This is a genomic window from Micromonospora sp. WMMD729, from assembly GCF_049315225.1.
In the GTDB taxonomy this organism is placed as follows: Bacteria; Actinomycetota; Actinomycetes; order Mycobacteriales; family Micromonosporaceae; genus Micromonospora.
Map to the genome: position 1 here is coordinate 6,462,166 of NZ_CP186059.1, position 57,671 is coordinate 6,519,836.

At 71.0% G+C, this 57,671-nt stretch carries 51 protein-coding genes and 2 tRNA genes (2 of these 53 only partly in view); 32 read left to right on the forward strand and 21 right to left on the reverse strand.

Annotated features, from left to right (window positions below; all coding sequences use genetic code 11):
* Positions 1-2,530 carry the 5' portion of a transglycosylase domain-containing protein gene (locus ACN263_RS29850; protein ID WP_422737530.1) on the reverse strand. 269 nt of this gene lie to the left of the window's left edge, so only the first 2,530 of its 2,799 coding nucleotides appear in the window; it begins with the start codon at positions 2,528-2,530; its stop codon lies beyond the left edge, outside the window.
* 197 nt (positions 2,531-2,727) lie between these two features.
* Complete coding sequence (locus ACN263_RS29855; RefSeq protein WP_422737531.1) at positions 2,728-3,183, reverse strand: DUF5318 domain-containing protein; 456 nt, start codon at positions 3,181-3,183, stop codon at positions 2,728-2,730.
* 175 nt (positions 3,184-3,358) lie between these two features.
* On the opposite strand from ACN263_RS29855, the gene ACN263_RS29860 reads away from it, so the two are divergent.
* Together ACN263_RS29860 and ACN263_RS29865 are read left to right on the forward strand one after the other, a co-directional pair.
* Positions 3,359-3,997, forward strand: coding sequence for a PadR family transcriptional regulator (locus ACN263_RS29860; protein ID WP_422737532.1), 639 nt, complete (start codon positions 3,359-3,361; stop codon positions 3,995-3,997).
* A 23-nt stretch (positions 3,998-4,020) separates the two neighbouring features.
* Positions 4,021-5,100 (forward strand): inositol-3-phosphate synthase, encoded by a 1,080-nt coding sequence (locus tag ACN263_RS29865; RefSeq protein ID WP_422737533.1) that lies wholly within the window; start codon positions 4,021-4,023, stop codon positions 5,098-5,100.
* Between the two features lie 120 nt (positions 5,101-5,220).
* Here ACN263_RS29865 and ACN263_RS29870 read toward each other — a convergent pair whose 3' ends face one another.
* Together ACN263_RS29870 and ACN263_RS29875 are read right to left on the reverse strand one after the other, a co-directional pair.
* Positions 5,221-5,700: a methylated-DNA--[protein]-cysteine S-methyltransferase gene (locus ACN263_RS29870; RefSeq protein WP_422737534.1), complete on the reverse strand. Its 480-nt coding sequence runs from the start codon at positions 5,698-5,700 to the stop codon at positions 5,221-5,223.
* A 61-nt stretch (positions 5,701-5,761) separates the two neighbouring features.
* Complete coding sequence (locus ACN263_RS29875; protein ID WP_422736454.1) at positions 5,762-6,844, reverse strand: IS110 family transposase; 1,083 nt, start codon at positions 6,842-6,844, stop codon at positions 5,762-5,764.
* Positions 6,845-7,232: 388 nt separating this feature from the next.
* Between ACN263_RS29875 and ACN263_RS29880 the strand changes: the two genes are divergently transcribed.
* Positions 7,233-7,775, forward strand: a complete 543-nt coding sequence (locus ACN263_RS29880) for a hypothetical protein (RefSeq protein WP_422737535.1) — start codon at positions 7,233-7,235, stop codon at positions 7,773-7,775.
* A 27-nt stretch (positions 7,776-7,802) separates the two neighbouring features.
* Positions 7,803-9,332 carry a flotillin family protein gene (locus ACN263_RS29885; RefSeq protein WP_422737536.1) on the forward strand — a complete coding sequence of 510 codons (1,530 nt, stop codon included), beginning with the start codon at positions 7,803-7,805 and terminating at the stop codon, positions 9,330-9,332.
* A gap of 164 nt (positions 9,333-9,496) precedes the next feature.
* Here ACN263_RS29885 and ACN263_RS29890 read toward each other — a convergent pair whose 3' ends face one another.
* A complete protein-coding gene (locus ACN263_RS29890) occupies positions 9,497-10,957 on the reverse strand; it encodes a CCA tRNA nucleotidyltransferase (protein ID WP_422737537.1) in 1,461 nt (486 codons plus the stop codon).
* 126 nt (positions 10,958-11,083) lie between these two features.
* On the opposite strand from ACN263_RS29890, the gene murJ reads away from it, so the two are divergent.
* The 7 genes from murJ (at position 11,084) to ACN263_RS29925 (ending at position 19,390) form a co-directional block, all read left to right on the forward strand.
* Entirely contained in the window at positions 11,084-12,841 is a 1,758-nt protein-coding gene (murJ, locus tag ACN263_RS29895) for a murein biosynthesis integral membrane protein MurJ (RefSeq protein ID WP_422737538.1), read from the forward strand.
* Positions 12,842-13,280: 439 nt separating this feature from the next.
* Positions 13,281-14,888 (forward strand): protein kinase family protein, encoded by a 1,608-nt coding sequence (locus tag ACN263_RS29900; protein WP_422737539.1) that lies wholly within the window; start codon positions 13,281-13,283, stop codon positions 14,886-14,888.
* Positions 14,889-14,931: 43 nt separating this feature from the next.
* Positions 14,932-15,633 carry an RNA polymerase sigma factor SigM gene (gene sigM / locus ACN263_RS29905; protein WP_422737540.1) on the forward strand — a complete coding sequence of 234 codons (702 nt, stop codon included), beginning with the start codon at positions 14,932-14,934 and terminating at the stop codon, positions 15,631-15,633.
* A complete protein-coding gene (locus tag ACN263_RS29910; protein ID WP_422737541.1) occupies positions 15,630-16,595 on the forward strand; it encodes a hypothetical protein in 966 nt (321 codons plus the stop codon). Before sigM ends, ACN263_RS29910 begins: the two co-directional genes overlap by 4 nt.
* Positions 16,596-16,770: 175 nt before the next feature.
* Complete coding sequence (gene trxB / locus ACN263_RS29915; RefSeq protein ID WP_422737542.1) at positions 16,771-17,721, forward strand: thioredoxin-disulfide reductase; 951 nt, start codon at positions 16,771-16,773, stop codon at positions 17,719-17,721.
* A 31-nt stretch (positions 17,722-17,752) separates the two neighbouring features.
* A complete protein-coding gene (gene trxA, locus ACN263_RS29920; protein WP_007453873.1) occupies positions 17,753-18,076 on the forward strand; it encodes a thioredoxin in 324 nt (107 codons plus the stop codon).
* Between the two features lie 153 nt (positions 18,077-18,229).
* On the forward strand, positions 18,230-19,390 hold the full coding sequence (locus tag ACN263_RS29925; protein WP_422737544.1) for an N-acetylmuramoyl-L-alanine amidase: 1,161 nt from the start codon (positions 18,230-18,232) through the stop codon (positions 19,388-19,390).
* A gap of 5 nt (positions 19,391-19,395) precedes the next feature.
* On the opposite strand, the gene ACN263_RS29930 is transcribed toward ACN263_RS29925, so the two are convergent.
* Positions 19,396-20,061, reverse strand: coding sequence for a GNAT family N-acetyltransferase (locus ACN263_RS29930; RefSeq protein WP_074315552.1), 666 nt, complete (start codon positions 20,059-20,061; stop codon positions 19,396-19,398).
* 286 nt (positions 20,062-20,347) lie between these two features.
* Between ACN263_RS29930 and ACN263_RS29935 the strand changes: the two genes are divergently transcribed.
* Positions 20,348-21,661: a PLP-dependent aminotransferase family protein gene (locus tag ACN263_RS29935; protein WP_422737545.1), complete on the forward strand. Its 1,314-nt coding sequence runs from the start codon at positions 20,348-20,350 to the stop codon at positions 21,659-21,661.
* Between the two features lie 7 nt (positions 21,662-21,668).
* Positions 21,669-22,673, forward strand: a complete 1,005-nt coding sequence (locus ACN263_RS29940) for a D-alanine--D-alanine ligase family protein (RefSeq protein WP_422737546.1) — start codon at positions 21,669-21,671, stop codon at positions 22,671-22,673.
* Between the two features lie 116 nt (positions 22,674-22,789).
* Here ACN263_RS29940 and ACN263_RS29945 read toward each other — a convergent pair whose 3' ends face one another.
* The 9 genes from ACN263_RS29945 to rpmH all read right to left on the reverse strand — a co-directional run bounded on the left by ACN263_RS29945 (position 22,790) and on the right by rpmH (position 30,660).
* On the reverse strand, positions 22,790-23,860 hold the full coding sequence (locus ACN263_RS29945; RefSeq protein WP_422737547.1) for a hypothetical protein: 1,071 nt from the start codon (positions 23,858-23,860) through the stop codon (positions 22,790-22,792).
* A 673-nt stretch (positions 23,861-24,533) separates the two neighbouring features.
* Complete coding sequence (locus ACN263_RS29950; RefSeq protein WP_422737548.1) at positions 24,534-25,556, reverse strand: ParB/RepB/Spo0J family partition protein; 1,023 nt, start codon at positions 25,554-25,556, stop codon at positions 24,534-24,536.
* 27 nt (positions 25,557-25,583) lie between these two features.
* The gene (locus ACN263_RS29955; RefSeq protein ID WP_422740875.1) at positions 25,584-26,618 is read right to left on the reverse strand and encodes a ParA family protein; all 1,035 of its coding nucleotides are present in this window, start codon (positions 26,616-26,618) and stop codon (positions 25,584-25,586) included.
* Between the two features lie 522 nt (positions 26,619-27,140).
* Positions 27,141-27,839, reverse strand: a complete 699-nt coding sequence (gene rsmG / locus ACN263_RS29960) for a 16S rRNA (guanine(527)-N(7))-methyltransferase RsmG (protein WP_422740876.1) — start codon at positions 27,837-27,839, stop codon at positions 27,141-27,143.
* Between the two features lie 140 nt (positions 27,840-27,979).
* Positions 27,980-28,582 carry a protein jag gene (locus ACN263_RS29965; RefSeq protein ID WP_422737549.1) on the reverse strand — a complete coding sequence of 201 codons (603 nt, stop codon included), beginning with the start codon at positions 28,580-28,582 and terminating at the stop codon, positions 27,980-27,982.
* A 216-nt stretch (positions 28,583-28,798) separates the two neighbouring features.
* On the reverse strand, positions 28,799-29,785 hold the full coding sequence (yidC, locus tag ACN263_RS29970) for a membrane protein insertase YidC (protein WP_355048575.1): 987 nt from the start codon (positions 29,783-29,785) through the stop codon (positions 28,799-28,801).
* Positions 29,782-30,075: a membrane protein insertion efficiency factor YidD gene (gene yidD, locus ACN263_RS29975; protein WP_422737551.1), complete on the reverse strand. Its 294-nt coding sequence runs from the start codon at positions 30,073-30,075 to the stop codon at positions 29,782-29,784. Before yidD ends, yidC begins: the two co-directional genes overlap by 4 nt.
* A complete protein-coding gene (rnpA, locus tag ACN263_RS29980) occupies positions 30,072-30,488 on the reverse strand; it encodes a ribonuclease P protein component (protein WP_422737552.1) in 417 nt (138 codons plus the stop codon). Before rnpA ends, yidD begins: the two co-directional genes overlap by 4 nt.
* 34 nt (positions 30,489-30,522) lie before the next feature.
* Complete coding sequence (gene rpmH, locus ACN263_RS29985) at positions 30,523-30,660, reverse strand: 50S ribosomal protein L34 (protein ID WP_007453904.1); 138 nt, start codon at positions 30,658-30,660, stop codon at positions 30,523-30,525.
* A gap of 622 nt (positions 30,661-31,282) precedes the next feature.
* On the opposite strand from rpmH, the gene dnaA reads away from it, so the two are divergent.
* The 5 genes from dnaA (at position 31,283) to ACN263_RS30010 (ending at position 37,737) form a co-directional block, all read left to right on the forward strand.
* Positions 31,283-33,103 carry a chromosomal replication initiator protein DnaA gene (dnaA, locus tag ACN263_RS29990; protein ID WP_422737553.1) on the forward strand — a complete coding sequence of 607 codons (1,821 nt, stop codon included), beginning with the start codon at positions 31,283-31,285 and terminating at the stop codon, positions 33,101-33,103.
* A gap of 817 nt (positions 33,104-33,920) precedes the next feature.
* A complete protein-coding gene (gene dnaN, locus ACN263_RS29995) occupies positions 33,921-35,054 on the forward strand; it encodes a DNA polymerase III subunit beta (RefSeq protein ID WP_422737554.1) in 1,134 nt (377 codons plus the stop codon).
* A 38-nt stretch (positions 35,055-35,092) separates the two neighbouring features.
* On the forward strand, positions 35,093-35,965 hold the full coding sequence (gnd, locus tag ACN263_RS30000; RefSeq protein ID WP_422737555.1) for a phosphogluconate dehydrogenase (NAD(+)-dependent, decarboxylating): 873 nt from the start codon (positions 35,093-35,095) through the stop codon (positions 35,963-35,965).
* Between the two features lie 16 nt (positions 35,966-35,981).
* Positions 35,982-37,115, forward strand: coding sequence for a DNA replication/repair protein RecF (gene recF, locus ACN263_RS30005; protein WP_422737556.1), 1,134 nt, complete (start codon positions 35,982-35,984; stop codon positions 37,113-37,115).
* Positions 37,105-37,737, forward strand: a complete 633-nt coding sequence (locus ACN263_RS30010; RefSeq protein WP_422737557.1) for a DUF721 domain-containing protein — start codon at positions 37,105-37,107, stop codon at positions 37,735-37,737. Before recF ends, ACN263_RS30010 begins: the two co-directional genes overlap by 11 nt.
* 8 nt (positions 37,738-37,745) lie before the next feature.
* Here the strand turns inward: ACN263_RS30010 and ACN263_RS30015 are convergent, their stop codons facing one another.
* Positions 37,746-37,973, reverse strand: coding sequence for a hypothetical protein (locus ACN263_RS30015; protein WP_422737558.1), 228 nt, complete (start codon positions 37,971-37,973; stop codon positions 37,746-37,748).
* Between the two features lie 79 nt (positions 37,974-38,052).
* Here ACN263_RS30015 and ACN263_RS30020 point away from each other — a divergent pair, with 79 nt between their 5' ends.
* Positions 38,053-38,538 carry a MarR family winged helix-turn-helix transcriptional regulator gene (locus ACN263_RS30020; RefSeq protein ID WP_422737559.1) on the forward strand — a complete coding sequence of 162 codons (486 nt, stop codon included), beginning with the start codon at positions 38,053-38,055 and terminating at the stop codon, positions 38,536-38,538.
* Here the strand turns inward: ACN263_RS30020 and ACN263_RS30025 are convergent.
* Entirely contained in the window at positions 38,523-39,077 is a 555-nt protein-coding gene (locus tag ACN263_RS30025; protein WP_422737560.1) for a hypothetical protein, read from the reverse strand. The two genes, ACN263_RS30020 and ACN263_RS30025, sit on opposite strands and share 16 nt — an antisense overlap.
* Positions 39,078-39,601: 524 nt before the next feature.
* On the opposite strand from ACN263_RS30025, the gene gyrB reads away from it, so the two are divergent.
* From gyrB to ACN263_RS30055, 6 genes are all read left to right on the forward strand, one after another.
* Entirely contained in the window at positions 39,602-41,548 is a 1,947-nt protein-coding gene (gyrB, locus tag ACN263_RS30030; protein WP_422737561.1) for a DNA topoisomerase (ATP-hydrolyzing) subunit B, read from the forward strand.
* A gap of 130 nt (positions 41,549-41,678) precedes the next feature.
* A complete protein-coding gene (gene gyrA / locus ACN263_RS30035) occupies positions 41,679-45,461 on the forward strand; it encodes an intein-containing DNA gyrase subunit A (protein WP_422737562.1) in 3,783 nt (1,260 codons plus the stop codon).
* Positions 45,462-45,465: 4 nt separating this feature from the next.
* Entirely contained in the window at positions 45,466-46,371 is a 906-nt protein-coding gene (locus tag ACN263_RS30040) for a DUF3566 domain-containing protein (RefSeq protein ID WP_422737563.1), read from the forward strand.
* A 151-nt stretch (positions 46,372-46,522) separates the two neighbouring features.
* A tRNA-Ile gene (locus ACN263_RS30045) sits at positions 46,523-46,596 on the forward strand.
* A 42-nt stretch (positions 46,597-46,638) separates the two neighbouring features.
* The gene (locus tag ACN263_RS30050) at positions 46,639-46,767 is read left to right on the forward strand and encodes a DLW-39 family protein (RefSeq protein WP_007453934.1); all 129 of its coding nucleotides are present in this window, start codon (positions 46,639-46,641) and stop codon (positions 46,765-46,767) included.
* A 37-nt stretch (positions 46,768-46,804) separates the two neighbouring features.
* A tRNA-Ala gene (locus tag ACN263_RS30055) sits at positions 46,805-46,880 on the forward strand.
* 225 nt (positions 46,881-47,105) lie between these two features.
* Here ACN263_RS30055 and ACN263_RS30060 read toward each other — a convergent pair.
* Positions 47,106-47,828, reverse strand: a complete 723-nt coding sequence (locus ACN263_RS30060) for an LPXTG cell wall anchor domain-containing protein (RefSeq protein WP_422737564.1) — start codon at positions 47,826-47,828, stop codon at positions 47,106-47,108.
* Positions 47,829-47,933: 105 nt separating this feature from the next.
* Here ACN263_RS30060 and ACN263_RS30065 point away from each other — a divergent pair, with 105 nt between their 5' ends.
* Entirely contained in the window at positions 47,934-48,260 is a 327-nt protein-coding gene (locus ACN263_RS30065; RefSeq protein ID WP_422737565.1) for a zinc finger domain-containing protein, read from the forward strand.
* A gap of 41 nt (positions 48,261-48,301) precedes the next feature.
* Positions 48,302-48,610 (forward strand): hypothetical protein, encoded by a 309-nt coding sequence (locus ACN263_RS30070; protein WP_422737566.1) that lies wholly within the window; start codon positions 48,302-48,304, stop codon positions 48,608-48,610.
* Between the two features lie 8 nt (positions 48,611-48,618).
* Here ACN263_RS30070 and ACN263_RS30075 read toward each other — a convergent pair whose 3' ends face one another.
* Together ACN263_RS30075 and ACN263_RS30080 are read right to left on the reverse strand one after the other, a co-directional pair.
* Entirely contained in the window at positions 48,619-49,062 is a 444-nt protein-coding gene (locus tag ACN263_RS30075; protein ID WP_422737567.1) for a hypothetical protein, read from the reverse strand.
* Positions 49,063-49,118: 56 nt separating this feature from the next.
* A complete protein-coding gene (locus ACN263_RS30080) occupies positions 49,119-53,567 on the reverse strand; it encodes an HAD-IC family P-type ATPase (RefSeq protein ID WP_422737568.1) in 4,449 nt (1,482 codons plus the stop codon).
* A gap of 219 nt (positions 53,568-53,786) precedes the next feature.
* On the opposite strand from ACN263_RS30080, the gene ACN263_RS30085 reads away from it, so the two are divergent.
* From ACN263_RS30085 to ACN263_RS30105, 5 genes are all read left to right on the forward strand, one after another.
* Entirely contained in the window at positions 53,787-54,047 is a 261-nt protein-coding gene (locus tag ACN263_RS30085) for a hypothetical protein (protein ID WP_422737569.1), read from the forward strand.
* A gap of 59 nt (positions 54,048-54,106) precedes the next feature.
* Positions 54,107-55,495 (forward strand): MFS transporter, encoded by a 1,389-nt coding sequence (locus tag ACN263_RS30090; protein WP_422737570.1) that lies wholly within the window; start codon positions 54,107-54,109, stop codon positions 55,493-55,495.
* Between the two features lie 52 nt (positions 55,496-55,547).
* Positions 55,548-56,201 carry a GAP family protein gene (locus tag ACN263_RS30095; RefSeq protein WP_422737571.1) on the forward strand — a complete coding sequence of 218 codons (654 nt, stop codon included), beginning with the start codon at positions 55,548-55,550 and terminating at the stop codon, positions 56,199-56,201.
* A 73-nt stretch (positions 56,202-56,274) separates the two neighbouring features.
* On the forward strand, positions 56,275-56,469 hold the full coding sequence (locus tag ACN263_RS30100; protein WP_422737572.1) for a hypothetical protein: 195 nt from the start codon (positions 56,275-56,277) through the stop codon (positions 56,467-56,469).
* An 83-nt stretch (positions 56,470-56,552) separates the two neighbouring features.
* The gene (locus tag ACN263_RS30105) at positions 56,553-57,101 is read left to right on the forward strand and encodes a YbaK/EbsC family protein (RefSeq protein WP_422740877.1); all 549 of its coding nucleotides are present in this window, start codon (positions 56,553-56,555) and stop codon (positions 57,099-57,101) included.
* Between the two features lie 36 nt (positions 57,102-57,137).
* Here ACN263_RS30105 and ACN263_RS30110 read toward each other — a convergent pair whose 3' ends face one another.
* On the reverse strand, positions 57,138-57,671 hold the 3' portion of the coding sequence (locus ACN263_RS30110) for a DsbA family oxidoreductase (RefSeq protein WP_422737573.1). It continues 108 nt past the right edge of the window; the window shows 534 of its 642 coding nt (coding positions 109-642); its start codon lies off the right edge, out of view; its stop codon occupies positions 57,138-57,140.

Genomic DNA, 57,671 nt, shown 5'->3' on the forward strand with positions numbered 1-57,671 from the left:
GCGTCGAACCGCCGACGGGCTTGCCACTTGCGAGGCGGATCTGCGGCTTCTTGATATCCCGACTGCCCACCCAGACGGCCGTGGCGTTCTGCGGGGTGTACCCGACCGTCCACGCGTGCGCGTTGTCCTTGTCGTTCCACTCCCAGGTGCCCGTCTTCGCGGCGGCCTGACGGCCGTCTTCGAGCGAGAGATGGTTGGGGGCGGGAATCTGTTTGAGGACGCCGGTCACCTCATCGGTGATCTTCTTGTCGATCCGCTGCTCAGGCTTGATCCGCTCGCTGCCGACGACCTTCCACTTACCGGTGTCCTTGTCCTGCTGCTCCACCTTGATGACGAAGTGCGCCTTGATGTACTTGCCGTCGTTGGCGAAGGTGGCCATCGCGTTCGCGTGGTCGAACACGGTGAGCGGGTACTTGCCGAAACCGGTGTAGTTGTCGAAGGGGTTCTTCCCCTTCTTCGACAGGTCGTAGGCCTGCGGTGGGTCGACGCCCCACATGGTGGTCACGCCGGCCTTCCGGGCCATGTCGACGACCTTGTCGGCGCCGATGGTGTCGGCGACCCAGTAGAAGGGCACGTTGTACGACTGGATCGTGGACTCTTCGAGGGTGCAGTACTTGCCGCACTTGAGGTTGGTCCGGCCGGCGTTACCGATCGGGTCCTTGGAACCCTCGGGCTTGTACGGCGTCGGGTCCCAGTGCGACTTGACGGAGATGCCGGCCTCGATCGCGGCGGCCAGGGTGTAGACCTTCATCGAGGAGCCCGGCGGGTGACCACCGGTCAGGTCGCCGTTCTTGTCGATGTTCTTGCCGGCGTAGTCGAAGTCGGCACCGCTGTCACCGCCGTAGTAGGCGAGCACGCGGCCCTTCTTCGGGTCGATCGAAACCACCGCCGCCATCAGGTTCTTGGGCTGGTCGTTGAGCTCCGAGCCCTTCTTCGACTGCATCGCCGTGTTCTCGGCGGCCGCCTGGAGCTTCGGGTCGATGGTCGTCGTGATCCGGTAGCCACCGTCCCGCAGCGCGTCGACGCAGCTCGTCTTGCCCTCCGCGCCGGTGTCGGAGCAGAGGCCCATCGCGTCCATCTCCTGACGGACGTAGTTGATGACGTTGCCCCGGGGGGTGTCGACGCCGAAGCCGTTGCCGCCCTTCTTCGGTGGCAGCACCTTCGGGTATTCGATCGGGGCGGCCGGGTCCAGCCACTTCTCCTTCTTCATCCCGTCGATCACGTAGTCCCACCGGGTCTTGGCGTCGGTCGGGTTGACCGCCGGGTCGTAACCCTTGTGGGTGTCGGTCGCCTGCGGCTGCTTGATCAGCGCGGCCAGGACCGCGCCCTCGGCGGGGGTCAGCTTGATCGCCGACTTGCCGAAGTACGTCTGTGCCGCCGCCTCGATGCCGTACGCACCGCGTCCGAAGTAGATGACGTTGAGGTAGTGCTGCATGATCTCCGGCTTGCTGTACGCGTCGTTCAGCTTGGAGGCGAGGATGGCCTCCTTCACCTTGCGGCCGTACGTGTCGTCCTGGAGATTCTCGAACGCGTTGCGGGCGTACTGCTGGGTGATCGTCGAGGCGCCCTGCTTGTCACCGTTGGAGACGTTGTTCCACGCGGCCCGGACGATGCCCTTGTAGTCGACGCCCGAGTGCCGGTAGAAGTTCCGGTCCTCGGCTGCCGCCACCGCGTGCTGCACGTGCTCGGGGATCTGGTTGATGGTGACGAAGGTGCGGTTCTCGCTGCCCAGCTTGGCGAGCGTGGTCTTGCCGTCCTTGGCGTACACGGTCGTGGACAGCGGCAGCGGCAGTTCCTCGGGCATGACGACGTTCGTCGAGTAGTAGGTGAACCCGACCACACCGACGCCGGCGAGCATGATGAAGACGGCGAACCCGGCGATCAGCAGGTTCATCCGCTTGCGCTTCTTGGCCCGCGCCGCCGCGGCCGGGTCACCCGCGCCGCGACCACCTTGGCCACCGCGTCCGGGTCCGTTCGGCCCACCCGGACCGTTCGGACCGCCGGGCCCACCGGGCCCGCCGGAGACCGGCGAGACACTCGCCCGGGCGACCGCGGCACGGCCGCCCACCGACGCGGAGCCGACGCTGGCCCGGCCCGCCGAGGCGGCGCCGACGGCGGCAGTGCCGACCCGGGCCCGACCGGCGGGCGCTCCCGGCGCCGGGGACACCGGAACGGACGCCCGCCCGGCGCCGGCGCGACCGGTGGCCGCACCCGGCGCCGGTGACACGGGCACCGAGGCCCGACCGCTGCGGCCGGGAGTGGCCGAGCCCACCGCCGCGGATCCGGCGGCGGCACCGCCGGGCCGAGGCACGGAGGCCGAGCCGCCGACCGACGCACGACCGCCGGCGGCTCTCGGTGTCACCGAGGCTCGGCCGGGGGGCGCTGCGGGCTCCGCGGAAGACCAGCCGCCCGCGCGGGAGTCACCGCCGGGTCTGCGGTACGCGTCGTCCGCGCCCGGTCCGGGGTCACCGTCCGGGCCCGGGTACTGGGCCCGACCGCGCGCGGAGCTGGGATCGCCGTACGAGTTCATTCTTCACACCCTGCCGGTCGCGGTGGGGCGCGACAGCGCCGCCACCGGGTTGCCGTGAGTTGCTTCACCCGGAGCACCGGCACGGGGGTGCCGGTTCGCCAGGGTCATTGCCGAATCAATCGGGCCAATCGGACCAACGAGTGGTCGGCCGTCCCGGTTCATGTTCACAGCACCGGAGCCGGTCGAACCCACTGAGATCACCGTTGCGCCTCTCGCCTCCGCCGACCCACACCCTCGGCGGCTGCGGCGTCCTGCTCGTCAGCGCCAACACCGTCGCCGTCGCCGGTGAGACCCTCCCGACCGAGCAGGTACTGCTCGACGAGATGGTTCCAGTCACAGCCGAGGCACACCTCCACCACGAAGACCTGGAACTCACGTAGCGTCATCGCCAGCACGGGCAGCTCGGCGAGTGTCCGAGCCTGTCCGGCGGACTGCTTGAGTTCGTCCCCGTAAATGTAGTGGACCAACGTCAGATTCTCGCTGCGACAGATGGGACAGCGCAGCTCGGTGGGCTCGCCGTGGAACCGTGCAGCGTTCTTCAGGTACGGCGACGCGTCACACACGTCGTACGTGCCGATGCGGCCGGCCATCAGCTCACGCAGCACTGCTCGCTTCTGAAGCGAGTAGTCGACGATCTGGCGCTGCGTACGCATGCGGAGAAGGGTACGCGGTCCGGCCCGGCGAGGCGACCACGGTCACGATGCGTGATGACAGCATCCCGGAACGGGGGTTTGTGCTGGCCGGCGGCAACGGCTAACGTGCGATGTATCGGTCCGATACATCGTGGCGGTTATCGCTCCGCGCCGGAGGGTAAAGAGAGGGTGGCCAGTGCTCGAATTCGCCATCCTCGGCCTCCTGCAGGAGTCTCCGATGCACGGCTATGAGCTGCGCAAGGAGCTGACCGCCAAACTCGGTGCGATCCGGGCGGCGATCAGCTACGGCTCGCTCTACCCGACCCTGCGCAGGTTGCAGGCGGCGGGATGGATCACCGAAGCCGCCGAGACACCCGCCACCGCCGAGGAGGTTCCCGCGCTGACCAGCCGACGAGGTCGGGTGGTCTACAAAATCACCGCGGAGGGCAAGGAACGCTTCGCCCAGCTCATCGCACAGGCCGGCCCCGAGACGTACGACGACACGGGTTTCGGCGTGCACTTCGCGTTCTTCGCCCGGACCGACCAGGCGACCCGCCTGCGCATTCTGGAGGGTCGCCGCCGCAAGATCGAGGAACGTCGTGAAGGCCTTCGCGACGTGCTGGGCCGGGCGGCCGAGCGCCTCGACGCTTACACCTTGGAACTGCAGCGCCACGGCCTGGACGCCTGTGAGCGTGAGGTCCGCTGGCTGGAGGAGCTCATCGCCAACGAGCGCTCCGGCCGAGCCCCGACGGTCCCCCATCCGGGGACAGCCGGTGGCCGACGAGAAGACAACAGCCCGCCTCCACCTGGAGAGACCAGGAAAGAGCGGCCGTGACAGAAAAGAAGGAGGCAGACGCTATGGGCTCCGTCCGCGTCGCCATCGTCGGTGTGGGTAACTGCGCCTCGTCCCTGGTTCAGGGCGTCGAGTACTACCGCAACGCCGACCCGAACGACCGCGTCCCGGGTCTCATGCACGTCACCTTCGGCGACTACCACGTCTCTGACGTTCAGTTCGTCGCGGCGTTCGACGTCGACGCCAAGAAGGTGGGCATGGACCTCGCGGAGGCGATCGTCGCCAGCGAGAACAACACCATCAAGCTCTGCGACGTGCCGCCGACCGGCGTCACCGTGCAGCGCGGCCCGACCTTCGACGGTCTGGGCCAGTACTACCGCGAGATCGTCGAGGAGTCCGACGCCACCCCGGTCGACGTGGCCCAGGCGCTGCGCGACGCGCAGGTCGACGTCGTCGTCTCGTACCTGCCGGTCGGCTCCGAGCAGGCCGACAAGTTCTACGCCCAGGCCGCGATCGACGCCGGTTGCGCGTTCGTCAACGCCCTGCCGGTCTTCATCGCCTCCGACCCCGAGTGGGCGCAGAAGTTCACCGACGCGGGTCTGCCGATCGTCGGCGACGACATCAAGAGCCAGGTCGGTGCCACCATCGTGCACCGCGCGCTCGCGAAGCTCTTCGAGGACCGCGGTGTCGAGCTGCTGCGCACGTACCAGCTCAACTTCGGCGGCAACATGGACTTCATGAACATGCTGGAGCGCAACCGTCTGGTCTCGAAGAAGATCTCGAAGACCCAGTCGGTCACCTCGCAGATCCCGCACGAGATGAGCAAGAGCGACGTGCACATCGGCCCGTCGGACCACGTGCCGTGGCTGGACGACCGCAAGTGGGCGTACATCCGCCTGGAGGGTCGCTCCTTCGGCGACACCCCGCTCAACGCCGAGCTCAAGCTCGAGGTGTGGGACTCGCCGAACTCCGCCGGCGTCATCATCGACGCCGTCCGGGCCGCGAAGATCGCGCTGGACCGCAAGATCGGCGGCCCGATCCTGTCGGCCTCGTCGTACTTCATGAAGTCCCCGCCGGTGCAGTACGCCGACCACGACGCCCACCAGGCCGTGGAGGAGTTCATCGCCGGCGAGGTCGAGCGCTGACGCGCTGATCACCAGCACCGTCGAAGGGCCGGGTCCGTGTGGACCCGGCCCTTCGGGCTTCATTCCCGGGTACGCGTCCCGTGATCCTCACCACCGCCCACGGGACCTCCGCAGGAGGGTTCAGGACCAGGCGTGTCGCAGCGCGACCCCAGCCTCCAGTTCCAGCAGCGTGACCTTGCGAGGCAGGCCGCCACCGAAGCCGACCAGCTTGCCGCCCGCGCCGACGATCCGGTGACACGGCACGAGCACGGGAATGGGGTTGCGGTTGCAGGCCACCCCCACCGCCCGGGCCCCGCCAGGATCGCCGACCAGCCGAGCCACCTCGCCGTACGTCAGCGTCCGGCCGTACGGGATGCGGGTCATCTCCCGCCACACCGCCCGCTCGAACTCGGAGCCGCGCGGGGCCGACACGGGAACCGTGAACGCGGTCAGCTCGCCGGCGAAGTACGCCCGCAGCTCGGCCACGACCTGCCGGGACAGCGGATCGGCCGGCTCGTCGGTGGCCCCGTCCACCCGGCCGAAGTGGGCTCCGCAGACGCTCGTGCCGTCGGTGGCCACGGAGAACTCGCCGATCGGTGAGTCAAGCACAGTCCAGCGCACGAACCCATTGTCCCCGACACGAAGCCGCCGCCCCACCCTCGCCGATCTGTGAGTGGGGTTGTCAAGTGGCGGTGCGGTGGTGGGTGGTGATGATGCGGTAGAGCTGTCGGGCGATGTAGCGCTTGAGGCAGCGGTTGATTTCTTTGGTGGTGCGGCCTTGGGCGCGGCGGCGGTTGATGTAGTCGCGGGTTTCGGGGTGGATGCGGCGGCGGGTCAGGGCGATGGTGTGCAGGGCGCTGTTGAGGGTTCTGTCGCCGCCGCGGTTGAGGCGGTGTCGGTCGGTGCGGCCGCTGGCCACGGGTATGGGGGCGGCGCCGGCGAGGGTGGCGTAGGCGGCTTCTGATCGGACGCGGCCGGGGTGTGACCAGGTGGTGAGGGCGATGGCGGCGGTGACGGGTCCGATTCCGGGTTGGTCGAGCAGGGGTGGGCAGAGTTCGGTGACGAGGGTGCGTAGGCGTCGGTGGTTGTCGGTCAGTGCGGCGTCGAGGGTGTGGATGTGACGGGCGAGGGTGGCCAGTTCGCGGCGGCGGGTGTGTTCCTCGGTGGGCGGGTGGGTGTTGTCGGGCAGGTCGAGGGCGGCCAGACGGGCGATCTGGTGGGTGGTGCTGAGCCCTTGTATGGCGTGGCGTAGGGCGTCGTCGGCGGTCAGGATCAGCGCTTTGACCAGGTTGACCGTGGCGGTGCGCGTGTCGCTGTGGTGGCGGCGGCAGACCAGCAGCAGACGCAGCGCCTCGCGTGGTCCGTCGCTGCGGGGTGCCGTGATGCGGTCGGTGGACAGTGCCAGCACGGCGTGGGCGGCGGCGACCGCGTCCAGTTGGTCGGACTTGCCGCCCCGGCGGCGGGTCGCCGCGACGGGTTTGGGTGCCTCGCAGACCGGTTCACCGGCAGCGCTCAACAGTCGGCACAGCCCCTGACCGTGCGCCCGGGTGCCCTCCACCGCCCATAACCGGCGCCCGTGCGATGGGGTGTGCGTGGCGGCGAAGGCCAGCAGCTGGCTCAACCCGTCCGGGTCGGTGGACACGGTGACCTGCGCCAGCACCGCTCCGAACCGGTCGAGCACCGCCGCGGTGTGCGTGTCGGTGTGGGTATCCACCCCCACCACCACGTCATAGCGATCCGTGACCCGCTCTACGATCTGTGCCATCTCAGTTGTTGCTCCCTTTGCCAGACACGACTGGGACAGTCGGCGTCGGCTCGGGATGCAGTCACCTCGGCGGCAAATCTGTGATGGGCCACGTGTGCTCGCACGGGCAGGCTTCTGATCAGGCCAGCAAGGTGGGCCGGGCCGGCGCCGACGACCACCTGGGGACAGGTCTTGCACAAGGCACGCCCGCACTCCGAGCGGCCGGATCGGCAATGAGTCACCCAAGCGATCATCGACGCCGAACCTAACGGCAACCAGCCGAACCGATCACCACCGACATAGAAGCGTCTTGCACTTTCTGTCGTCACCAAAGGTACGAACCACCACGTAACAGCAACACAAAGTGCAAGATCGGCGGGGCGGGGGCGGGCTCGGCTCGTCAGTTTGGATGTTGCGCGGCGTCGATACCGTGCAGGTCGTGGCCACGGGGACGCTCATCTTTCTGATCATCGGCGGGGCCGGTGTCACGGTGCTGGCACTCGCCCTGCTCGGCAGCGAACTGCTCCACTTCGGGCACCCCGACGTGGACGGGCCGATCTCCACCGAGGCGGTCGCCGGCTTCGCCGGAGCGTTCGGCTTCGGCGGGGCCATCGTCAACGAGCTGCTCGGCGCGCGTACCCCCGGAATGATCGCCGGCGCGGCGGCCGGCGGCCTGCTCGCGGCCGTGCCCACGGCGTGGCTGGCGTCCCGCTTCAGCCGGGCGGCGCGCAACATGCGCACCGACCCCACCCCCACCCGCGACGACCTGGTCGGCGCGCTCGGCCTGGTCGTCACGCCGGTGCCCCTCGACGGGTACGGCGAGGTGCGGGTACGCGTCGCCGGCCAGCCGGTCAAGCTCAACGCCCGCGCCGACCGGCCGATCCCGATCGGCGCGCAGGTCTTCGTCGTGCAGGCGCTGAGTGAGACCAGCGTGCACGTCGAGACCTACTGATTCCTTCTCGTAGACAGGACCCCCTCCATGCCCCTGTTGATAGCTGTCGTGGGCGCGGTCGTCCTCGCGCTCGTCCTGGTGTTGTTCGTGCTGTCCCGGATCAAGGTGGCCGGGCCGAACGAGGCGTTCATCGTCACGGGTCGCAAGGGCCGCACCACGCACACCGCCGACGGCGGCCGGTCGACCGACACCTCCGGGCAGAAGGTGGTGCTCGGCGCCTCGGTCTTCGTGCTCCCGGTGGTGCAGAAGCTCCAGTCGCTCGACCTGTCCAGCCGGCGGATCGACGTGGGCATCCGGGGCGCGGTCAGCAAGCAGGGCATCCGTGCCGACCTGCACGGTGTGGCGATCGTCAAGGTCGGCGGCACCGAGGACGCGATCCGGGCGGCGGCCCAGCGGTTCCTGCACCAGCAGGACGAGATCGACAACTTCACCCGGGAGGTGCTGGCGGGCGCGCTGCGGTCGATCGTCGGTCGGCTCACCGTCGAGGAGGTCATCCGGGACCGGGCGGCGTTCGCCAGCGCCGTGGCCGAGGAGGCCGAGCACTCGATGACCAACCAGGGTCTGGTGCTCGACACGTTCCAGCTCCAGGACATCCTCGCCGAGGGCTCCTACCTGCAGGACCTGGGCCGGCCCGAGGCAGCCCGGGTACTCAAGGACGCGGCCATCGCCGAGGCGCGGGCCCGGCAGCAGGCCGAGCAGGAGCGGCTGCTCGCCGAGGAGGCCATCGCCGAGGCGAACCGCAACCTGGCCCTCAAGCAGGCCGGCATCCAGGCGGAGATCGACGCGGCGAAGGCCAAGTCGGCCGCGGCCGGGCCGCTCGCCCAGGCGGAACGGGACCAGGCGATCCTCTCCGAGCAGCAGAAGGTGGCCGAGCGCAACGCCGAGCTGAAGCAGCGCCAACTGGACACCGAGGTGCGCAAGCCGGCCGACGCCGCCCGGTACAAGGTGGAGCAGGAGGCCGAGGCGGCCCGCAACGCGGCGGTGCTCAGCGCGGACGCACAGCGCCAGGCGGTCATCGCCGCCGCCCAGGCGTCCGCCGAGCAGGCGCGGCTCACCGGTGAGGGCGAGCGGGCCCGCCGTGCGGCACTGGCCGAGGCGAACGCGATCGAGGGCGCCAAGGAGGGTGAGGCCGAGCAGCGGCGGCGCTCCGCCATCGCCGAGGCGGTCGAGCGCGAGGGGCAGGCCGAGGCGGCGGCCATCCTGGCCAAGGGTGAGGCCGAGGCCGACGCGATGGCCCGCAAGGCCGAGGCGTTCGCCGCGTACGGCGAGGCCGCGGTGCTGGACCTGCTGGTCAAGGTCCTGCCGCAGGTCGTCGAGGCAGCCAGCGCTCCGATCGGGGCGATCGACAAGATGACGGTCATCTCCACCGAAGGCGCGTCGTCGCTGACCAAGTCGGTGGCCGGCAACGTGGCGCAGGGCTTGCAACTCGGCAGCGACCTCACCGGCATCGACCTGGCCGGCCTGCTGGCCCGCCTCGGCTCAGCCTCGACGCCCGGCAACGGCAGCTCGACCGGCAAGGGCGCGGCAGTAGACGGAACAGCCGTAGAAACCCGCTAGCCCCCGCTGCCCCCGCCCCGCCCTGTCGCGCCCCCCGCGCCGTCGATCTTGCACTTTCTGTCGCGACGAAAGAGGACAGTCCCCTCATATCGACCACAGAAAGTGCAAGATCGGCGGGGCTTGGGGCGGGGAGCGCGGGGGTTGGGGCGCGGGGGCGGGGCGGGTTAGGGGATCAGGCCTTCGGCGCGGGCCCAGCGCAGCAACTCCGCCTCGGCGGCGTCGCGGTCCAGGGGGCCGTGCTCGAGGCGCTGTTCCTTGAGGTGCTTCCAGGCCCGCCCGACGATCGGCCCCGGAGGTACGCCGAGCAACTCCATGATCGCGTTGCCGTCCAGGTCGGGGCGGACCCGGGCCAGATCCTCCTCGGCGGCGATCCGGGCGATCCGCTCCTCCAGCGCGTCGTAGTCGGCGGCGAGCTGGGCAGCCTTTCGACGGTTGCGGGTCGTGCAGTCCGAACGGGTCAGCTTGTGCAGCCGGGGCAGCAGGTCACCGGCGTCGGCGACGTAACGGCGTACCGCCGAGTCGGTCCACTCGCCCCGGCCGTACCCGTAGAAGCGCAGGTGCAGCGCGACCAGCGCGGTCACCTTCGCGGTGATCTCCTTCGGGTACCGCATCGCCTTCATCCGGGCCTTGGTCAGCCGCGCGCCGACCACCTCGTGGTGGTGGAAGCTGACCCGGCCGTCGGACCCGACGGCCTTCGTCGCCGGCTTGCCCACGTCGTGCATCAGGGCGGCCATCCGCAGGACGAAGTCGCAGCCCTCCTCCTCGTAGGACACCGCGTTCCCGACCACCGTCAGCGTGTGCTCGTAGACGTCCTTGTGCTGGGCGTGCTCGTCGATCTCCAACTTCAGCCCGGTCAGTTCCGGCAGGAACCGCTCGGCCAGGCCGGTGTCGACCAGCAACCGCAGCCCGGTGATCGGGTCGGCGCCGCAGAGCAGCTTGGTGAACTCGTCACGGATCCGCTCGGCGGTGATCCGGTCCAGGTCGGCGGCCATCCCGGCCATCGCGACGTGCACGTCCGGGTGAACGGCGAAGCGCAGTTGGGCGGCGAACCGGGCGGCCCGCAGCATGCGCAGCGGGTCGTCGCCGAACGACTCCCGAGGGGTGCTGGGCGTACGGATGACCTTGGCCGCGAGGTCGTCCAGCCCGCCGTGCGGATCGGTGAAACGATGGTCCGGCAGGCTGACCGCCATCGCGTTGATGGTGAAGTCGCGCCGCTTCAGGTCCTCGTCGAGGCTGGTGCCGTACACCACCACCGGGTTACGGCTGACCTGGTCGTACGACTCGGCGCGGAAGGTGGTGATCTCCAGCCGGAGGCCGTCGCGCTGGGCGCCGATGGTCCCGAACTCACGGCCGGTCTCCCAGATCGACTCGGCCCAGCCCTTGATGATCCGCACCGTCTCGTCGGGATGGGCGTCGGTGCAGAAGTCGAGGTCGTCGCCGAGTCGGCCGAGCAGCGCGTCGCGTACCGAACCACCCACCAGGTGCAGCTCGTGACCGGCACGGACGAAACGGCGGCCCAGCTCGTCGGCGACCGGGGAGACCCGGAGCAGTTCGGCGACGGCGTTGCGCTGCGCGGCGGTGAGGTCGCGGCGGTCGGCGGCGTGGGGTGCGGAGGCTTCGGACATGGGATCGCCAGCCTATCGGTCCCGACCGGCATCGCGTCCGCCGGGCGCGGGTAACGGGTACGGGTTGACTAAGGTCTGTGACGTGCGGGTCGGTGCCCGGCTCGACGTACCCCTGGGAGGCTGGAGATGAGCGGCGGGCTCTACCGCAGCGCGAACGCCGCGCGGGACGGCGGTGCGGGAGCCAACATCCGCCCCTCCGACGGTGCCACCTTCATCTCCGCCGAGCCGCTGAACCAGCCGGCCATGGAGTCGACCGCCCCGCCGCAGGAACAGGTGGGCGAGGCGAGCGCGGCGACCAACAGCGCGGTGATGGCGATCGGCAGCCTGGTCAGCCGGGGTACGGGCTTCCTGCGCAACCTCGTCATCGCGGCGGCGCTCGGTGGCGCGCTGGTCGGTGACGCGTACACGACCGCGCAGATCCTGCCCGGCATGGTCTACGAGTTCCTGCTCGGCGGTGTGCTCACCAGCGTGCTGATCCCGGTGCTGGTACGCCGTCGCAAGGTCGACGTCGACGGCGGCCAGGCGTACGCCCAGCGACTGCTCACCCTGGCGGTGCTCGCCCTCGGCGTCGCGGCGCTGCTGGCGGTCGCCTTCGCCTCGACGCTCACCTGGCTCTACGGCAGCGGCCCGTCGAATGGCGACTACTCGCAGCTGGTCACCGGGCTGGCCCGCCTCATGCTGCCGATGATCTTCTTCTCCGGGCTGAGCGCGTTGATCAGCGCGGTGCTCAACACGCGGGGGCACTTCGCCGCCCCGATGTGGGCGCCGATCCTGAACAACCTCGTGGTGATCGCCACGGCCGGTCTCTACATTGCGATCTTCGGGGCGGAGATCGTCCAACCCGAGGAGATGACCACCGGGCGGATCCTGCTGATCGGTGGTGGCACCCTGCTCGGTGTCGCCGTCCAGGCGGCGGGCCTGCTGCCGGCGTTGCGCAAGGTCGGCTTCCGCTGGAAGCCGCGTTTCGACTTCCGCGCGCTCGGTCTGCGCGAGCTGGGCCGGCTCGGGGCGTGGATGATCTGCTACGTCGCGGTGAGCCAGGTCGGCCTCATCGTGCTGTTCAACCTGCTGAACCGGGCCGGCAAGGAGAACGCAGCCGGTCCGCTGATCTACAACAACGTCTTTCTGCTGCTGATGACCGCGCATGGCATCATCGCCGTCTCGATCATCACCGCGCTGATGCCCCGGATGAGCGCCGCCGCCGCCGACGGGCGGTACGCCGACGTCGCCGCCGACCTGTCGCGGGGTACCCGCACGGTCACGGCGGTGCTCGCGCCGATCGCGGTCTGCTACGCCGTCCTCGCCACGCCCATCGCGTTCACGCTGTTCCGGTTCGGCGCGTTCAACGAGGACAACGCCACCGCCACCTCCGTCGTCCTGCTCGCCGCCGCGCTGGCGCTGGTTCCGTTCGCGGTGAGCCAGCTCTTCACCTTCGCCTTCTACGCCCTGCCCGACACCCGCACCCCAGCATTGATCAACATTCCGGTGGTGGCTCTCCGGATCGGCGTACAGGTCGTGCTCTTCGTGGCCTTCTCGGCGAGCTTCGCCGGGGCCGGCATGATGATCGGCAACGCGGTCTCCTACCTGGCTGCCGCGATCGGCTCCGCGTGGCTGCTCCGGCCGCGCGTCGGCCGGATCGGCCTCGGCGAGATCATGCGGACCGGTGGGCGGGTCGCGGCGGCGGCGCTCGGCTCGGCGCTCGTCGGTCTGCTGGTGATCAAGCTGTTGCCCGGCGACGACACGCCGAGCCGCCTGGAGGCGATCGTCCAGCTCGTGATCGGTGGCGCCGTGATCGGCGGGAGCTACCTCGGGCTCGCCATGGCGCTGCGGATCGGGGAGATCACCGAGGTGGTCGGGATGGTCCGTCGCCGGCTCGGCCGCTGAACCGCCGCACCCACAGTCGGGGCCCACACGGAACGTGACCATGGATCACCAGCCTGGGGATGCACCTGTGGATAACTCCGCGATTCACCGGTCAGCCACCGGATCGGCCTGTGGATAACCAACCGTACGGCTGAGCCTGAGCGTCCGATCGGCGGGGAACTGGCTGGTGGACAAGGGCAGCACGCCCGGACCGGCCCCGACGTCGGTCACTTGCGGTGAAGCCGTAGATTGGCTAGTACATGTGCCAGCAACGTGGCTGACAACGGTCGTAACCGGACGAGTTCCCCGATCCCCGGCACCCCGCCGGGTACGGCAAGAAGATGACATGTCGGGGAGACGGGCAACCCGGGTAAGGTCGCTCTCGACGGGTACGGCAGGCGCCGACGCTGCGCGTCGACACCGGTTGGCCGGTTCCTTCAACGGCAGAGCGGGAAGCCACATGCCCAGCAGTACGGGTCCATCGATCGACACGATCACCGAGGGAGGACGGGTGACCCAGGTCGGCGAGGGTCAGGAGGCGGACGAGAGCGCTCCTCCGGTCATGACCTTCGGTGCTCCCACGGCCGGTGAGATCCTCGCCGAGCGTTACGAGCTGGTCGAGCACATCAACAACGACAGCGCGGGTCGGCTGGTCTGGCGCGGGGTCGACGTCATCCTGCGCCGCCCGGTCGCGGTGGTACTGCGCTATCCGGGTGGCGACTCCGCCACCGAGATGCTTCAGGCGGCCGTCGCGGCCAGCCGGGTCATCCACCCCAACCTGGTCGGCGTGTACGACGCCATCGACGAGGCCGAGCGGGCGTACGTGGTCCGCGAGTGGGTCGACGGGCAGTCGCTGCGTGACCTGGCCGCCGATGGCCCGCTGGACCCGGCGCGCGCCACCGCGATCGGCAACGCCGTCGCCAGTGCGCTGGCCGCGGTGCACGCCACCGGCATGGTGCACGGCAACGTGCATCCCGGCACCGTGATGATCAGCGACGATGGCCGCGTGGTCCTGGCCGACGCCCGCACCGACGGCGACGACAGCCAGGAGAGCGACATCCGGGCGGTCGGCGGCGTCCTCTACTTCGCGCTGACCGGCCACTGGCCGCACACCGAGGCACCGCTGCGCGGGGCCACCGCCGGTCACGGGCGGGCCGCCATCGCGGACGCGGTCCGGGACGCCTCGGGTGCCCTCGCGGCGCCCCGCCAGGTCCGGGCCGGTGTGCCCGCCTACCTGGACGACCTGACCATGGACCTGCTCGACGCCGACATCGCGCCGCCGTCCTCGGACGTGCTGGCGGCCGAGCTGGCCCGGCTGGACGTGCCGGCCGAGGAGGAGCACTACCTCGACAACGGCGGGCCGCTGCGGTTCACCGCCGAGACCGGGGAAGAGCCGTCCCCGCTGGCCGCCGCCGGTGGCCGCAAGGTCGCCATCGGCATCGCCGGTCTGCTGGCGGTGGCCCTGGTCGGTCTGCTCATCGGCATCAGCGCGCTCGGCGGCGACGACGAGAAGCCGCAGAACACCGCCGGGGCGACGCCGAGCGCGAGCGCTCCGGCCGGTGAGGCCACCCCGGCCGCCGCCACGGTTCGCAACCTCAAGGTGCAGGACATCAAGGTCATCGACCCGGACAGCGTCCCGCGGGACGAGCTCGACGGCGCCAAGAAGATGATCGACGGTGACAACGACAAGGGCTGGGAGACCGACCGCTACCCGAACGCCACGTACGGGAATCTCAAGTCCGGCATGGGTGTCTGGTTCGACCTGGGCTCCCCCCACACGGTGAAGTCGGTGCAGGCGGTGCTCTCCGGTCGAGGCGCCACCGCGAAGCTGCTCGCCGGCACGACCACCTACCCGTCGACCTCGAACGGCGACAAGTCGATGGTGGCGAACTACAAGACCGAGATCGGTGTCCTGAAGGAGCACGACGGCACCACGATGACCTTCAACGGGTTCAACGCCGACGAGAAGTACCGCTACCTGCTGCTCTGGTTCACCGAGTTGCCGCCCAACGGCGACGACGGCGGCTTCAAGCTCGGCGTGCAGGAGATCACGGTCCAGGGTTCGTGAACCGCGCGGTACGACCCGGGCATCGCAGCCACCGGACGTGGTGATGGACGGGCGCGACGCGGCAACGGACCTGGAGCTGCTGCGCGCCCACGTCGCCGGCGACCGGGACGCCTTCGCGGCCCTGTTCCACCGGCACCGTGACCGGCTCTGGGCGGTGGCCCTGCGGACGCTCGGCGACCGCGAGGAGGCCGCCGACGCACTCCAGGACGCCCTGCTGTCGGCACACCGCGCGGCGGCCCGCTTCCGTGGTGACTCCGCCGTCACCACCTGGCTGCACCGGATCGTGGTGAACGCCTGCCTGGACCGCATCCGACGACGGCAGGCGCACCCCACCGTGCCGCTGCCGGACGGCAACCGGGCCGACGGGTCGGGCACCGGCGGTGTCGAACCGGCCGCACCCGCGCAGGACCACGACACGGCACTCGTCGTCCGCGCGGCGCTCGCCGCGCTCCCGGCCGAGCAGCGCGCCGCCCTCGTGCTGGTGGACGTGCAGGGCTACCCGGTGGCCGAGGTGGCCCGCATCCTCGGCGTCGCCGAGGGGACGGTGAAGAGCCGGTGTGCCCGGGGCCGGGCCCGGTTGGCGGTGCTGCTCGGGCATCTCCGCCCGACCTCGTCGGCGCACCCCGGACGGCTCGACCCGGACCCGGACGTGCCCGGCGTCACGACGGGGAACCCACGCCCGGCCGAGGGCGTCGGATCGGGGTCGGCTCGCATCCGGCAGGACGCCAATCAGGAGGACACGTGACGACCGAGGAGTTCAGGGAGGTCGACGCCGACCTGCTCGCTGACTACCTCGGCGGCGCGTTGGACGGCACCCCGCAGCAGGCCCGGGTCGCCCGGCTGGTGGCCGCGGACCCGGCCTGGGCGGAGGCGTACGCGCTGTTGGCGCCCGCGGTGACGCAGGTCAGTGCGGACCTGGCCCGGTGGGCCGAGCCCGCCCCGGAGCTGCCGTCCGCCGTCGCCGAACGAATCGCCGCCGCGCTGGCGGCAGCGGACAGCCCGCCGGCCGACGCCGGCCTGGCACCCGAGACGCCGGCCCCGGCCACGCCGGTGACCGTGCCGGCGCAGGGTGGACGTCGGCCGACCAGCTCGTCGCCCGCCGAGTCGGGGCGCGGTCCGACCGGCCCCGGCCGCCGACAGCGTCGCTGGGTCCGGGCCACCGCTCCGGTGGCCATCGCGGCGGCTGCCGTCGTCGCCGTCGGCCTGGGGCTCAACCAGCTGTCGACCAACACCGCGGACACCGGTGCCGCGGAACGTCCGGCCAACGCGCCCGGAGCCGCCGCTGCCGGTGGGGCGGTCCGCACGTCCGGTCCGACCCTGCACAGCGGCGTCGACTACACCCCGCAGAGCCTCGGCGGCACGCCGAGCCCAGCGTCGCCGATGCTGGGGGCGAGCAGCGGCGGCCCGGGTCACCAGCCCGGGGTGGACGCCGAAGGCGACCGTCGGCCCGCACACAACGGGTCGAACCAGCTCGCCCGGCTCGCCGATGAGACCGCGTTGAACATCTGTCTGGCGTCCGTGGCGACGGAACACGGTTCGGGTCCGCTGGTCGTCGACCTCGTCGACTACGCGCGGTTCCAGGGCGAGCAGGCGCTGGTCATCCGGTTCACCGACGCGACCGGGGCGCGCTGGACGTGGGTGAGCGGGGCCGAGTGCGGCGTACCCGGGTCCGGCTCGGACAGCCGCTATTCGGCGCGGGTAGGGTGAATCCGCAGCACGATGAGCGTCCACGTGACCTGACCCACCGGTTGCCCGGTTCGGGAATCCCCGCTTCGTACGATGACGTTCTGGAAGTCAGCTGCCGGCACCCTCCAGGCGTCGGCACTCGGATCGGCATCGGTGCGCGCGCCGACGCCGAACACACACAACTCGGGAGACGGCAGTGGACGAGGTCCGCAACCTGATCATCATCGGCTCCGGCCCGGCCGGTTACACGGCGGCGGTCTACGCGGCGCGCGCCAACCTGAAGCCGCTGATCATCGAGGGTGTCCAGTCCGGCGGCGCGCTGATGACCACCACCGAGGTGGAGAACTTCCCCGGCTTCGCCGATGGCATCCTCGGCCCCGAGCTGATGGACAACATGCGCAAGCAGGCCGAGCGGTTCGGCGCCGAGTTCCTGACCGACGACGTGACGCGGGTCGAGCTTGTCGACACCGGCGACGCCGGGTCGGGCGCGACGAGCACCGTGTGGGTCGGCGAGACCGCCTACCGGGCCCGCGCCGTGATCCTCTCCACCGGTTCGGCCTGGCGTCCGCTGGGCGTCCCCGGCGAGCAGGAATACCTGGGCCACGGTGTCTCCTCCTGCGCCACCTGTGACGGCTTCTTCTTCCGTAACCAGCACATCGTCGTCGTTGGCGGTGGCGACTCGGCGATGGAGGAGGCCAGCTTCCTCACCCGCTTCGCCGACTCGGTGACCATCATCCACCGGCGCGACTCGTTCCGGGCCAGCAAGATCATGGCCGACCGGGCGCTGAGCAACGAGAAGATCAAGGTCGAGTGGAACAGCACCGTCGAAGAGGTCCTCGGCGCTGACGGCAAGGTCACCGGGGTACGGGTACGCAACGTGCACACCGGCGAGACCAAGGTGCTGGACGTGACCGGCGTGTTCGTGGCCATCGGCCACGACCCCCGCAGCGAGCTCTTCCAGGGCCAGGTCGAGCTGGACGACGAGGGCTACGTGAAGGTTCAGGCCCCCAGCACCCGGACGAGCGTGCCCGGCGTCTTCGCCGCCGGCGACGTGGTCGACCACACCTACCGCCAGGCGATCACCGCGGCCGGCACCGGTTGTGCCGCCGCGCTCGACGCCGAGCGGTTCATCGCGACGCTCAGCTGAAACAGGAAACACATCCCGGAGGAGGGCAATAGTGGGAAATACGAAGGCGGTCACGGACGCGAGCTTCGTCGCTGACGTGCTGCAGGCCGACAAGCCGGTGCTGGTGGACTTCTGGGCCGAGTGGTGCGGGCCGTGCCGCAAGGTGTCGCCGCTGCTCGAGGAGATCGCGGGCGAGATGGGCGACCAGGTCACCATCGTGAAGCTCAACATCGACGAGAACCCGGAGACCGCCCGGGCCTACCGGGTCATGTCGGTGCCGACCCTCACGGTCTTCAAGAACGGCCAGCCCGTGCAGTCGATCGCCGGCGCCAAGCCGAAGGGCGAGCTGGTCCGGCTCATCGAGTCGGCCCTCTGAGCTGCGCAGACACACCACCGAACCCCGGATCCGCTCGTCGGGTCCGGGGTTCGGTGTTTTTCCCGGCCCGAGCCCGTCACCGGTCCGGAACGCATAGCCTCAAGCCAGGGCCGCCGCCGCCCACCAGCCAGACTCGTGCAGAGGGGGTCGTGCGTGCGTCCGATCCGACCCGGAGACCGGGGACCCGCGGTCACGGAGATCCGTACCATCCTCACCGGCCTCGACCTGCTCGCCGCCGGCCCGCACAGTGACGAGTTCGACCGGGACACCGAACGCGCGGTGCGCGCGTTCCAGCAGTCCCGCGGGCTGAGCGTGGACGGCCGGGTCGGCTCGGAGACGTGGGGCGCGCTGGAGGCCGCACGCTGGAGGCTCGGCGCCCGCACCCTCTACCACGCGGTCCCCGAGCCGCTCACCGGCGAGGATGTCCGGTCGCTGCAGGAACGACTGCTGGAGATGGGGTACGACGTGGGCCGCGCCGACGCCATCTACGGCATCCGCACGTCCCGCGCGGTGGCCCAGTTCCAGCGCGAGGTGGGGCTCACGCCCGACGGCTCCTGCGGCCCGCACACCATGGACGCGCTGCGCCGGATCGGTCGCAAGGTCGTCGGAGGTCGCCCGCAGTGGCTGCGCGAGTCCGACGCGATCCGCCAGTCGGGACCGGCGCTGGTCGGCAAGACGGTGGTGATCGACCCCGGCCACGGTGGCACCGATCCCGGCATGGTGGTGCCGGACGGTCCGCTGCGTTGGACGGAGGCCGACCTCGTGCACGACCTGGCGAGCCGGCTGGAGGGACGACTCGCCGCGTCCGGGGTGCGGGTCCAGCTCACCCGGGGTCCCGCGCCCGACGCCTGTCTGCCGGACACCGACCGGGCGCTGCTGGCGAATTCGCTCGGCGCCGACGTGTTCATCTCGCTGCACCTCGACGGACACGCCAACCCGGACGCCGAGGGGGTGGCGACCTACCACTACGGCACCGACAACGGGGTGACCTCGGCGACCGGTGAACGGCTGGCGGGGCTGGTGCAGCGGGAGATCGTGGCGCGGACCGGGCTGCGGGACTGCCGTACCCACGCCAAGGCGTGGGACCTGCTGCGGCTGACCAGGATGCCGGCGGTCCGGGTGGAGGTCGGCTACCTCACCTCGCCGGTGGACCGCGCCCGGCTCGTCGACCCCCGGTTCCGCGACCGGGTGGTGGAGGCGATCGTGGCGGCGGTGCAGCGGATGTACTACCCGATCGAGCGGGACGTGCCGACCGGCTCGCTCGACGTCAGTGAACTGCGTGCGGTCGTGGCCGCCGGCACCGTGGTCGACTGACCCGCTCAGCCGCCCGTGGAGCGGGTGGCCGGGGCGGGTCGTACCGGCCGCAGCAGCGTCTCCGGGCTCATCGAGCCGAGCAGCTTCTCCAGCGCGTACTCGACGTCGGACTTCCAGCTCAGCGCGGTCCGCAGTTCGAGGCGCAGCCGGGGGAAGCGGGGATGCGGACGTACCGTCTTGAAGCCGACGGAGAGGAAGAAGTCGGCCGGTGCCACGCACCCGCCGGCCGGATCGTCCGCGTCACCGAACTTGGCGTCGCCGAACGCCTCGATCGCCTTGATCCCCCGCTTGGTGAGGTCCCGCGCGACGCCCTGCACCAACATTCGGCCCAGCCCGCCCCCGGCGAACGCGGCGACCACGTTGGCGGTCATCAACAGCGCGGCGTCGGCCGAGACGGGCGACGTCGGGAACGCCATCGAGCGGGGAACGTAGGCGGGTGGCGCGTACATCACGAAGCCCGCCGGCATGCCGTCGACGTACGCGAGCTTGCCGCAGGAGCCCCACTCCAGCAGGGTCTGGGAGACCCATGCCTCCTTCTCCAGGCCCGGGTCACCGGCGGCGCACGCCCGATCGGCGGAGACCGGATCGAGCTCCCAGTAGACGCACTGACGGCAGGGGCGCGGAAGATCCTCCAGCGTGTCGAGGGTCAGGCTGACCAGACGTCGCGACATATGGCGCATCCCCACAGTTAGGCTCGGTGGTGAGACCGGCACGGAACGACAGCGCCGCCTTCCTGCCCCCGACGAGCGATCGTACGCCGCCGATCGACCGTACGGGAGGGGACGCGCAGATCCCCGCCGGTGCCGGGCAGGGTCCGCCATGTGGTCGATCCGTTCCGCCAGGGCGGCAACCAGGCCAGGGCCGACTAGGATCGACAATCGGTGTCCCGTCGCCATGGTCACGAGCGGGCGGGGTACCCGGGGCGGGAGCCACCCGAGCAGCGATCGAGGTGAGGTCATGACCGGCACGACACTCGACGACTACACCGACCGGTACGCCCGGCGCGTGCGCGGGATGACCGCCTCCGAGATCCGAGCACTCTTCGCGGTCGCCAGTCGACCGGAGGTCGTCTCGCTCGCCGGTGGGGCCCCGTACATCGCCGCGCTGCCGCTCGACGCGGTCGGCGAGATGCTGGGCCGGCTCGGCTCCGAGCACGGCAGCACCACCCTCCAGTACGGCATCGGCCAGGGCACCCTCGAACTGCGCGAGCGCATCTGCGAGGTGATGTCGCTCTCCGGCATCGACGCCTCGTGCGGCGCGTCGCCCGAGGACGTGGTGGTCACGGTGGGCGGGCAACAGGCGCTCGACCTGGTAGCCCGGCTCTTCCTCGATCCCGGTGACGTGGTGCTCGCCGAGGGCCCGACGTACGTGGGCGCGCTGGGGGTCTTCCAGGCCGCCCAGGCGCAGGTGACGCACGTCCCGATGGACGCGGACGGACTGATCCCCGAGGCGTTGGAGACGGCCATCGCCGACCTCGCCCGGGCCGGCCGACGCGTCAAGTTCCTGTACACCATCCCGACCTACCAGAACCCGGCCGGCGTGACGCTCAGCGAGGAGCGCCGCGAGCGCGTCCTCGACATCTGCGAACGCGCCGGCCTGCTCGTGGTCGAGGACGACCCGTACGGCCAACTGGGTTTCGAGGGTGAGGCCCCGGCGCCGCTGCGGGCCCGGCGCCGCGACGGCGTCTTCTACCTGAGCACCTTCTCCAAGACGTTCGCCCCCGGCCTGCGGGTGGGCTGGATCCTGGCGCCGCACGCGGTCCGCGACAAGTTGGTCATCGCCAGCGAGGCGCAGATCCTCTGCCCCAGCGTCTACGCCCAGTCCGCCGTCTCCACCTACCTGGGCACCATGCCGTGGCGGCAGCAGCTCAAGGTGTACCGCGAGGTCTACCGGGAGCGCCGGGACGCCCTGCTCGACGCGATGGCCGATCTGATGCCCGAGGGCACCAGCTGGACCACCCCGGCCGGCGGGCTCTTCGTCTGGGCCACCCTGCCGGAAGGGCTGGACGCCAAGGCGATGGTGCCGCGTGCCATCGCCGCCCGGGTCGCCTACGTGCCCGGCACCGGCTTCTACGCCGACGGCACCGGCACCGGCGCGATGCGGCTGAACTTCAGCTTCCCGCCCCCCGAGCGGATCCGTGAGGGCGTCCGGCGGCTCGCGGGCGTCATGGAGCAGGAGATGGCCACCCGCCGCGTCTTCGGCGCCGTGGGCGGTGCCGCCGGCCGCCGTGGCCGGCCCGGCTCCGACGTGCCAGGTCCCGACTTGGCATGATGCCGGCATGGGTACGACCGCTGCCGAGCGCTTCTCCGTGACCGATTCCGCCGTCGCGGCCGACCTGCGAGTGCTGGTCCTCGCCGGCGGGCTCTCCTACGAACGGGACGTGTCGCTGCGCTCCGGTCGGCGCGTGCTCGACGCCCTGCGTGCCGTCGGCGTCGACGCCGAACTGCGGGACGCCGACGTGGCTCTCCTGCCGTCCCTGGCGGCCGACCCGCCGGACGCCGTCGTGATCGCCCTGCACGGCGCGACCGGCGAGGACGGCTCACTGCGCGGGGTGCTGGACCTGTGCGGCATCCCGTACGTCGGCTGTGACGCCCGGTCCTCCCGGCTCGCCTGGGACAAGCCCTCCGCCAAGGCGGTGCTGCGGGAGGCCGGCATCCCCACCCCCGACTGGGTGGCTCTGCCGCACGACCGCTTCTCCGAGCTCGGCGCGGTCGCCGTGCTGGACCGCATCGCCGACCGGCTGGGCCTGCCGCTGATGGTCAAGCCGGCGCAGGGCGGCTCCGGTCTGGGCGCCGCCGTGGTCCGGGACGCCGCGTCCCTCCCGGCCGCGATGGTCGGTTGCTTCGCGTACGACTCGACGGCTCTCGTCGAGCGGTACGTGCCCGGAATCGACGTGGCGGTCTCCGTGATCGACCTGGGGGACGGTCCGCAGGCGCTGCCGCCGGTGGAGATCGTGCCGCGCAACGGCGTGTACGACTACGCCGCCCGCTACACCGCCGGCCGCACTACGTGGCACGCACCCGCTCGGCTGGAGCCGGAGGTGGCCGCCTCGGTGGCCGACGTGGCGCTCGCCGCGCACAGCGCGCTCGGTCTGCGGGACCTGTCCCGGGTCGACGTGATCGTGGACGCCGAGGGTCGTCCGCACGTGCTGGAGGTCAACGTCTCACCCGGCATGACGGAGACGTCACTGCTGCCGCTGGCCGTTCAGGCGGCCGGCCTGGACTTCGGCCGCCTGATCGGCTCGCTGGTCACCCGGGCCGCCGCTCGGGGCATCTCGGCTTGATCGACTCGGGTTCCTTGATTCCGGGGTGTCAGATGCCGTCGGACACCCCGAGTTCGCCGAACCCGAGTCGATCACTCGCGCGCCAACCGCGTGGCGTGACGATCAGCTCGTAGCGCCTAGGCCGGGCGGTCTGCCCCCTGCCCATCGACGGTGTCTGTGGGGCTGCTCCGCGGCGTCGGGATGACCCGACCCCGCAGGGCGCGGTCATCGGTGTCGCTCGTCGCGTCGGCGGCGTCCGCCCGGTTGTCGTCGGCGCTCGTCGCGTCGGCGTCGCTCGCGGGGTTGCCGGCGCCGCTCGGCGCGCCGGCGACGTCCGCCCGGTCGTCGGTGCCGCTCGGCACATCGGCGGCGTCCGCCCGGCTGTCGTCGGCGCTCGCGGGGTTGCGGGCGTCGCTCGTCGCGCCGTCGGCGCCCGCCCGGTCGTCGGCGCCACTCGCCGCGCTGGCGGCGTCCGCCTGGCTGTCGGCGTCGCTCGGCACGTCGTCGTACCCGGTTTCGACGCCCGGCTCCGGGATCTCCTCCGCCGCTTCGATCACCGAGACCGGGTCTTCCTGCGCGGCTGCGGCGGCGTCCGCCGCGGCCGACTGTGCGAGCAGGCTCGACGGGGCCTGCCACTGGATGCGGGGCGGCTCGGCCAACGGTCGGCCGCCGAACTCGGCGAGCCAGGCGGCGACGAGCGCCAGATTCTCCCGCCACTGCTCCTCAGAGATCGGCGGCAGGATGGAGTCCCACAGGGACAGGAAGGTTCCACGCAGTTGGAGCCGCCCGTACGGCCGGGCGAGGAACCACATGTGCAGGTGGGCAGAGCCGTCGCCCCACCGGTTCACGTGCACCCGTGCCACGCCGTCCAGCGACCGGATGGCCCGTTCGAGACGTACCGTCATCACCCCCAGCTCGGCCGCGAGCAGGTTCGGCAGGTCACCCAGGTCGAGGTGGCTTCGAGATTCGAGGATGAGCACCATCGGCAGACCGGTCGGCCGGTCCATGGCACGGACCCGCCACCGCTCTCCCACCCAGATGTAGGCGTCGTCGGGTGCGTTGCAGGCGGTGCATTCCCGGAGGCCCTCACCCTTGCGAGGCGGTTCGACCGGGACCGGGTCGTCGAGCTGCTTCACCCGCAGGTCGCCCTCAAAGGGAAACGAGGGCCACTGGGTGAAGTCCGGGACTGAGGGAGGGGTGTCGTGCACGACGCTGACCCTAACCGAGTCTGGCACCGCTGTCCCTACCTGTTCGACCGGTTCCGACCGCCCCGATCAGCGTTCGCCGTCGATCGCTGTGGCCCGTCACCGCGAGTGGCCGAAGCGATATCCACAGGCTGCCGAGGACGCTGATACCCGCAGTCATCCACAGGCTGACACCCGCTCCCACGCGGCGTTTCACGTGAAACGAGGGGTGCCTGTGGAAAACCGGTGTGGATAACTTTTCGCTCCCTCGATCGTTGCGCCCGGGTCGTGCCGAGCGAGGTTCGGCCGGCGTTTTCGGGGGCGGCGGCGGGCGCACTCTTCGGCGGTCCGTCCACCGGGCCGGGGAGCGTGTTTCACGTGAAACGCGCCGACCGAATGACTGGCCGTCCGAAGTTGCTCAAGCTCACCGAGCAGTAGCCCCGTGCGTGGCCTGAGCGGGCCGCTGCCGCCCGCGCGGCAGGGAGGGGCAGCCGCGGACGGGCCGACACCCTCAGGCGCTCTCGCGGGCCGTGGCGGGCGGGTCGTGACGGACGACCGGGTCCGCCATCGCTCGGACGGTGTGCCGTCGGCAGCGGACGCGTACGGCTTACGGGGCCGTTTCACGTGAAACGGGGGCGTACGCGCGAGGGCCGCGCCTCCCTGGGGAGACGCGGCCCTCGGACGGCGGTGGCGGACGTCAGTCCTGCGCCCCCTCCTCCTGCACGCCGATGATGCCCACGATCCGTTCGAGATCGTCAACGGTGGCGAACTCGATGGTGATCTTGCCCTTGCTTCGGCCGATGTCGACCTTCACCCGGGTGTCGAAGCGGTCCGACAGGCGGTCGGCGAGATCCGACAGGGCCGGCGCGTGGGGCTTCGGTCGCCGTTTGGCCGCCTGGCCCTTCGTCGGTCCGTCGTTCAGCGCCAGGGCCACGATCTCCTCGGTCGCGCGCACCGACAGCCCTTCGGCGACGATCCGCAAGGCCAGCTGCTCCTGTGCCTCCGAGTCGTCGAGGCTGAGCAATGCGCGCGCATGGCCCGCGGAGAGGATGCCGGCGGCGACTCGCCGCTGCACCTGGGCCGGCAGGTTGAGGAGTCGAATGGTGTTGGAGATCTGCGGTCGACTGCGGCCGATCCGGCGGGCCAGCTCCTCGTGGGTGGCACCGAACTCCTCCAGCAGCTGCTGGTACGCGGCGGCCTCTTCCAGCGGGTTCAGATTGGCCCGGTGGATGTTCTCCAGCAGCGCGTCACGGAGCATGGCGTCGTCGCGGGTGTCCCGGACGATGGCCGGGATGTTGTCCCGCCCCACCGCCTGGGCGGCCCGCCACCGGCGCTCACCCATCACCAGTTCGTACTTCTCGTCGTCGAGCTGGCGTACGACGATCGGCTGGAGGAACCCGACCTCGCGGATGGAGGTCTTCAGCTCCTCCAACGCCTCCTCGTCGAAGACCTGGCGGGGCTGCTTCGGGTTGGGCACGATCGCGTCGACCGGGATCTCCGCGAACCGAGCACCCGGCACGGGGCTGAGCACGGGCTCCGGCTGGTGGGCGGCGACGCTCACCGGGGCCGTACGGACGGCGGCGGAGGGCACGCCCTCGTCAGTGTCGACGCTCCCGTTCTCCGGCTCGGCCGTCACGGTGCCGGCGGCACCTGGCACGGGCCCGGTCGGGATGAGGGCCCCGAGGCCCCGCCCCAGACCGCCCCGAGGACGGTTCTTCATGCCACGCCTCCCAGCGACTTGTCCGCACTACGCATTCCGGCCCACCGGCTCCTTGACGCCGCGCTCGGCGATCTCCTGGGCGGCCTCGAAGTAACTCGTGGCGCCCCGCGAACCGGGATCGTAGGTCATCACCGACTGGCCGTAGCTGGGTGCCTCGGACACCCGCACGTTCCGGGGGATGACGGCCTGGAGAACCTTGTCGCCGAAGTGGTTCCGGACGTCCTGCTCGACCGCGTCCGCGAGGCGGGTCCGGCGGTCGTACATGGTGAGCAGGATGGTGGAGACGTCGAGCTTCGGGTTGAGGTGTTGCCGCACCAGGTTGATGTTGTTGATCAGCTGGTTGAGGCCCTCCAGCGCGTAGTACTCGCACTGGATCGGAATCAACACCTCCTGCGCGGCGACCAGGGCGTTGACCGTCAGCAGACCGAGCGAGGGCGGGCAGTCGATGAAGACGTAGTCGAACTGGCCCGGGTACGCGGCGATGGCGCGGTCGAGGCGCGACTCGCGGGCCACCACCGACACCAGCTCGATCTCCGCGCCGGCGAGGTCGATCGTGGCGGGTACGCACCACAGGTTGGGGATACCCTCGACCGCCTGCGCCACCTCGGCCAGCGGGACGCTGTTGATCAGGCAGTCGTAGACGTCGGGGATGCCGGTGTGGTGGGGCACGTTCAACCCGGTCGAGGCGTTGCCCTGCGGGTCCAGATCGACCACGAGCACGCGGTTGCCGTGCAGGGCGAGTGCCACCGCGAGGTTGACCGTGGTCGTGGTCTTACCCACGCCGCCCTTCTGGTTGGCGACGCACATGACCCGGGTCCGGTCCGGTCGAGGCATGGTCACCTCGCCACTGGGATTCAGGATCTGCACGGCGCGCATCGCCTCCATAGCCAACGGTGGGTCATCCTCTTCGCGCGTCGGGGTTTCACGTGAAACGTAGGTGGGGTCGGCCGCGACCGCCGCCAACGACTCGGCCGACGCGACCGGTACGTCGGGAACCACCGGCGCGGCGTCGCGCGCCGCTGCGGCGGTCGGCTGGTGGGGCACTGCGGCCTCGAAGCGCACCGCGGCGGTTCGGTTCCGCCGGCCGGGCGTCTGCCGTACGTCGGCCGCGTTGGCGGGTCGACTCGGCCCGTCGGCCGCCCGTCGACCGGTCGTCGGGTCCGGCCCGACGCTCGGAACAGCCGCCTCGTCCCGCGAGGTGAACGGATCGTCGTCCGCCGGAATGGACGCTCCGGCCGGGGACCAGCTCGGGTAGTCGGTTTCACGTGAAACAGGGTCGCTGGTTGACCCGGTCACGCGTGGATCGTCGTACCTGCCGTCGTCATGCACCTGTCATCCCTGCCCGCTTCGGATGGTCGGTCCGCGCCCCGGTCAACTTGGCCACACCCGCGCTCGCACCCCGGAGCGTACGGCCCCTCGGGAGCGGTCGGAGTCCGCGACGTCCGTCGGCCGCTCCACATTATCGACGCGCGGCCAGCCTACGGCGGACGGGCGTGGCCGGTCCACGTCGGGTTCTCATTCCCTCGTCCATCCGTACCGGTACAACGAGCCAACCCGTCGACCGGACGCCCGATGGCGCGCTGGTCAGCGGCGGCGAGCCCGCCCGCCACGGGAGCGCTTGCTCGCCGCCGGCCGGGCCGGGCCGACCATCCGCTCCCGGACGATCTCCACCACGGTGGTGGGCGGGTCGATCACGCCGACACCGCAGAGGTGCACGGCCCCCGCACCGCCGCCGAGCCGCTCCACGACGTCGGCGTGCTCCTCGATCTCGGCAGCGGCGGACGACCCCTTGAGAGCCAGCAGTCGGCCACCGCGTACGGCGAGCGGCAGACACCAGGTAGCCAACCGGTCCAGTGGCGCAACCGCGCGGGCGGTCACCACGTCACCGCTGATCGGGTCCCGGCCGCTCGATCCGCTGGCGGCCTCGTCGGCTCGGCCACGGAACACCCGCACCGATCGGGTCAGGCCGAGCCGTTCCACGGCCTCGATGAGGAACGACGTCCGCCGGGCGAGCGGCTCGATCAGCGTGACCGTCAGGTCGGGCCGGGCGATGGCCAGCACCAGACCGGGCAGACCGGCGCCGGAGCCCACGTCGAGCACGTTCGCGTCGCTCGGAATGCGCTCGACCACGGCGGCGCAGTTGAGCAGGTGCCGGTCCCAGATCCGGGGCGCCTCGCGGGGGCCGATCAGACCGCGGACCACGCCGTCGGTGGCGAGCAGTTCGGCGTACGCGGCGGCCAGGTCGAGCCGATCACCGAAGAGGGTCAGCGCGGCCGGGGCCAGTTCGGGCGGGAGAGCGACGTCGGCCGGCGGCGGGCTTTCGTCGCCGGCCCTGTCGTCACGCCGGACAGGGGACGGCCCGGACGGCGTACCGCCCGGGCCGGTCACGACATCAGCCGTGGTGTCGTCGTGGGTCAACGGAGTCAGTCCGCCGGCCGTACGACGATGCGACGGTTCGGCTCGACGCCCTCCGACTCGCTCGCCACACCGGCCATGGCGTTGACCACGTCGTGGACACACTTGCGCTCGAACGCGTTCATCGCCTCCAGGCGCACGGGCTCGCCGTACTCCTTCACCTTCTCGACGGCGTTCTTGGCGACGGCGGCGAGTTCCTTGCGGCGGTTCGCCCGGTAGCCACCGACGTCGAGCAGCAGGCGGCTCGGCGAGCCGGTCTGCCGGAAGACGGCGAGCCGGGTCAGCTCCTGGAGCGCCTCCAGGGTCGCGCCGCGCTGGCCGACCAGGTTCTGCAGTCGGGAGCCGACCACCTCGACGACGGGACGGCCACCGGCCACCAGCTCGTCGATGTCGCCGTCGTAGTCGAGGATGTCGAGCAGTCCCTCGACGTAGTCGGCCGCGATCTCGCTCTGCCGGAACAGGTCGCTTTCGCCCGTGCTCTTCTTCTCACGACCACCGGCGGGGGTTTCGGTGTCGTCATCGGCCTCGGTGTCGTCGCCGTCCACCTCGAGCGTCGCGGTCTCCTCCTCGTCCAGGGACTGCTCGGCGCGGGGGATGCTGGTCTCGGTCACGGTCTCATCTCCGTACTCGCTCGGCCGGACCGTCGGGTCCGCTGGTTTCCCGGGGCCGGCGGGAGGTCGCCGGTGCCCACGGGCACGTCTGTACGGGCAGTGTCGCCCGTGACCGCGCCGTGCGCGGCCGGTTCCGCCCGGCGCCGGCCGTACGGCGGCTGCGCGGTGCGGGGTCCGGGCCGTCGCCGGTTGCCCGGCGACGGCGCACGGCGTTCGTCAGCCCTGCCGCTTGGCGGGGCGGCTCTTCTTCGGGTTGGCGGGCTTGGCGCCCGGCTTCGGGCCGGCCACCTTCGGCGCGGCGGCCTTGACGGGCGCGGCCGGGGCGGCCTTGCCCCGCCCGAAGAGCCCACCCGACTTGGCGGGCTGCACCGGGTTGCGGCTGGCTGCGGGGGCGGTGGCCTTCTTCGCGGTCACCGGCGGCGGGAACTTCCGCAGCACCCACTGCTGCTGGCCGAGGGTGAAGAGGTTGTTCGTGACCCAGTAGATGATCACACCGATCGGGAAGATCGCGCCGGAGATCAGCAGCGAGGCCGGGATGCCGTAGAGCATCAGGCGCTGGATCATCCGCTGTTGCGGGTCCTCGGCCCAGCCGGTCTTGAGGATCATCTGCCGGCTGGTCAGGTAGGTGGTCGCGATCATGACCAGCACCAGAACACCAGCGATGATCTTGACAGTGGTGCCGTTCGCGCCGAGGCGGGCCAGTTCGTCGGCGGTCGAGCCGAACTTGCCGGCGATCGGGGCGGTGAAGAGCTTGGCGTTCGACGCGCTGTCGAACTGCTCGACCGTCCAGCCGTAGAGCGTCTTGCTCTGCTTGGCCGGGTCGAGGCGACGCAGCACGTGGAAGAGGCCCAGGAAGACCGGAATCTGGAGGAACATCGGAAGGCAGCCCATCAGGGGGTTGGCCTTTTCCTTCCGATAGAGCTCCATCATCTCCTTCTGGAGCGTCTCCCGGTCACCCTTGTGCTTCTCCTGCAGCTCCTTGACCTTGGGCTGCAGCGCCTGCATCGCCCGCTGGGACTTGATCTGCTTGACGAAGACCGGGAACAGGATGACCCGGACGGTGACCACCAGGAAGACGATGGCCAGGATCCAGGCGAAGTTGGTGCCGATCACCGCGTCGACGGGCACCCCGATGGCGTCCCAGGCAGAGTGCCAGGTCAGCAGGATCCACGAAATCGCGAAGTAGATCCAGTCGAGACTCAATTCGGGGCTCCAGTCACATCGACACGGCGGCGACCGCCCGGCTCCGGAACCGGGTCATGTCCACCAGGGTGAAAGGGGTGGCAGCGCAGCAACCGCCGGACCGCCAGCACGGCTCCCCGGAGCGCGCCGTGCCGCACGAGCGCCTCTTGGGCGTACGCACTGCACGACGGGTAGAACCGGCAGCGTGCCGGCAGTGCCGGACTTATCCACCGACGGTACGCGATGATGGGCGCGATCAGCACCTTGGCACCGGTTGACGTCGGGCGGGTGGCGGTCGGGTCGGCGCTCACCGGGGCCGCCTCTCCCGAGGTGACCGGGCAACCGCGATGGCGGCGTCCAGGTCGGTGGTGAGCCGGGCGTACGACGCCTCGGCCGCGGCGGGCAGCGCCCGGACGACCAGGGTGCTGCCGTCGGGCAGCGCGCCCAGCCGTTCCCGGGCCAGCGCTCGGAGGCGACGCCGCACCTTGTTGCGGACCACCGCGTTGCCGACCGCCTTGGATACGACGAAACCGGCGCGGGCCGGGGCGGAGGATTGCTCCGCGCCCGACACCCGCGCCGGCTTCGGCGAGGTCGTTGCGCTGGGGTCGGTGGCCGGCGGCATGGTCAGGTGGACCACGACGGCACCTCGGCCGACGCGTCGGCCACCACGAACCGCTGCGGCGAAGTCAGTGCTGCGCCGCAGTCGCTGTGCGGCGGCCAGCACGACTGCCCACGTCCCCCGGACCGGCCCGGTCGGCTCAGGCCGACAGGGTGGTGCGACCCTTGGCGCGGCGGCTCGAGAGGATGGCACGGCCGGCACGGGTGCGCATGCGCAGCCGGAAGCCGTGGGTCTTCGCGCGCCGGCGGTTGTTCGGCTGGTAGGTGCGCTTGCTCACGTCAGGCTCTCCGTTTTCGTACGCGCCCCGCGCGACGGGATCGCCGGGGTCGTGGGGTGGTCCAGGCCACCTCGACGGTGGCCACCGTTCGGTGCTGCCCTGCGGAGCGGGACCGGCGATGCGGGGAAGCGACCGCGGGCAGCAAGCACCCATCACCCTAGCAGAGGGCGAGAGAGCAGCCGCTCCAGCCTACGCAGGGGTGCAATGGCCGTCAAACACTCGCAGGAGGGGGGTCGGGACGCGCCCGGGACCGAAGGGGCGGTTTTCGCTGATGCCGACAAGGTCGCTCGGGCGTCGCCGGTTGATGGCGCAGGGACAACGCTGTTACCGTGCCCGATTGCGGTGAGCGTCGGATGCTCCGGTCGTCGCGCGCAGGCAAGACCGGACACGCTGGTGAATCGTTCGGCACGGTGAACCCGCTTCAGCGGCCGTCCAGGCAGGGGCAGGTCCCGCGCCCGGCGGGCGGCCACAATCGGTCGGTGCACAGGCTGTGGATAACCTGTGGACGAGCGCTGGTCAGTTGTCCGGGTGGGTGATGTTCCACCCGTGCACGCGGCGGGCCCGGGACGGGCGGCTGGCAGACAGCGGCGGCCGGGAGCAGAGGCGAGGGGGTGGCACGACGGTGGCCGGTACGACCGACCTTGCCGCGGTGTGGTTGGCGGCGACCGACGAGCTCGCCGACGAGATCATCTCTGCCCAGCAGCGCGCCTACCTCCGGTTGACCCGGCTGCGGGCGATCGTCGAGGACACCGCGCTGCTCTCGGTGCCGGACGCCTTCACCCGGGACGTGATCGAGTCGCGGCTCCGCCCGGCGATCACCGAGGCGCTGACCCGCCGGCTCGGCCGGCCGATCCAGGTCGCCGTGACCGTGCGGGTGGCCGAGGACGCCACCGGCCGCCCGGCCGGCACCGTCTACCGCAGCGCCCCGGAGCCCGGGCCACTCGACGTCGACGAGCCGCCCGCGGGTCCGCGCGCGGACGAGTACGCCGGACGAGCCATGGCCGACGACGCCCTCGCTGAGCAGCCGCGGCTGCCGGAGAACGCCGTACCGCCGGCACCGGCGGGCCCACCCCCCGCGACGACCGTGGACGGGCATCGGCCCGGGCTGATCCCGACCAGCCGGGACGGGCAGGAGGCGCTGTTCAGCGCGGCCTTCGTCGAGCCGATGCGGTCGCCTCGACCGGCGACCGAGCGGCGCGGGTACGACGAGCAGGCGGCCCGCCTCGACCCGCCCGGCCCCGACACCCGGCCGTACGAGCCCCGCTACCGCGAGGACGCCACCTCGCCCCGGGACCAGCATGTGATCCGTCCGCTGCCCCGGGAGGGCGCGACGGACAGCGGCCCGGGTCGCAGCGGCATGGAGCACCGCCCCGGCGGGCGGGACGAACGCCGACTGCCCGGCGCCGACACCGGCGGCAACCGGTTGAACCCGAAGTACATGTTCGAGACGTTCGTCATCGGCTCGTCCAACCGGTTCGCCCACGCGGCGAGCGTGGCGGTGGCCGAGTCACCGGCGAAGGCGTACAACCCGCTGTTCATCTACGGCAGCTCCGGGTTGGGCAAGACGCACCTGCTGCACGCCATCGGGCACTACGCCACGACGCTCGGCAACGCCCGGTCGGTGCGGTACGTCTCGACCGAGGAGTTCACCAACGACTTCATCAACTCGCTCCGGGACGACAAGACCAGTGCGTTCCAGCGGCGCTACCGCGACGTCGACATCCTGCTGATCGACGACATCCAGTTCCTGGAGAACCGCGAGCGCACGCAGGAGGAGTTCTTCCACACCTTCAACACCCTGCACAACGCCAACAAGCAGATCGTGATCACCTCGGACCGGTCGCCGAAGCAGTTGGCGACGCTCGAGGACCGGCTGCGGACCCGCTTCGAGTGGGGTCTGCTGGCCGACATCCAGCCGCCGGACCTGGAGACGCGGATCGCGATCCTGCAGAAGAAGGCGGCGCAGGAGCGGCTCTACGCCCCGCCGGACGTGCTGGAGTTCATCGCCTCCCGGGTGTCGAACTCGATCCGGGAGCTGGAGGGCGCGCTGATCCGGGTGACCGCGTTCGCCAGCCTCACCCGGTCGACCGTGGAGCTGTCGCTCGCCGAGGAGGTGCTGCGGGACTTCATCCCGGACGGCGCCGGTCCGGAGATCACGGCGGACCAGATCATGGTCTCCACGGCCGACTACTTCGGTGTGAGCCTGGAGGATCTGCGCGGCCAGTCCCGCTCCCGGGTGCTCGTCAACGCCCGCCAGGTGGCCATGTACCTGTGCCGGGAGCTGACCGAGCTGTCGTTGCCGAGGATCGGGCAGGCATTCGGCGGGCGGGACCACACCACCGTCATGCACGCGGACCGCAAGATCCGCCAGCAGATGGCCGAACGGCGCTCGCTCTACAACCAGATCGCCGAGCTGACCAACCGGATCAAGCAGAACACCTGAGGGGTACGCCACCACGCGCCCCGGGACACGCCCGGCCGGATCTCCGGCCGGGCGTTCTTCTATGGGGCGTGGCGGTGCCTCGATCGCCTTCGACGGCGCTCGTCGCGCCGCCGGACGAGCTTTCCGCTTGACCCTCGACATGGTGTAGGCCACAGGATCGGTGCCGTGTCCCCCACGAAGCTCACTCGTTGTCCACACCTTGTTATCCACCGTCGGTGGATAACTACGGTCGGTCTCGCATCGGTTACCCACAGGCTGTGGAGAAACCCTGTGTACGACGCTGTGGACGCCTGGGGACGACGACGAAGTTATCCACCGACGATCGTCAAGGTGTGTACGGCCTGTTGAAGGTTCTGGGGACAACGGCAATGGTGATCTTCTCGACCGTCCACAACCCTGGGGAGAAAGTCGGTGGATTACCGGTGGACAACCGGTGGACAACGGTGGACAACCGGCCCTCGTCGCCGGGGTGTGGACAACCGACGCGGTTTCACACCCGGTTCTCCACAGCCAACTCACCGGTGGATAACCTGTCTGAGCTGCGCAGACCCGAGTTCTCCACAGTTTGCACAGGTGCGATGAAGACGATGGGTTATCTCTTCTAAGAGAACAAAAACCAATCATCACCGTTGGGCTTTCTGTGGATCGTGCCGAACGCTGCCGGACAGGCCGGTCAGCATCGACACGATCCATGGGGTCGGGCGCACAGCCGATGTCCCCGCGCCCTAAGGTGCGATGGGTACCCGCACGGTCGGGCGGGACGGTAGGCAGCGGTCGGCATGAGAGAGTTGTCGCTGACGTCGACGCGGAGGCATTGATGAAGTTCCGAGTGGAGCGCGACGCGCTCGCCGAGGCCGTGGCGTGGACCGCGAAGAGCCTGCCCAACCGGCCGTCCGTACCGGTGCTCGCCGGGGTGATGCTCCGCGTCACCGACGGCAACCTGCGGGTCTCCGGGTTCGACTACGAGGTCTCCAGTCAGGTGACCGTCGAGGTGCAGGGCGACGCCGACGGCGCCGCGCTGGTCTCCGGCCGCCTGCTCGCCGAGATCACCAAGGCGCTGCCGGCCAAGCCGGTCGACATCGCCGCGGTCGGCGCCCACCTCGAGTTGGTCTGCGGCAGCGCGCGGTTCACCCTGCCCACCATGCCGGTGGAGGACTATCCGGCGCTGCCCGAGATGCCGCAGAGCGCCGGCACCGTCGACGCCGCGGCCTTCGCCACGGCGGTCGCCCAGGTGGCCATCGCCGCCGGTCGTGACGAGACGCTGCCGATGATGACCGGGGTCCGCGTCGAGCTCTCCGGCAGCACGCTGTCGATGCTCGCCACCGACCGGTACCGGCTGGCGCTGCGCGAGATCCAGTGGCGACCGGACGACCCCGAGGTCAGCATCAACGCCCTGGTCCCGGCCCGCACCCTGAACGACACGGCCAAGGCGCTCGGCCCGCTGGGCGGCGAGGTCACCCTCGCCCTCGCCCAGGGCGCGGCGGGCGAGGGCATGGTCGGCCTCGCCGGTGGCACCCGTCGCACCACGAGCCGGTTGCTCGACGGCGCCAACTACCCGCCGGTGCGCTCGCTCTTCCCGGCCAGCCACAACGCCGAGGCGCGGGTGCCGGTGAGCACACTGATCGAGGTGGTCAAGCGGGTCGCCCTGGTGGCCGAGCGCACCACGCCGGTGCTGCTCAGCTTCAGCGCCGACGGCCTGGTGGTCGAGGCCGGCGGCTCCGAGGAGGCACGGGCGAGCGAGGCGATGGAGGCCACCTTCACCGGTGACCCGCTCACCATCGGCTTCAACCCCCAGTACCTCATCGACGGCCTGGCAAACCTCGGCGCGCAGACCGCCGTACTCTCGTTCGTCGACGCTTTCAAGCCAGCGGTGATCTCACCCGCTGGCGAGGATGGTGAGGTCATTCCGGGGTATCGGTACCTCATCATGCCGATCCGCGTCTCTCGCTGATCGGCCCAGCAACACCAGATCCACGGAGGTAGGAACACATGCAGCTCGGCCTGGTAGGACTCGGCCGGATGGGCGGCAACATGCGCGAGCGGTTGCGGGCTGCCGGCCACGAAGTGGTCGGATTCGATCACAACCCGCAGCTGAGCGACGCGGCTGACCTCGCCGAGCTGGCGCAGAAGCTCGAAGCACCGCGTGCGGTGTGGGTCATGGTGCCGGCCGGCGTCACCGACGCCACCATCGACGAGCTCGCCGAGGTGCTCGGGGACGGCGACATCATCATCGACGGCGGGAACTCCCGCTTCAGCGACGACGCGCCCCGCGCCGAGCGGCTGAACGAGCGCGGCATCGGCTACGTCGACGTCGGCGTCTCCGGGGGCGTCTGGGGCCGGCAGAACGGCTACGGGCTGATGGTCGGCGGCGCCCAGGAGCACGTCGACCGGCTCATGCCGATCTTCGAAGCGCTGAAGCCGGAGGGCGAGTTCGGCTTCGTGCACGCCGGCCCGGTGGGCGCCGGGCACTACTCGAAGATGGTGCACAACGGCATCGAGTACGGCCTCATGCACGCCTACGCCGAGGGCTACGAGCTGCTGACCGCCTCCGAGCTGGTGACCAACGTCCCCGGCGTGTTCAAGTCCTGGCGCGAGGGCACCGTCGTCCGCTCCTGGCTGCTCGACCTGCTGGACCGGGCGCTGGACGAGGACCCGGAGCTGGCCGACCTGAGCGGCTACACCGAGGACACCGGTGAGGGGCGCTGGACGGTCGACGAGGCGGTCCGGCTCGCCGTACCGCTGAACGTCATCACCGCCTCCCTGTTCGCCCGCTTCCAGTCGCGCCAGGACGACTCGCCCGCCATGAAGGCCGTCGCCGCGCTGCGCCAGCAGTTCGGCGGTCACGCCGTCCACAAGCGCTGAGCGGTATCCACAACCTGTGTACGTCCGCCGGCTGGAACTTGTCGACTTCCGCTCGTACGAGCGGGTCGCCGTCGACCTCCAGCCGGGGGCGAACGTCCTGATCGGCGCCAACGGCGTCGGCAAGACCAACCTCGTCGAGGCGCTCGGTTACGTGGCGACCCTGGACTCGCACCGGGTCGCCACGGACGCGCCGCTGGTCCGGATGGGCGCCTCGGCTGCGGTGATCCGCTGCGCGGTCGTGCACGACGGGCGGGAACTCCTGATCGAGCTGGAGATCGTGCCGGGTCGGGCCAACCGCGCCCGGCTGGGCCGGTCCCCCGCCCGCCGGGCACGCGACGTGCTCGGCGCGCTGCGGCTGGTGCTGTTCGCCCCGGAGGACCTGGAGCTGGTCCGGGGCGACCCGTCCGAGCGTCGCCGCTACCTCGACGACCTGCTGGTCAACCGGCAACCGCGCTACGCGGGCGTACGCGCCGACTACGAACGCGTGGTCAAGCAGCGCAACGCCCTGCTGCGCACCGCGTACCTCGCCCGCAAGACCGGCGGCACCCGGGGCGGTGACCTCGGCACCCTCGCCGTGTGGGACACCCACCTGGCCCAACACGGCGCGGAACTGCTCGCCGGCCGACTGGAGCTGGTCGCCGCGCTCACCCCGCACGTCGCGAAGGCGTACGACGCGGTGGCCGCCGGCCGGGGCGCGGCCGGTATCGCCTACCGGCCCTCGGTCGAACTGGCCGAGCCGACCACCGACCGGGCCACCCTGGCCGAGGCGCTGACCACCGCGCTCGCCGCCTCCCGCACCGCCGAGATCGAACGTGGCACCACGCTCGTCGGCCCGCACCGTGACGAGTTGGCCCTGTCGCTCGGCCCGCTGCCCGCCAAGGGGTACGCGAGCCACGGCGAATCCTGGTCGTTCGCGCTCGCGCTGCGGCTCGCCGGGTACGACCTGCTGCGCGCCGACGGCATCGAACCGGTCCTGGTGCTCGACGACGTCTTCGCGGAGTTGGACGCCGGGCGTCGGGAACGGCTGGCGGAACTGGTCGGCGGTGCGAGCCAACTGTTGGTCACCTGTGCGGTGGACGACGACGTTCCGGCCGCGTTGCGGGGCACCCGCTACCAGGTTGGCGAGGGGACGGTACGCCATGTCGGATGAGCCAGCGGCCCGCCCGGCGCGCGCCACCTCCACCGGCAGCGGCCGGCAGGCCGGGAACGCTCCGGGCGGGCGTACCCCCGAGGCCGGGGCGACCGACGGGCAGCCGGACGGGCCCAGCGGCCCGGAGTTGGCACGGGCGGTGCTGGACGCCGCGCTGTCCCGCCGGCAGGCGGCGGCGCGCACCCGGCGTACCCCCGCCGGTGGTACCGACGGCGCTGGCGGCTCGGGACGGCGGCTGCGTGGCTACTCGGGCCCCGGGCCCGACCCGCGTGACCCGCAGCCCCTGGGCGCGGTACTGAACCGGTTGGTGAAGGCGCGCGGCTGGCAGCAGCCGGCGGCCGAGGCCACCGTGTTCGGGGCCTGGGAGAAGGTGGTCGGCGCGGAGGTCGCCCAGCACAGCCGGCCGGTCAAGCTGGAGGACGGCGAGTTGACCGTGGAGGCCCGCTCGACGGCCTGGGCCACCCAACTCCGGCTGCTGGCCGGCTCGTTGCTCAAGCAGATCGCCCAGGAGGTCGGTCACAACGTGGTGCGCAAGCTGCACATCCACGGCCCGGCCGCGCCGTCCTGGCAGAAGGGCCCGCGCCGGGTCCGCGGCCGGGGGCCGCGCGACACCTACGGCTGAGCCGGCACTCAGCGCTGCTTGCCGGCCTCCCGCGCCGCCCGCTTGCGCTCGCGCTGTTCCCGGGTGAAGCGCTTGCGCTCGGCCAGGTCACGCTTCCACGCCTCGCGGGCGGCCGTCGAACCACCCTGCACCGCGCCCTGCACGCCGTCGGCGGGCCCGGCGAAGTGCCGGAAGGCCCAGCTCAGGAGACGACCGCCCTCGCCCGGTGCCCTGCTGGTCGCGCCGTCCTCGCTCATCCGCCGTCCCTCCGCGTGCCAGAACCCTAGAGTTGCCACACCAACAGTTGGTGTACCAATTATCGGTAGGGTAGTTGCCGTGGATGAGGAGAGCAAGAAGCCGCCCGGCCTCGACCCGCTGGCGCTGGAGCAACAGGTCTGCTTCGCCCTGTCGGTCGCGGCGCGCAGCGTGGTGGCCGTCTACCGGCCCCTGCTGGAGCCGATGGGGCTGACCCACCCGCAGTACCTGGTGATGTTGGCGCTCTGGCAACACGCGCCGCTGTCCGGCCGCGACCTCAGCCGCCTGTTGCAGCTCGACCCGGGCACCCTGTCACCCCTGCTCAAGCGGCTCGAAGCGGCCGGCTACCTGCGCCGGGAACGGGACGCCGCCGACGAGCGCAGCCTCGCCGTCACGCTCACCGCCAGCGGGTTGGCGCTGCGCGCCCAGGCCGAGCGGATCCCGGCTGCGATCGTGCAGCGTCTCGGACTGCCCGTGGAGGACCTGCAACACCTGCACGCGGCGCTCACCCAGGTGATCGCCGCCGCCAACCGGCCCGCCGGGCCGGCGGTTCAGGCGTCCGCGTAGACGGCGAAGCCGCGCTCGGCGCAGCGCCGGTAGAACGCCGCCAGCACGCCCAACTCCGCGCAGGTGAAGTTCCACTGCGGCGGATCACCGCTCTCGTCGCGCAACGCGTCGAGTCGGGTGTCCAGCCAGCGCAACTGCTGCTCCGCCAGTCGGCCGTCGCCGAGCAGCGCCCGCAGCACGGTGCTCACCGAGTCGAAGGTGACCGTCTCGCCGTACTCCCGGTGGCCGGCCACGAACCGTTCGATGCCGCCGGCGATCCAGGCGCAGCCGTCCGGGTCGATCACCGGGTCCTCGTCCTCGGCCGCGGCGTCTGTGGCGTACAACACACCTTCGAGGCCGAGCAGGAGATCCACCAGCTCGGTGTACGCGGTCGCCCGGACGGTGCCGGTCTTCGCGATCAGCTCGGCCAGCGCCGCCGTCGGCGCGGAGATCCGTGGGATGTCGACGATCTCGCCGAAGTCGACGAACTCGGCCGGCGCCACCGGATCATAGAAGCGGCCGGTCCGCGGCCAGTGCACCGCGACGTTGTCCAGCCCCATCTGTCACCTCTTAAAGAGCACGTGTCGGGTCGATCGGGTCGATCGTCCCGGTTCCGGCCGGTAAAGATCAAGGCCGCTATCCGGGGCGCCGCAAACGTACGGCACGGACGATCCGGCCGCGACCCCCGACCCGCCCGAGCGCGGGTCAACCCGTTCGGGGGCGGCGCGTCCGAACAGAGCCTGGCGTGTGGGGGGAGTCGAGGGTAACGGGGTTCTGCCGGCTACGGACATCTCAGCCGCCTCGTTGAGGGTGCCGAGTGGTGGTTCTGTCCCCCACGCACAGTAGGATTGACAGCGAGACGAAGACCCGGTGCGGAGCGCGGGAACGGGGCCGGTGGCCCCAGGTCATTCTCCACTCCGGGTCGAGCCGATCGCGATCCGCGGGCGACCGCGGCGACCGGCGCGTTCGACCCGTTGTCCGGAGGTCTCCGGCACCGGTCCGCGCGCCGACGTCGCGTCCTGTCCCGCCGAACCCGCGCCCGACGCGCCCCACCGGCGCCGACGACGCGAGAAAGTGGCCGAGGGTGGCAGCGCAGGACAAGCAGGAGTACGGCGCAGAGTCGATCACCGTTCTCGAAGGTCTGGAGGCGGTCCGCAAGCGGCCCGGTATGTACATCGGGTCCACCGGCGAACGCGGTCTGCACCACCTCGTCTGGGAGGTCGTGGACAACGCGGTCGACGAGGCGCTGGCCGGGTACTGCGACACCATCGACGTGGTGCTGCTCGCCGACGGCGGCGTCCGGGTCACCGACAACGGCCGGGGTTTCCCCGTCGACCTGCACCCCAAGCTCAAGAAGCCGGGTGTCGAGGTCGCGTTGACCGTGCTGCACGCGGGCGGCAAGTTCGACGGCAAGGCGTACGCCGTCTCCGGTGGTCTGCACGGCGTCGGCGTCTCCGTGGTGAACGCGCTCTCCACCAAGATGGCCGTGGAGATCCACAAGTCCGGTTTCGTGTGGCGGCAGCAGTACCACAACTCCAAGCCCACTCCGCTGGAGAAGGGCGAGAGCACCGACCGTACCGGCTCGGCGGTCTCCTTCTGGCCGGACGCGGACGTCTTCGAGACCGTCGACTTCGACTTCCAGACCATCTACCGGCGCCTCCAGGAGATGGCCTTCCTCACCCGTGGCCTCACCATCCACCTGCTCGACGAGCGGGTCGCCGAGGGCGAGGACGGCAAGCCCCGCGAGGTCACCTTCCGGTACGACGGCGGCATCGCCGACTTCGTCCGACACCTCAACGCCTCGAAGAACCCCATCCACAAGACGGTGGTGGAGTTCGGCGCCGAGGAGGAGGGCATGTCCCTCGAGATCGCCATGCAGTGGAACGAGTCGTACGGCGAGTCGGTCTACACCTTCGCCAACAACATCAACACCCACGAGGGCGGCACCCACGAGGAGGGCTTCCGCTCCGCGCTGACCAGCGTCGTCAACCGCTACGGCGCCGACAAGAAGCTGCTCAAGAGCGACGAGAAGCTCTCCGGTGAGGACATCCGCGAAGGGCTCGCGGCGATCATCTCGGTCAAGCTCACCAACCCGCAGTTCGAGGGACAGACCAAGACCAAGCTCGGCAACACCCCGGTGAAGAGCTTCGTGCAGCGGGTCTGCAACGACCGGCTGGTCGACTGGTTCGACCGCAACCCGGCCGAAGCCAAGATGATCATCCAGAAGGCGTCCCAGGCCGCCCGCGCCCGCATCGCCGCGCAGCAGGCCCGCAAGCTGGCCCGGCGCAAGTCGCTGCTGGAGTCCGGCTCGATGCCCGGCAAGCTCGCCGACTGCCAGTCGACCGACCCGCGCGAGTCCGAGGTCTTCATCGTCGAAGGTGACTCGGCGGGCGGCTCGGCCAAGCAGGGTCGTGACCCGCGCGTCCAAGCGATCCTGCCCATCCGCGGCAAGATCCTCAACGTGGAGAAGGCCCGGATCGACCGGGTGCTCAAGAACAATGAGGTGCAGGCGCTGATCACCGCGCTCGGCACCGGCATCCACGACGACTTCGACATCGAGAAGCTGCGCTACCACAAGATCGTGTTGATGGCCGACGCCGACGTCGACGGCCAGCACATCCAGACGCTGCTGCTCACCCTGCTGTTCCGCTTCATGCGTCCGCTGGTCGAGTTGGGGCACGTCTACCTGGCCGCCCCGCCGCTCTACAAGATCAAGTGGAACAAGAAGGGCGACGACGCCCAGTACGCGTACTCGGACCGGGAACGCGACGGGCTGGTGGCGCTGCGCCAGCAGAAGAAGCCGAACGCCAAGCCGGACGACATCCAGCGGTTCAAGGGCCTCGGCGAGATGAACTATCCCGAGCTGTGGGAGACCACGATGAACCCGGCCACCCGCACCCTGCGTCAGGTCACGCTCGACGACGCTGCAACCGCAGACGAGTTGTTCAGCGTCCTGATGGGTGAGGACGTCGAAGCCCGGCGGTCGTTCATCCAGCGCAACGCCAAGGATGTGCGGTTCCTGGACATCTGACGGACGTCGGCGGGCCAGCCGGGCAGAACCCGGCTGGCCCGCCGGTCCACAGAGTTATCCACAGCTTGGCGGCTATCCACAGCCGTTATCCACAGCACGAAAACGACTCTGAGTCTGATAAGGGTATACAGTGACCGATTCTCCCGAGTCCACACCGAACGAGCCTGAGGTACCTGCCGAGGCCATCGCCGCGGTGGTCGCGCACGACCGGATCGAACCGGTCGGGCTCGAGGTGGAGATGCAGCGCTCCTACCTCGACTACGCGATGAGCGTCATCGTCGGGCGCGCGCTGCCGGACGTCCGGGACGGGCTCAAGCCGGTCCACCGCAAGATCCTCTACGCCATGTTCGACTCCGGCTACCGGCCGGACCGCGGCTACGTGAAGTGCTCCCGGGTCGTCGGCGACGTGATGGGCCAGTTCCACCCGCACGGCGACTCGCCGATCTACGACGCGCTGGTCCGGATGGCGCAGCCCTGGTCGCTGCGCTACCCGCTGGTCGACGGCAATGGCAACTTCGGCTCGCCCGGTAACGATCCGGCCGCCGCCATGCGTTACTGCGTTACCGCAGATGTTCGGATTCGTACCGCTGAGGGCAGCGTGCGGATCGCGGACGTGATGGCGGACGCCGCGCCGTCCAGCGAGACCGACATCGACCTCAAGGTCCGCGACCGCAACGGCGACCTGGTCCGCGCCAGCAAGTTCTTCCACTCCGGTGAGCACCCGACGCTGCGGCTGCGCACCCGCGAGGGGTACGAGCTGACCGGCACCCACAACCACCCGGTGCTGTGCCTGGTGGACCTGGCCGGCGTGCCGACCCTGCTGTGGAAGCTGCTCGCCGAGATCTCCCCCGGCGACCGGGTGGTCCTGCAGCGCAGCGTGCCGGACGAGATCGGCTACCCGATGCTGGAGCACGTCGAGGCGGCAGTCCTCGCCGGCGCCTTCGTCAGCGAGGGGTGGGTCTCTCCGAATCGGGCCGGGTTCAACAACGTCGACCGGGATTTCTTTGTCCGCGTCCTCGCGGCCTACGACCTCGCCGTCGGCGGACCCCGCTACGTCAGCGAGCGGGTCATCGCTTCTGGCAGCACCCTGAACGAACTCGACGTGCAGGATCTCACCGCGCTGCGTGCGAGCTTCCTCGGCGAACTGGTGGGCGCGCGCAGTGCCGCGAAGTTCGTTCCGGAGTTCGTCTGGCAGGGGCCGGCCGCGGTCAAGCGGGCGTTCCTCCAGGCGCTGTTCGAGGGTGACGGCTCGTCGTCGCTGCTGCCGCGCAACACCATCCAGATCTCGTACTCGACGCGGAGCGAGCGCCTGGCGGCCGAGGTCCAGCAGTTGCTGCTGGAGTTCGGTGTGGTCAGCCGGCAGACCCGGTACGACAACGGCGAGATCAAGGTCGTGGTGACCAACCGGCGGGACGCCCGGATCTTCGCCGCGCACGTCGGCTTCCTCGGCCGTAAGCAGGCCAAGCTGGAGGCCGAGCTGGCCCAGGTGCCGGCGAGCAGCACCGCGCTCTCCAGCGACCATGTGCCGCTGGTCGGCGACTTCATCCGCGAGCACGGCGCGACGCGTTGGACCGAGCGGGACTGGCTGCGCCGGCACAACGTGGACCGCATCGAGCGGTGGGAGCGGGACCGGGCCGAGATCGCGGCCCGGATCACCAACTCCGAGGTGCTCGACGTGGTCGAGCCGTTGGTCGACGGGCGTTTCTACTACGCCGAGGTGGCGCAGATCACGGACGCCGGCGTGCAGCCGGTCTACAGCGTCCGGGTGGACACCGACGACCACTCGTTCGTCTCGGACGGGTTCGTCAGCCACAACACCGAGTGCAAGCTCGACCCGCTGGCCATGGAGATGATGCGGGATATCGACGAGGACACCGTCGATATGCAGGACAACTACGACGGCCGGGCCAAGGAGCCCACGATCCTGCCGTCGCGGATTCCGAACCTGCTGGTCAACGGCTCCGAGGGCATCGCGGTCGGCATGGCCACCAAGATCCCGCCGCACAACCTGCGGGAGATCGGCGCGGCCGTGCAGTGGTGCCTGGAGCACCCGGAGGAGGACGAGGCGACGACCCTCGAAGCCCTGCTGGGCATCGTCAAGGGTCCGGACTTCCCGACGTACGGTCTGATCGTCGGTACGACCGCGATCCAGGACGCCTACCGCACGGGTCGCGGTTCGATCCGGATGCGGGCCGTGGTGGAGGTCGAGGAGGACAAGCGGGGTCGGCCCTGCCTGGTCGTCAGCGAGCTGCCCTACCAGGTCAACCCGGACAATCTTGCCGAGCGGATCGCCGAGCTGATCAAGGAGGGCAAGCTCGCCGGGATCGCCGACATCCGCGACGAGTCCTCCGGTCGTACCGGTATGCGGCTCGTGCTGGTGCTCAAGCGCGACGCGGTCGCCAAGGTGGTGCTGAACAACCTCTACAAGCACACGCAGCTTCAGGAGACGTTCGGCGCCAACATGCTGGCGCTCGTGGACGGGGTGCCGCGCACGCTCAACCTGGCGCAGTTCATCCGGTACTACGTCGAGCACCAGATCGACGTGATCCGCCGGCGGACCGCGTTCCGGCTGCGCAAGGCCGAGGAGCGGGCGCACATCCTGCGCGGTCTGTCCAAGGCGCTGGACGCGCTGGACGAGGTGATCGCGCTGATCCGGCGGTCGCCGACGGTGGACGACGCCCGGCAGGGCCTGATCCGGCTGCTGGAGATCGACGAGATCCAGGCGACCGCGATCCTGGACATGCAGTTGCGTCGCCTCGCCGCCCTTGAGCGGCAGCGGATCCTCGACGACCTGGCCAAGCTCGAGATCGAGATCGCCGACCTGAAGGACATCCTCGCGAAGCCGGAGCGGCAGCGGAAGATCGTCTCGGAGGAGCTGGGCGAGATCATCGCGAAGTGGGGCGACGATCGGCGTACGCAGATCATCCCGTTCGACGGCGAGGTCTCGATGGAGGACCTCATCGCCCGGGAGGACGTGGTCGTCACGATCACCCGGACCGGGTACGCCAAGCGGACCAAGGTCGACCTGTACCGCTCGCAGCGGCGCGGCGGTAAGGGCGTCAGTGGCGCCACGCTGCGGCAGGACGACATCGTCAGCCACTTCTTCGTGTGCTCGACCCACGACTGGATCCTGTTCTTCACGAACAAGGGCCGGGTGTACCGGGCCAAGGCGTACGAGTTGCCGGAAGCCAGTAGGGTAGCCAAGGGCCAACACGTGGCCAATCTGCTCGCCTTCCAACCGGATGAGCAGATCGCGCAGATCATCGAAATCCCGGACTACCAGGTAGCGCCCTATCTGGTACTGGCCACGAAGAACGGCCTGGTGAAGAAGACGCGGCTCGAGGAGTTCGACTCCAACCGTTCCGGCGGCATCATCGCGATCAACCTGCGCGATGAGGACGAGCTGGTCGGTGCTGCTCTGGTGGCGCCGGAGAACGACCTGCTGCTGGTCTCGAAGAAGGCGCAGGCGATCCGGTTCAATGCCTCGGACGAGGCGTTGCGGCCGATGGGTCGGGCCACTTCGGGCGTGATCGGCATGCGCTTCACGGACGACGACGTCCTGCTCGCCATGGAGGTCGTTCGGGAGGGTCTGGACGTCCTGGTGGCCACGAACGGGGGATACGCGAAACGTACCCCGATCGAGGAATACCCGGTGCAGGGCCGGGGAGGTAAGGGCGTGCTGACTGCGAAGATCACCGAACGGCGCGGTGGTCTGGTCGGTGCGGTGGTGATCGACCCGGACGACGAGCTGTTCGCGATCACCAGCAACGGTGGTGTCATCCGGACTCCGGTGAAGCCTGTACGCCGTACGCGTGACCGGAACACAATGGGGGTCAAGCTGATGGACCTCCCGGACGGCGTGACTATCGTGGCGATTGCTCGCAATGCCGACGAGCCTGACGAACAGGACTAGTTGAATGACGGAGACACAGGCGAAGTCGGGGAACACGGGGACCTCGGCCAACCCGGTCGACGAGGAGGCCGCCAAGGGCGGCACACCAGCGACCGGCCGCGCGGCCGTGGGCCGGGCCACGGTTCCCGCCGACGCGCCTGCCCCGAAATTCACCCGGGCTCCCGGCATGACACCCCCGCCGGAGCAGCCCGGCGAGGACGCGGGATCGGGTGACGCCAAGGCCGAGAAGTCGGCCGGCGAGACGTCGACCTCCACTGCGGCGGCCCCCACCGCGGCCGCCCCGAACCCGGCGCGTCCGACCACCACGCAGCCGATCAGCACCCGGCCCGGTCAGGCGACATCGACCGGTGCCACCGGCACGCAGCCCCGGATCACACCGGGCATGACCCCGCCGGATTCGGGGCGTACGACCCCAGGTGGTCGCCCCGCGAGCGGTGGCGGTCTGCCGCCGGGGATCGGCAACCCGTCCGCCGTCGGGGCTGCCCGCGTCGGCGAGGCGGTCCGTGCCGCGCGTACGTCGGTCAGCTCGGCGGCGTCCCGCGGGCCGCGCCGGGCCCGGCTGAACCTCAAGCGGATCGACCCCTGGTCCGTGATGAAGTTCGCGTTCGCGGTGTCGGTGGTGCTGTTCATCGTCGTGGTGGTCGCCACGTCGGTGCTCTACCTGGCGTTGGACGCGATGGGCGTGTTCCAGAGCGTGAACGACAGCCTCAGCGACCTGGTGAACGCCGGCGGTGGGCAGAGCACCAGCGGGTTCCAGATCACCGCCAAGGGCGTGATCCTCAGCTCGGCGCTGATCGGCCTGGTCAACGTGGTGCTGTTCACCGCGCTGGCCACGCTGGGGGCGTTCGTCTACAACGTCTGCGCCGACCTGGTCGGCGGGATCGAGCTGACGCTCGCCGAGCGGGACTGAGTGTGCACGGGGCGTCGGGGCACTGCGGAATGCGGTCGCCCCGACGTCTCGTACTCGGGTAGATTTTGCGGGCGTCGACGGCCCGGCCCGCCGGTCGGACCCCGATTTGGGGCCGGCGTAGCGGATGGGTTAATCTTGCTCGTCGCAACGCGGGGCTATAGCTCAGTCGGTTAGAGCGCAGAGCTGATAACTCTGAGGTCGCTGGTTCGATTCCAGCTAGCCCCACCGCACATCGTCCGACGGTCGTCGAGCACGAGGGGTTGCACCATGTTCAAGAAGCTGCTGATCCTGGCCGGCGTCGTCGGTGTGGCTGCCGTCGTCTTCAACAAGGTCAAGGCCGCCAACGACGAGCGTGCCCTCTGGCACGAGGCGACCACCGCGCCCGACCTGCGCTGACGTCACCGCTGGCGGCGATCCGGTCGCCGTCGTCCACGGGGCCCTAGCTCAACTGGCAGAGCACTGCCTTTGCAAGGCAGGGGTTAGGGGTTCGAGTCCCCTGGGCTCCACCAAGCCCCGGTGCAGGTCACCGGGTTTCTCCCAGGCGAGGGCCGAGTAGACGTTCGGCGGCTGGCTCACGACGACGACGCGCCGGTTCCCGGCCTCCTACCGCATCGATCTTGCACTTTCTGCGCTGACATATCCCCACACAAGGGGTGTGTCGGCAACCGAAAGTGCAAGATCGACGAGAAGCGCCCGGCCCGACGCCGTGTCGGGCCGGGCGCTTCCGGGACGAGCTACGCCACGAAGCGGGCGCGGCGTCGACGTGCGATGACGAAGCTCGCGCCGCCGACGAGCAGGAGCGCACCGCCGATGCCGGCCACGGTCGCGGTGTCGGCACCGGTGACGGGGAGTCCACCACCGCCGCCGGCGACCGGGCTGGTGGAGGTGGCCGCGGTCGGGGCGACAGTTGACGTGGCGCTCGCCGTCGGGGTGGGCTGCGACGTCGGCGTCGCCGTCGCCGTCGGGGTGGGCTCCGACGCGCAGTCGAGTGCTCGGGCGGCGTACAGGCCGTCGTTCAGGTAGGCCAGGTAGCCGTCGACGGATGCCTCGTCGAGCGTCTTCTGCGTGGCCTCCTTCACCTTGGGGCCAGCGGCGGTGAGCGTCCGGACCACCGAGATTCGCAGGTCAACAGCCCAGACCTTCTGGGCGTCGGTCTTGAGCCAGGCGCGCAGGTCATCCGAGGTGCCGTTCAGCGGCTCCTGGATGACGTCGGGCAGGGTCGGCAGGCCCTCGGTGTCCGCGTAGTGCAGGATCTGGGCCGTCAGCACCCGAAGCTGGGTGGTGGTGGCGGTGTCCAGGTCGATGGTGAACAGCTCGCGGATGTCCTTGAACGACTTGCGCTCGATCGTCTGGCAGTTCTGGTCGAGGCCGGGCGATGCGCTCTGCGCCATCGCCGGCGCCGCCGGAACCATGAAGGCCAGCGCTATCGCAATGCCGGCCGGAATCTTCCCTCGCATGTGGATGGTCCTCCCCGTTGTAGATCAAAGCCTGGGGATACTACCGCCGACGGGCGTACCGCATGAGCCCGCGTTTACCGGCACGGGACGCGGGGATCCACGCTCGTGCGCATCGACGTGAACGAACCAGATTCGGCGGAGAAGTTCTGGGAGGGGATGCGGGAGGTAGCCGCTGCCGCCACGCGGCACCAGGATGACGACCTGTTCAAGGCACTTATCAAGATCGGCAGATCCGCGCTGGCCCAGGGCGTGGAACTCGTGCCGTCCTGCGGGTTCTTCCTCTCCTGCCCGGTGTGCAGCGCCGCGTCGGGGCAACGCTGCATCAACTCACCTGGTCACCCCCTTGGCGACGACAGGCTGCACCCGGAGCGTGTCGAGTTGGCCCGACGGGCGATCCGGGGTGAGGTGCCGATCCCCGGGCCGCTCCGGTAATGACGTGTCGGGTTGTGGGTCGCCCTTGTCATGATCCGTGTATGGACGAACAGCCGGCCCCGGTGACCGTGCAGCTCTACTGTCGGGTCGAGGTGGTCGTCACCGACCCCGCGGCGGTCACCGGTCGCGCGATCGCCGACCTGCGGGCGGCCGACATCGACTGGTCCGCAGAGGACGACGATCTTGAGACGGCCGTCGAGGACCTACGGTCCGACCTCGTCACCTCGTTGGCTGCCGTGGTGGACATCGGCCGGCTCGGCGACGGGGTGCCGGGGGTGGAGTTCCGGGGTGGTCTGTGCTGGGCCGAGCAGGGTCCGGCCCGGGACCCGTTCCGCCCCGACCGACACTGACGAAAGCGTCACCGACGATTCAATCGTTGCAGGCGCGGACCGGCCCAGAGCCACAGCAGTGACACCGTCAGTCCGACGGCCCCCATGGCGACGATGACCCACCGGGGCAGTTCCGTGTTGACCGGCTCCGGCAGGCAGCGGTCCGCGCTGTAGTCGATGGTGAGCTGCTGGTGCAGGGGCGGTAGTCGCCGGTCGGCGAACGACCGCTCGTAGATGCCGCAGATCGTCGGTCCGTCGGCGGTGTCGGTGCGTACCAGCACGTAGGGGCCGTCGGTGGTCCGGGCCGGTTCCACCGCGATCACCGTTGCCGGCGTCAGGACGCCGAAGGGTGGGGGTGGATCGCGGTCGTCGGTGACACCCATGAGTATCAGCAGGCCGCAGGGGAGCAGCAGCGCCAGCGGAAGGGACGGCCAGACCTTCGGACGGGTCCCGTTGGCCAGGAACGACGGCATGGCGCTGAGGGTAGTCAGCGGGAAACGTCGCAGCTTGCGTGCGGGCGAGGTGGCGGTCAGTCGTCGTCGTTGGGCTGCGCGAGGTCGGGTCGGGCCGCCGGGAGACGCGCCACCAGTCGGGTGAGCGCGCCGTTGGCGACGGTGGCGCCGAGCGCCGATCCGGCGCTGATGGTCCAGCCCACCGGGCCGAGCGGCGTGCAACCGAAGAACTGGCTCACCCCCGGCGTCTGCACCACGACGGCCAACGCCCCCAGCGACGCCGCCGTGGACGCCAGCACGGCCGGGCTGGTGCCGCCGGCCAGGATCGTCTGGCCGAGTTGGGTGCCGACGAGCGAGACGAGGGCCACCGTGCCGGCCCGGCGCTGGCTGCCGGTGTACCGGGCCAGCGTCCAGCCGACCGTCGCGCCCAGCGTGGTGGACGCCGCGCGCAGGCCGATCTCCCTGCTCAGGGTCTCCCCGAGCGAGACGTCCGGGCCTTCGCGGAGCAGCCCGTCGGTGCGGTCGGAGGCGGGCGGCCGGACCGCGATGGCCAGTGCCGGCGCGAGGTCGGTGAGCAGGTTGACCAGCAGCAGTTGCCGGCCGGTGAGGGCGGAACGACCGGTCGCCGCGGCGCTGAGCACGCTGAACGCGATCTCGCCGAGGTTGCCGCCGACGAGGATGCTCAGCGCGTGCCGGACCGACGACCACATGGCGCGACCCTCGACCAGGGTGGCGATGATGGTCTCCAACCGGTCGTCGGTGACCACCAGGTCGGCGGCCGCCCGGGCCGCCGGCGTGCCGCGTTGGCCGAGGGCGATGCCGACGTCGGCGAGTCGGATCGCCGGGGCGTCGTTGGCGCCGTCGCCGGTCATCGCCACGGTCCGCCCGCACTTCTGCAACGCCTGGATGATCCGTACCTTGTGCGTCGGAGTGCAGCGGGCCACCACGTCGGTGCGGGCGAGTCGTTCGGCGAGCGCCTCGTCGTCCAGTTGGTCGAGTTCGGTGGCGGTGACCACCCGCTGCTCGTCGTGCTCGCTGATGGTGGCCGCGATCGCCTCGGCGGTGGCCGGGTGGTCACCCGTGATCATGATGGTGTGCACGCCCGCCTGCCGGATGCGGCGTACCGCCGGGGCGGCGCTCTCCCGCACCCCGTCGGCGAGTGCCAGGAACCCCACGAAGGTCAGCCCCCGGACGTCCGCGTCGGTGATCTGCGCGGCGTCCACCTGGCACTCGGCGACGGCGAGGATCCGGTGCCCCGCTCCCGCCCGGTCCGCCAGCACGCGTTGGAGTTCCGCCCGGCCGGCATCGTCCAGCGGCTCCCGTCGACCGTCGGTACGCCGGTTCGCGCAGCGCGGCAACACCGTCTCGGGGGCGCCCTTGACGCTCAACAACAGGCGACCGTCGGTCTCGCCGACGCTGGCGTGGTAGCCCCGGGACGGCTCGAACGGCAGCCCGCCGGCCGCCCGCCAGCCGGGCGCGCCGGTCTGCTCCACCACCTGGGCCGTGGCAGCGCCCCGCCGGACCGCCCGGTCGGTCTGCAACGCCAACTCCTCCGGATCGGCCGCCGCCGGGGTGGCCCGCAGCGCGGTGGCGAGGGTCGACCGCAAACGGTCGTCGAGCCGGTCCACCGACGCGTACCGGTCACCGACACCGTCGCCGACCCCCGCGAGCAGCAACTTGCCCTCGGTGAGGGTGCCCGTCTTGTCGAAGCAGAGCACGTCCACCCGACCCAGCGCCTCGATGGTGCGCGGGTTGCGGACCAACGCGCCGTGCTCGGCCAGGCGCCGGGCCGCCGCCAGTTGCGCGGCGCTGACCAGGAACGGCAGCCCCTCCGGCACCGACGCGACGGCCAGGTTCGCGGCGGTCGCGGCCGTTTGCGCCAGGGGTACGCCCCGGAGCAGCCCCGCCCCGGCCACCGCGATCGCCGAGCCGGCGGCCAACGGGATGGCAGCGCTGGTCAACGAACCGAGTCGCGCCTCCACCCCGCTGGTCGGGGGCGCCTGACGGACCAGCGCCAGACTGCGGCCGGACTCGGTGTCGGCTCCGGTCGCCACCACGACGGCGGTGCCGTGGCCGGCGGCGACGGTGGTGCCCTCGTACAGCATCGAGTGCCGGTCGGCGATGGCCGCGGCGACCACCGCCCGGTTGCTCTTGGCGACCGGTAGCGACTCGCCGGTCAGCGACGACTCGTCCGCCTCCAAACCCACCGATTCGAGCACCCGGCAGTCGGCGGGCACCGCGTCGCCCGGTTCGAGGGCGATGACGTCGCCGAGCACCAGGTCCTCGGCGGCGACGACCTGCTCCGTGCCGTCCCGGCGGACCCGGGCGGTCACCGCCGAACGCGACAGCAGTTCCGCCAGCGAACGTTCGGTGTTGCGTTCGTGCACCGCCCCGACCAGTGCCGACCCGCCGACGACGCTGCCGACCAGGGCGGCGTCGACGAGCGAACCGAACGACGCGGACAGCACCGCCCCGGCCGCCAGTACGGGGGTGAGCGGGTTGGACAGCTCGTCCAGGAACGCCCGCAGCAGCCCGCCACCGGCCGGCGTGCCGCCGTCCGTTCCGTGGCCGTCGTGCCGGCGGTCCGCCTCCGCGCTGGTCAACCCGTCCGGTGTGGTGTTCAGGCGGTCCAGGACGGTCCGTACCGGCATCAGGTGCCAGGCCGTCGCCACCGGCGCGGGCGTGTCCGACCGGTCGGGTAGCCGGTGGGCCCGCCAGACCCCGTTCGCGAACGCCAGTCCGGCCGCGCCGTTGACCGCCACGAGCGCCCGGTGCGGGAGCTGGGTCGGCGGTGCGGTGAACGCGCCCAGCGCACCGAGCCCGCTGCCCGCCATGGCGAGCCGGATGTTCTGCTGGGTCATCCGCCGGGCTGCACCGGTCGCCTCGATCATCAGGGCCACCACCCGCAGGTCGGTGCCGACCAGCAGGTGCGCACCCCACGGCGGCAGCTCCTCGGGAGCCGACATCCCCAGGCCGCAGTCGGACGCGCCGAGCGCTGCCCGGTCGCCGGAGACCAGCATCACCACCGCACCCTCGCGCTGGAGCGTGCGTACCGAGTCGGCCAGCTGGTTCCCGCCGGGCAGCAGCGCGTCGGCGAAGTCGTACCGCTGGTCGTCGCCTCCGGCCACGACCAGCCTCAGCCCGGCGTGCCGCGCGGCGGCGGGTAGACCGTCGACTCCGGGTGCGGGCTCCGGTTCGACCCGCAGCAGCGCCGTCAGCCGTCCCCCGTTGGTCAGCCCGAGCAGCTGCCCGCCCGCCGTACGCAGCCGTTCGCCGTCGGGTACGTCGCCGGGCGAGGCGCCGTCGGGCAGCCGGTCGAGGGGTCCGAGTCGCCAACCGTCGGACGCCCGTGCGGCGGTCGGGTCGGCGGGGTCGAACAGCTCGAACGCCCGCTCCGCCACCTCGTCGACGTCGGTGTCGGCCGCCGGGGCCAGATCGGCGAGTACGCCCCGCTCCGAGCCGAGCACCGCGGCGTCCAGCACCAGCGTGTCGATCCGGTCCAGCTCGCGCAGCACGCTGCGGTCCATGGCGATCACCCCGCGCCGGGCGAGGACCCGGCCGAGCTGCGCCGCGTACCCCTCCCGGCCGCTGCCCGGGGCCTTGGGTAGCGCCGACAGCCCCAGCGCGGCGGCCCGCTTGGGTCCGGCGAACGGCGTCGCCGCCGCTGCCGCCGCCGCGCCGGCGGCCAACGCCCGGTTGATGTAGCGCTCGACCGGGCCGTCGGGCTTCGGGCAGGGGCGTTCGACCGCCGGCCAGCGGGCGGTGGCGCGTTCCGGGTCACCGGTCAGCCGCGGCTCGGCCTTCTCCCAGGCGGTGAGCTGGGCTCGCGCCTCGCCCCACTGCACCATCCGTTGGGCGCCGTCGAGGACTATCCCGGTCCACCTGCCGGTCAGACCCTGCACGACCGCCTCGGCCAGCGGGAAGATGACGTCGGCGCGGGGGTCGGAGCGCAGCCGTCTGCCGACGAAGGCGTGCAGCTTCGGTTGCAGGTCCGCGGCGGCCAGCAGGCCGGCGACCTCGCCCGGCAACGGCGTGAACGGCAGGATGCGGGTGGCCGCCGAGATGGTCAGGCCCAGCGCGTCCGAGGCGAGCGCGCCGAGGGTGCGGGGCGTACGCGGCCCCTCCTCGGGCGGGTGCGGGGGTGGGATCTCCGGATCCGGTTCGTGGTCACAGGTCCGCTCGACCCGTCCGATCGCGGCGATGAGGTCGCGCAGCCTCGGCTCGGGGGCCTGCACGGCCACCACGACCCGACCCGACGGCGCGTTCACCCGGGCCCAGGCGACTCCCGGCAGTCGTTCCAACGCCGCCTCGACCTGCCGGGCCAGCCGGTCGCCACCGTCCTGGCAGACGCCGTGTACCTCGATGTGGTGGCGGCCGGGGCGTGACCAGACCCGGCGTCGGCTCAGGCCGGCCGTTCGGGCCAACCGGGTCGCGGCCGACCCGACGGTCCGGGACGCCTCACCGACCAGGTGCGGTACGCCGATGGACGGCAGGAGGCGGCCGGCGGCGCGACCCGCCGCCGTCATCGAGGCGTACGGCCGGACGGACCCCGACCCGACTCCCCGTTGCCGCTTCTCGTGCCGTCGGTCATCTCGTCCTCCCGCCGCCCTGGTGTCCGGCGGCCTGGCTTCCCGACCTGACGTCCGTTATGCCCCTTCGAGCACCGGAACTTTGGGCGGCCGGAGGCGCATGGACGGGGTGGGGGGTGGAATCCGACGACCAGCACCGGACACGGGGAGGCCGGAATGAGCACGCTGACGCGACACCTCAACGGTTCACGCGAGAACGTCCAGATGTACAGCCGGCGGGTCGAGTTGCCCATGCTGGGCGAGGTGGCCGTACCGCCGCCGGACAAGGTCGCCTACTACGCCGGGCTCGGGGTCCTGGCCGCGTTGCAGGTGATCGAGTGGCCGCTCGCCCTGGTGATCACCGCCGGGCATCTCCTGGCGGACCAGCACTTCTCGGGACTGGTACGCGGCGTCGGGGAGGCGCTCCAGGACGCCTGACGAGAGCCGGGTCACCTCCCGGTTGACCTGAATCCAGGTTGAGGTCGCAGGCTCGGTGCATGTCGAGCCGAACCGTCACCCTCGCCCCAACGCCCGCAGGGCTGTTCGCGTCCCGGCTGCGGGCGATGACGGTGGGCAGCGTGGCGCTGGTGTCGCTGCTCGCCTTCGAGGCGTTGGCGGTGGGTACGGCCATGCCGACCGTCGCGCGCAGCCTGGACGGTCTGGCGTTGTACGGGATCGCGTTCGGTGGCGCGTTCGCCGCCGGTGTGCTGGCCATGGTCGTCTCCGGGATCTGGTGCGACGCGCGGGGGCCGAGCGGGCCGATGTGGCACGGCGTCGCCTGGTTCGTGGTGGGGCTGCTGGTCGCCGGCACGGCACAGGCGATGACGGCGCTGGTGGTCGGCCGGGTGGTGCAGGGCTTCGGCTCCGGGCTGCTCTCGGTGGCGCTCTACGTCATCGTCGGGCAGGCGTACCCGGAGGAGTTGCACCGACGGATCTTCGCCGCGTTCGCGGCGGCCTGGGTCGTACCCTCGCTGGTCGGACCGGCGCTGGCCGGGCTGATCGTCGAACACCTGGGCTGGCGGTGGGTCTTCCTCCTGGTGCCGGCGGTGGCCGTCCCGGCGGTGTTGCTGATCCAGCCGGGCCTGCGGTCGCTCGACGCGACCGTGCCGAGCCGGCCGCCGAACGGCGCGGTCGCCCGCATCGGTTGGGCCTGTGGGGCGGGCGCGAGCGCCGCACTGCTGCACATCGGGGGGCAGCAGCGTGGCGTGGCCGCCGTGACGGTGATCGCGCTCGCTCTGGCCGGTCTGGTGGTCTGCGCGCCGCGTCTGCTGCCACCCGGGTTCCTGCGGGCGGGCCGGGGACTGCCCACCGTCGTCGGTCTGCGGGGTCTGGCGTCGGCGGCGTTCGTCGGTGCCGAGGTGGTCATCCCGCTGATGCTCTCCCGGGAGCGGGGACTGTCGCCGACCGCCGCCGGGCTGGTTCTCACCGTGGGTGCGTTGGCCTGGTCGGTGGGCTCCGCAATCCAGGGCCGGATTCCGGTACCGGCCTCCCGGGCCACCCTGCCGCGCGTCGGCCTGTGCGCGATCACCGTCGGTACGGCGACGGTGGCGTTGGCCGTCCGACCCGAGGTGCCGGTGACCGTCGCCGTGTTCGGCTGGGCGGTCGCCGGGCTCGGCATGGGGCTGCTCTATCCGTCGTTGTCGGTGCTCACGTTGGAGCTGTCCGCCCCCGGTGAGCAGGGCCGTAACAGTTCGTCGCTGCAACTGGGCGACTCCCTCTTCGCGGCGACCGTGCTGGCGCTCACCGGTGCGGTGCTGGCTGCGGGCAGCGCGCCCGGCCCGTCGAGCTACCTGGTGACGCTTGTGGTGGCGGCCGGTCTGGCGCTGTTCGGCGCGTCGCTGGCCGGCCGGGTGGTGGTGCCGGGAAGCACCCGGCCGGGCGGGTGATCCGTCGACGATCCGGCACGTCACTGCCGTTCGGCCGTCAGGCTGGCGAGCGATGAGCTTCCTGACCGTCCTGCCGCTGGCCGTGGTGATGGTCGCCGGGACCCAACTGGTCGTGGCGATCTTCCTCGCCTCGTCCGACCGGCCCCGGGCCGCGTCGTCCGGCTTCCTCGCCGGCGCCGGGCTGGTGGTGGTCGCCGGAACGACGCTGAGCTGGTTGCTGACCCGGGTGCTGGGCGGCCTGGCGACCGACGCCAGCACGGCCGCCCGCAAGGTCGACAGCGGTCCGGCCATCGACCTGGTGGTGCTCGCGCTGCTGGTGATCCTGGCCGTGGTGATCTGGGTGCGCCGCGACCGCTCCGGGCCACCCCGCTGGCTGGGCAGCGTCGGTCACGCCGATCCGCGCTGGGCGGCGCGTACCGGCGCGCTGCTCTTCGTGGCGACGCCGACCGACGACATCACCATGGCGACGGTGGGTGCGACCGTGGCCCGGCACGACCTGCCGTGGTGGCACCTCGTGCCGTTCGTGCTGCTCACCGTGCTGCTGCTCGCCGTGCCGCTGCTGGCGCTGGTGCTGCTCGGGTCGAAGGCCGCGCGGGTGCTCGCACGGATGCGGAGGTGGGCCGAGGGGCACGCCTGGATCGTCAACGAGATCGTGATCGCGTTCTTCGCGCTGCTCACCGTGCTGGACCTGCTCAAGTCGAGATGAGGCCCGGACACGTACGGGGGAACCGGGTGGAGATGAGAGAAGTGACGGTTCACGTTCGTCTTACGGTGACGCCATGTTCGTTGTCGTCACCACGGTGATCCTCTACGTCTTCGGTTTCGTGTTCCTCTACGGCGTGATCCGGTTGGGCGTCCGGCACGCGCTGGAGGACCTGGAGCTCCAGCGGGCCCGGGCCCGCCGCGAAGAGGAACTGGCGGCCGCCCGCGACCGCTCGTTCATGCGCGACAACGCGTTCCTCGCGGGCAGTTGAGCCGGGACGTGGACGTGGTGTCACGGGACGCCGCAGGAGTCGGCGGGCGATCCGGCGGCACGGGTGCGAGGATCGCACCCGTGATGGGAACGCTGAAGACCGAACCGGCCCGTGCCCGCCTCGACCTGCTGGCCCCACCGGTCGCGGAGGCCATCGCCCAGTGGCCCGCCGAAGCGCCGGTGGACGTCGACGACGTGCTGGTCACGCCGATCGACGCCGACCTCGCCGACACGGCGGAGTTCTGCGCCGCGTACGAGGTGGGGCTGGACGTGTCGGCCAACTGTGTCGTGGTGGCCGGCAAGCGCGAAGGCGTGGTCCGCTACGCGGCCTGCATCGTGCTGGCGACCACCCGGGCCGACGTGAACGGGGTGGCCCGCCGGGCGCTGGACGTCCGCAAGGCGAGCTTCGCCCCGATGGCCGACGCGGTCGAGTTGACCGGCATGGAGTACGGCGGGATCACCCCGATCGGACTGCCGGCGCAGTGGCCGATCCTGGTGGACGCACGGGTGATCGCCACCCCGCATGTGATCATCGGGTCCGGCGTACGGCACAGCAAGATCGCGCTGCCCGGGCCGGCGCTGGGCGCGCTGCCCGGCGCGCAGGTGGTGGAGGGCCTGGCCAGGCCAGCCTGACCAGTCATCTCCGTCGATACCGTTGCACGTGAAACATCACGCCTGACGTGCGGCGGCCTCCCGCTGCTCGACCTCGGCCAGCGCGGCGAGCAGCGTGTCCGTCTCCTGGGCGCCGCTGACCGCGTACTTCCCGGCCAGCACGAACATCGGCACGCTGGTGATACCCAGGTCGCGGGCGGCGGCCAGGTCGGCGGCGAGTTCGGCGGTCCGCTCGTCGGAGTCGAGGAACCGGCGGGCGTCGGCGGCGTCCAGGCCGATCGAGCCGGCGATGGTCGCCAGCACCTCCCGGGAGCCGACGTCGAGACCCTGCGTGAAGTGCGCCTGGTACAGGGCTTCCACCAGTTCGGCCGCCCGGTCGCGGTCGGCGGCGTAGCCGACCAGCCGGTGCGCGTCGAAGGTGTTCGCGGCCACCGCGTGGTCGTAGTCCAGTCGGAGCCCGTCGCCCGCCGCGATCTGGACCACCCGTGCGATCATCTGCCGCGCCCGCTCGTGGCCGCCGAACTTGTCGGCCAGCGCGTCGACCACCGGGACCGGCCCGGGCACCGGCGACGGGTCGAGCTGGAACGGCCG

Bases quoted from the DNA above. Each gene is read 5' to 3' on its own strand.
- ACN263_RS29890 (WP_422737537.1), bottom strand. From the start codon at position 10,957: ATGTCCGAAGCCTCCGCACCCCACGCCGCCGACCGCCGCGACCTCACC.
- ACN263_RS29880 (WP_422737535.1), top strand. From the start codon at position 7,233: ATGTTGCGCGGCGTCGATACCGTGCAGGTCGTGGCCACGGGGACGCTC.
- ACN263_RS29900 (WP_422737539.1), top strand. From the start codon at position 13,281: ATGCCCAGCAGTACGGGTCCATCGATCGACACGATCACCGAGGGAGGA.
- ACN263_RS30010 (WP_422737557.1), top strand. From the start codon at position 37,105: ATGTCGGATGAGCCAGCGGCCCGCCCGGCGCGCGCCACCTCCACCGGC.
- ACN263_RS29885 (WP_422737536.1), top strand. From the start codon at position 7,803: ATGCCCCTGTTGATAGCTGTCGTGGGCGCGGTCGTCCTCGCGCTCGTC.
- ACN263_RS29855 (WP_422737531.1), bottom strand. From the start codon at position 3,183: ATGCGTACGCAGCGCCAGATCGTCGACTACTCGCTTCAGAAGCGAGCA.
- ACN263_RS30015 (WP_422737558.1), bottom strand. From the start codon at position 37,973: ATGAGCGAGGACGGCGCGACCAGCAGGGCACCGGGCGAGGGCGGTCGT.
- ACN263_RS30090 (WP_422737570.1), top strand. From the start codon at position 54,107: ATGTCGAGCCGAACCGTCACCCTCGCCCCAACGCCCGCAGGGCTGTTC.
- ACN263_RS29865 (WP_422737533.1), top strand. From the start codon at position 4,021: ATGGGCTCCGTCCGCGTCGCCATCGTCGGTGTGGGTAACTGCGCCTCG.
- gnd (WP_422737555.1), top strand. From the start codon at position 35,093: ATGCAGCTCGGCCTGGTAGGACTCGGCCGGATGGGCGGCAACATGCGC.
- ACN263_RS29950 (WP_422737548.1), bottom strand. From the start codon at position 25,556: ATGAAGAACCGTCCTCGGGGCGGTCTGGGGCGGGGCCTCGGGGCCCTC.
- ACN263_RS30100 (WP_422737572.1), top strand. From the start codon at position 56,275: ATGTTCGTTGTCGTCACCACGGTGATCCTCTACGTCTTCGGTTTCGTG.
- ACN263_RS30050 (WP_007453934.1), top strand. From the start codon at position 46,639: ATGTTCAAGAAGCTGCTGATCCTGGCCGGCGTCGTCGGTGTGGCTGCC.
- ACN263_RS30075 (WP_422737567.1), bottom strand. From the start codon at position 49,062: ATGCCGTCGTTCCTGGCCAACGGGACCCGTCCGAAGGTCTGGCCGTCC.
- ACN263_RS30085 (WP_422737569.1), top strand. From the start codon at position 53,787: ATGAGCACGCTGACGCGACACCTCAACGGTTCACGCGAGAACGTCCAG.
- ACN263_RS30105 (WP_422740877.1), top strand. From the start codon at position 56,553: ATGGGAACGCTGAAGACCGAACCGGCCCGTGCCCGCCTCGACCTGCTG.
- sigM (WP_422737540.1), top strand. From the start codon at position 14,932: ATGGACGGGCGCGACGCGGCAACGGACCTGGAGCTGCTGCGCGCCCAC.
- ACN263_RS30025 (WP_422737560.1), bottom strand. From the start codon at position 39,077: ATGGGGCTGGACAACGTCGCGGTGCACTGGCCGCGGACCGGCCGCTTC.
- ACN263_RS30070 (WP_422737566.1), top strand. From the start codon at position 48,302: ATGGACGAACAGCCGGCCCCGGTGACCGTGCAGCTCTACTGTCGGGTC.
- ACN263_RS30080 (WP_422737568.1), bottom strand. From the start codon at position 53,567: ATGACGGCGGCGGGTCGCGCCGCCGGCCGCCTCCTGCCGTCCATCGGC.
- ACN263_RS30060 (WP_422737564.1), bottom strand. From the start codon at position 47,828: ATGCGAGGGAAGATTCCGGCCGGCATTGCGATAGCGCTGGCCTTCATG.
- murJ (WP_422737538.1), top strand. From the start codon at position 11,084: ATGAGCGGCGGGCTCTACCGCAGCGCGAACGCCGCGCGGGACGGCGGT.
- ACN263_RS30095 (WP_422737571.1), top strand. From the start codon at position 55,548: ATGAGCTTCCTGACCGTCCTGCCGCTGGCCGTGGTGATGGTCGCCGGG.
- ACN263_RS29935 (WP_422737545.1), top strand. From the start codon at position 20,348: ATGACCGGCACGACACTCGACGACTACACCGACCGGTACGCCCGGCGC.
- ACN263_RS29930 (WP_074315552.1), bottom strand. From the start codon at position 20,061: ATGTCGCGACGTCTGGTCAGCCTGACCCTCGACACGCTGGAGGATCTT.
- ACN263_RS30040 (WP_422737563.1), top strand. From the start codon at position 45,466: ATGACGGAGACACAGGCGAAGTCGGGGAACACGGGGACCTCGGCCAAC.
- dnaN (WP_422737554.1), top strand. From the start codon at position 33,921: ATGAAGTTCCGAGTGGAGCGCGACGCGCTCGCCGAGGCCGTGGCGTGG.
- ACN263_RS29875 (WP_422736454.1), bottom strand. From the start codon at position 6,844: ATGGCACAGATCGTAGAGCGGGTCACGGATCGCTATGACGTGGTGGTG.
- ACN263_RS29940 (WP_422737546.1), top strand. From the start codon at position 21,669: ATGGGTACGACCGCTGCCGAGCGCTTCTCCGTGACCGATTCCGCCGTC.